The organism is Nocardioides aurantiacus (assembly GCF_003752505.1).
GTDB lineage: Bacteria > Actinomycetota > Actinomycetes > Propionibacteriales > Nocardioidaceae > Marmoricola > Marmoricola aurantiacus.
Genome location: NZ_RKHO01000001.1, coordinates 1,477,359 through 1,534,039 on the forward strand (window position 1 = coordinate 1,477,359; position 56,681 = coordinate 1,534,039).

A 56,681-nucleotide genomic window follows, 5' to 3' on the forward strand; every position below is an offset into this window, starting at 1 on the left:
CCCAGCATGTCGTCGGCGCGTGCCGACTTCTCCGGGTCGCTGCGCTTCCACGCGTCGTCCTCGACCTGGCGAATGGCCTGCTCGACCTTGCGCATGCGGCCCTCGAGGGTCTTGATCTGGTCGCGCGGCACCTTGCCCGCCGCGTCCCACCGGTCGGCCAGGTCGCGGAAGGCGCGCTTGGTGGCGTCGAGGTCCGTGACCGGCAGCAGCGCCTCGGCTTCGACCAGCAGTGCCTTCTTGGTCTCGGCGTTCTCGGCGAACTCCTTGTCCTGCTCGGCGTTGGCGGCGTCACGGGCACCGAAGAAGACGTCCTGGGCGGCGCGGAAGCGCTGCCACAGCGGCTCCTCGACGTCGCGCGGGGCGGGACCGGCGGACTTCCAGTCCTGCATCAGCGACCGGTAGCGCGTCGAGGTGGGCCCCCACTCGGTGGACCCGCTCAGCGACTCGGCCTCCGTGACCAGCCGCTCCTTGACGACCCGGGACGACTCCCGCTTCTCGTTGAGCTCGTTGAAGTGCGCCTTGCGGCGACGGGTGTACGCCGTCCGCGTGCTCGAGAACCGGTGCCACAGCTCGTCGTCCTGGCGCTTGTCGAGCCGGGGGAGCGCCTTCCACTCCTCCAGGAGGTCGCGCAGCCGGTTGACGCCGTTGCGCCAGTCCTGGCCGGTCGAGACCGACTCGGCCTCGGTGACGATCTGCTCCTTGCGCGCGCGTGACTCCTCCTGCTTGCGGGCCCGGTCGGCCCGGCGCTGGCCGCGCTGCACGCCGAGCAGAGGTCGCAGCGCGTCGAGGCGGGCCGAGAGCCCGACGAGGTCGCCGACCGCCCGGGGCTCGACCAGCAGGTCGGAGACCTTCTTGAGCGAGGTCGAGGCCTCGTCGGGGGAGAGGGCGCCGTTGCGGATGCGCTGCTCGAGCAGCTGCACCTCGAAGGCCAGGGCGTCGTAGCGCTGGGTGAAGAACGCCAACGCCTCCTCGGGGGTGCCCTCGGGGAACTGCCCGACCTCGCGCTCACCGTCGGGGGTGAAGACGAACACCGTGCCGTCCTCCCGCACGCGACCGTGGTCGGTCTCCAGCGCGGAGTCGGCGGCCGGGGTGCGGGCCGGGGCGGCCGGAGCCGGCGCCTGGGGTGCCGACGGAGCCGAGGGGGCCGCGGGGGCCGTGGGAGCCGTGGGGACGGCAGCACGCGGAGGTGCGGGCACGGGCGGCGCGGGGGCCGGGGGAGTGGCCGGGGAGGTCTCGGACGGTCGAGGACCGTCGGGTCCGGGGGAGTTGCCCTGCGCGGTCACGTTCGCCACACCTGCTTCGCGTCGAGTCGTTGGCGGTCTAGCGCTGCAATCGTAGCCATGCCCGGGGCACCGGCCGGAGGCCAGTAGGCTGGCTCGGTCCACGACCCGACCCCGCAGGAGACAGACAGGTGCTGATCGCAGGCTTCCCGGCCGGGCCCTGGGGCACCAACTGCTACGTCGCCGCGACCGGCGCCGGCCAGGAGTGCGTCGTCATCGACCCGGGCAAGGACGCGGCCGACGGCGTCGCCGACGTGGTCCGCGAGCACGGGCTCAAGCCCGTCGCCGTGCTGGTCACGCACGGTCACGTCGACCACATGTGGTGCGTGGCCCCGGTGGCCGGCACCTACGACGCGACCGCGTGGATCCATCCCGCCGACCGCCACCTGCTGAGCAACCCCATGGCCGGGATGTCCCGCGAGACGACGGCCATGCTGCTCGGCGGGAAGTACGAGTTCGCCGAGCCCGACTCCGTCGAGGAGCTCGCCGACGGCCGCACGCTCGAGCTGGCCGGGCTCTCCTTCGTCGTCGACCACACCCCGGGTCACACCGAGGGCTCGGTCACCTTCCGTACGCCGTACGCGGCGGCCGACGTGTCGGAGGTGATGTTCTCCGGGGACCTGCTGTTCGCGGGCTCGATCGGGCGCACCGACCTGCCCGGGGGCGACCACCCCACGATGCTGCGCAGCCTGCGCGAGAAGGTGCTGACCCTGCCCGACGACATCGTGGTGCTGCCGGGCCACGGCGAGCAGACGAGCATCGCCCGCGAGCGGGCCACCAACCCCTACCTGCTCGACCTGGCCGACGACGGCTCGACGACGCCTCCGGCGCGGGGGCTCTGAGGTGGCGCGCACCGCCCCGCTCAGCGGGTTCCCCGAGCTGCTGCCCGCCCAGCGCCACGTCGAGCAGCAGGTGCTGGCGCGGCTGACGCGGACCTTCGAGCTGCACGGCTTCGCCAACCTGGAGACCCGCGCCGTCGAGCCGCTCGACCAGCTGCTGCGCAAGGGCGAGACCTCCAAGGAGGTCTACGTGCTGCGTCGGCTGCAGGCGACCGAGGAGGGCAACGACTCCGGTCTCGGGCTGCACTTCGACCTGACCGTGCCGTTCGCGCGCTACGTGCTCGAGCACGCCGGCAAGCTGGAGTTCCCGTTCCGCCGCTACCAGGTGCAGAAGGTGTGGCGCGGCGAGCGCCCCCAGGAGGGTCGCTTCCGCGAGTTCACCCAGGCCGACATCGACGTGATCGGCCGCGACACCCTGGCCTTCCACCACGACGTCGAGGTGGCCCGCGTGATGCTGGCCGCGCTCGGCTCGTTGGCCGAACCCGGCGGGATCGGGCTGCCCGGCTTCCGGCTCCAGGTCAACAACCGCAAGCTGATCCAGGGCTTCTACGCCGGCCTCGGGGCGCCCGACGTGGAGGCCGTGATGCGGGTCGTCGACAAGCTCGACAAGCTGCCGCGCGAGCGGGTCCACACGCTGCTGCAGGACGACGCCGGGCTCACCGCGCAGCAGGCCGACGCCTGCCTGGCACTGGCCTCCATCACCACGCCCGACACCTCCTTCGTGGAGCAGGTGCGTGCCCTCGGCGTCGAGCACGAGCTGCTCGACGAGGGCCTGGCCGAGCTGGCCGCGGTCGTCGAAGGCTGCGCCGGCCTGGTCACCGACCGGGTCGAGATCGTCGCCGACCTCACCATCGCCCGCGGGCTGGACTACTACACCGGCACCGTGTTCGAGACCCGCCTGCACGGCCACGAGTCGCTCGGCTCGATCTGCAGCGGCGGGCGCTACGACTCCCTCGCCACCGACGGCCGTACGACGTACCCCGGTGTCGGGATCTCGCTGGGCGTCAGCCGGCTGCTCGTGCCGCTGCTCACCCGCGGCGTCGTCGTCGCCGACCGGTCGGTGCCCAGCGCCGTGCTGGTGGCCGTCGTCGAGGAGGACCGCCGCGCCGAGAGCGACGCACTGGCCGACCAGCTGCGCGCCCGCGACGTGGCCTGCGAGGTGGCCCCGTCGGCGGCGAAGTTCGGCAAGCAGATCCGCCACGCCGAGCGGCGTGGCATCCCCTTCGTGCTCTTCCCCGGGAGCGCGGGGGAGCACCCCCAGGTCAAGGACATCCGCAGCGGCGACCAGACCACGGTCGACCCCACCAGCTGGACGCCACCGGTGGAGGACCTCCACCCGCGCGTCCGGTTCGACGAACAGGAGCAGCAGTGATCCGCACGCATGACGCCGGCAGCCTTCGGGCCGAGCACGTCGACACCGAGGTCGCCCTCGCCGGGTGGGTGGCCCGGCGTCGCGACCACGGCGGGGTCGCGTTCATCGACCTGCGCGAGGCCAGCGGCGTCGTCCAGGTGGTGATCCGCGACGAGGCGGTGGCCCACCAGCTGCGCAGCGAGTACTGCCTGAAGATCACCGGCACCGTCTCGCAGCGCCCCGAGGGCAACCAGAACCCCGCCCTGCCCACCGGCGAGGTCGAGGTGATCGCGTCCGACGTCGAGGTGCTGAGCGAGGCGGCCCCGCTGCCGTTCCCGATCGACGACACCGCCGGCGCCAGCGGGGGCAACGTGGGCGAGGAGGCGCGGCTGCGCCACCGCTACCTCGACCTGCGCCGCGCCGGCCCCAACGCCGCGCTGCGCCTGCGCAGCCGGGTCAACGCCGCCGCCCGCGGGGTGCTCGACCAGCACGGCTTCGTCGAGGTCGAGACCCCGACCCTGACGCGCTCCACGCCCGAGGGCGCCCGCGACTTCCTGGTGCCCGCCCGGCTGCAGCCCGGCAGCTGGTACGCCCTGCCCCAGAGCCCCCAGCTGTTCAAGCAGCTGCTCATGGTCGCCGGGATGGAGCGCTACTACCAGATCGCGCGCTGCTACCGCGACGAGGACTTCCGCGCCGACCGGCAGCCGGAGTTCACCCAGCTCGACCTCGAGATGAGCTTCGTCGACCAGGACGACGTCGTCGCGCTCACCGAGGAGATCCTCTCGGCGCTGTGGGGCCTGATCGGCGTCGAGGTGCCGACGCCGCTGCCGCGCCTGACGTACGCCGAGGCGATGGCGCGCTTCGGCAGCGACAAGCCCGACCTGCGGATGGGCCAGGAGCTCGTCGACTGCACCGAGTTCTTCGCCGGGACGCCCTTCCGGGTCTTCCAGGCGCCGTACGTCGGTGCCGTGGTGATGCCCGGCGGAGCCGGCCAGCCCCGCAAGCAGCTCGACGCCTGGCAGGAGTGGGCCAAGCAGCGCGGTGCCCGCGGCCTGGCCTACCTCCTGGTCAAGGAGGACGGCGAGCTCACCGGGCCGGTCAGCAAGAACATCTCCGAGGAGGAGAAGGCCGGGATCGCGGCCCACGTCGGTGCGCAGCCGGGCGACTGCATCTTCTTCGGTGCGGGCGCACCGAAGACGAGCCGTGCCCTGCTGGGTGCGGCGCGGCTGGAGATCGGCCGTCGCCTGGGGCTGCTCGACGAGGACGCCTGGAGCTTCGTGTGGGTCGTCGACGCCCCGCTGTTCGAGCCCGCCAGCGAGGCCGTGGCCGCCGGCGACGTGGCCGTGGGCGGGGGGCAGTGGACGGCCGTCCACCACGCCTTCACCAGCCCCCAGGACCCGGAGCACTTCGACGAGGCGCCCGGCGAGGCGCTGGCCTGGGCCTACGACATCGTGTGCAACGGCAACGAGATCGGCGGCGGGTCGATCCGTATCCACCGCCGCGACGTCCAGGAGCGGGTGTTCGCGCTGATGGGCCTGGGCCAGGAGGAGGCGCAGGAGAAGTTCGGCTTCCTGCTCGACGCCTTCGCCTTCGGCGCGCCGCCGCACGGCGGCATCGCGTTCGGCTGGGACCGGATCTGCGCGCTGCTGTCCGGGGTGGACTCGATCCGCGAGGTGATCGCCTTCCCCAAGAGCGGCGGCGGCTTCGACCCCCTGACGCAGGCACCTGCACCGATCACGGCCGAGCAGCGCAAGGAGGCCGGTGTGGACGGCAAGCCGCAGGCAGAAACCGCGTTGAAGGGCTCCGGCGCCGAATAGTCGCGCTCTGGTAACGATCCCGCCTAGATCGGGTCACGGCACTTAACTCGGGCAGGTCTCGTGCCTAGTGTTCCCACGGTCGGTCAGGCCCTGACCGGTCATGCACCTGACGGTCCCGCTCGAGGCGGGCCGCACGGAGGAGGAAACACGTGAGAAGCAAGCGTCTCTTCACCGCCGGGGCGGTGATCGCCTCGCTCAGCGTCATGGCGACCGCCTGCGCGGCCCCCAGCGCCGACGAGGGCGAGGGCAACAGCGACCAGCCCACGTCGCTGAACCTCGGTTGGAACCAGCCGTTCTACAGCTACAACGAGGACACCTCGAACGGCAACGCGACCGCCAACTCCAACATCAAGTACCTCATGAACGACCAGTTCTGGTACGTCGACGCGGAGGGTGAGATCCAGCAGAACACCTCCTACGGCACCTACGAGAAGACCAGCGAGGACCCGCTGACGGTGAAGTACACCGTCGCCGACGACACGACCTGGTCCGACGGCACGCCCGTCGACGCCGCCGACGTCCTGCTGGCCTGGGCCGCGGGCAGCGGGAACCTGAACACCATCGACGCCGACAAGGTGAAGACCGACGACGCGACCGGCCTGCCCCAGAACACCAAGGGCAAGGTCTACTTCGACACCTCCTCCCAGGGCCTGCCCTACGTCACCGAGACGCCGGAGATCAGCGACGACGGCAAGACCCTGACTCTGGTCTACGACAAGCCGTTCGCCGACTGGCAGTACGACATCAGCATGTCGATCCCGGCCCACGTGACGGCCGCCAAGGCGCTCGGCATCGACGACCCGCAGGAGGCCAAGGACGCCCTCATCAAGGCCGTCCAGGACAAGGACGAGGCCGCGCTGGCCAAGATCTCGTCCTTCTGGAACACCGGGTACGACTACACCAAGATGCCCGACGACAAGGACCTTGCTCTCTCCTCCGGCGCCTACGTCATGAAGGAGTTCAAGGAGAACCAGTACATGACGCTGGAGAAGAACCCGAAGTACAAGGGTGACCACGCGGCGTCGATCGACCAGCTCACCATCCGCTGGAACGAGGACCCCCTGGCGCAGGTCCAGGCGCTCGAGAACGGCGAGATCGACATGTTCTCCCCGCAGGTCACCACCGACGTGGCGCAGGCGGCCGAGAAGGTCGACGGCGTCGAGATCGAGACCGGCGTCGAGGGCACCTACGAGCACATCGACCTGGTGCTGAACAACAAGGGCCCCTTCGACCCGGCGTCCTACGGCGGCGACGAGGCCAAGGCCCTCAAGGTCCGCCAGGCCTTCCTCTCCGCCGTCCCGCGCCAGGAGATCGTCGACAAGCTGATCAAGCCGATCAACGCCGACGCGGAGGTCCGCAACTCCTTCACCCGCACCGAGGGCACCCCGGGCTACGACGAGATCGTCGCCCAGAACGGCTCCTCGGAGTACTCCGAGGTCGACCCGGCCCGCTCCAAGAAGCTGCTCCAGGAGGCGGGCGTCAACGGCGACGTCGACGTCCGGGTGATGTACGCCGCCGACAACGTGCGTCGTGCCAACGAGTTCCAGCTGCTCAAGCCGGCGCTCGCCGAGGCCGGCTTCAACCTCATCGACGCCAAGAGCGCCAAGTGGGGCGAGAAGCTGGGCGACGGCACCTACGACGCGGTCGTCTTCGGCTGGCAGTCCGAGACCCCGGCCGTGACCGAGAGCGGTCCGACCTTCGTCACGGGTGGCATCAACAACCTGATCGGCTACAGCAACGAGACGGTCGACTCGGAGTTCGACACCCTGAACACCGAGACCGACGAGGCCAAGCAGATCGAGATCCTGGCCAACGTCGAGAAGGAGCTCTACAAGGACGCCATCGGCCTGACGCTCTACCAGTTCCCGTCGGCGAACATCAGCAACGGCAGCCGTGTGACCGGGCTCGACCCGGCCATCCTGGCGCCCACGATGTTCTACGGCTTCTGGGACTGGAAGGCCGGCAGCTGATCCTGGGCTGAACCGTCCGGGCCACCCCGGACCCACGTGGTGGGTACTGTCGCTGAGCGGTGGTGCCCACCACGTGGACTGTCCGCGTCCCTCCGACCGTCAGGCTGACCCCTTCCATGGTTGTGTTCTTCGTCAAGCGGCTGCTGATGTCGCTCCTCGTCGTCCTGGTCTCGACGCTGATCATGTACGTCCTGGTCGACCTCTCGATCGACCCGCTGGCCGACCTGCGCACCAGCACGGCACCCAACAAGGCGCAGCAGATCGCCAACCGCACGGCCGAGCTGCGGCTCGACGATCCCGTGATCCTGCGCTACCTCGACTGGCTGCGCGGAGCCTCGGGCTGCCTGTACGGCAGCTGCGACCTCGGCGAGAACTGGAAGACCAACCAGCTGGTCACCTCGCTGCTCTCCGGCGCCGTGACCACGACCATCCAGCTGGTCAGCGTCGCCACCGTCCTGGCCATCGTGCTGGGCGTCCTCGTCGGCATCGTGAGCGCGCTGCGGCAGTACTCCGGCTTCGACTACTCGATCACCTTCCTGAGCTTCCTGCTCTACTCGCTGCCCGTGTTCTGGGTGGCCGTGCTGGCCAAGGTCTACCTGGCCATCGACCTCAACAACTTCCTGGCCGGGGAGGACGGCCAGGCGGCCCAGCTGTCGTGGACCTTCATCGTCGTGGTGGCCCTGCTGGCGGGGCTGATCGTCTCCTCGGCGGTCGCCGGCGACGCGCGCACCCGACTGCGCAACGCCGCCGTGGCGGCCGTGGCGACCGTGGCGCTGCTGGTCTTCCTCAACCTCACCGGCTGGTTCGAGCGGCCCCAGATCGGCATCGTCCTGATCGCGCTGAGCGCGGTGGGCTGGGCGTTCGTGATGACCATCCTGTCCACGGGCCTGCGCAACAAGAAGGCGCTGTACTCCGCGCTCTCGGTGGCCGCGCTCGGCGTGGTGCTGTGGTACCCGATGCTGTTCGTCTGGTTCTACGCCCGCGACGCCGGCATCCTGGGCTGGCCGCTCGTGATCGGGCTGTTCCTGGTGGCCCTGGCGCTCAGCGCCGGCATCGGCTGGGCGTGGGGCGGTCCCGACCGCGGCCAGTCCATGCGCACGGCCGCCCTCACCGCCGTCCCGGTCTCGATGATGCTGTTCACCGACCGCCTGCTGCAGAGCTGGGCGAGCTACAACGACAACCAGGCCATCAAGGGCCGGCCGATCGCCACCATCGGGCGGGCGACCCCCAACCTGGTCGGCGACTTCTGGATCCAGACCCTCGACGTGCTGACCCACCTCGCGCTGCCGACGGCCACGCTGATCCTGATCTCGTTCGCGTCCTACACCCGCTACTCGCGGGCCTCGATGCTCGAGGTGATGAACGCCGACTACATCCGCACCGCGCGGTCCAAGGGCCTCACCGAGCGCACCGTGGTGATGCGGCACGCCTTCCGCAACGCGCTGCTGCCGCTGGCCTCGATCGTCCCGATCGACATCATCACGCTGCTCGGTGGTGCCGTCATCACCGAGACGGTCTTCGGCTGGTTCGGCATGGGCCGGCTCTTCGTCGACTCGCTCAGCGGCCAGCAGCAGGATCCCGTGATGGCCTACATCCTCATCGTCGGCATCCTGGCGGTGCTGGCCAACTTCGTCGCCGACCTCGTCTACGCCGTACTCGACCCCAGGATCCGGGTGGCCGCATGAGCACTCCTCTCGAACCCCAGCACCACCTCGACCCGACCGGCGGGGACACCAACGAGAACGCGATCGAGCTCAAGGACGTCGAGGGTCTCTCCCAGGGCCAGATCGTGCGGAGGCGGTTCTTCCGCCACCGCGGTGCCCTGGTCGGCCTCATCGGCATCGTGGTGGTGGCCCTGCTCGCCTACACCTCGATCGGGGCGCTCGGGCTGCCGGGCTGGTGGAAGTTCGACCACGTGGCACCCAACGACGTCGTGAACGGCGGTCGCCCCAGCCTGAGCCTGCCGGTGTGGCTGGGTGGCAACGGCTTCGCGATCGGCGACCACCCCTTCGGCCAGGACGAGATCGGTCGCGACGTGTTCGCCCGCGTCATGAAGGGCACCCAGACCTCGCTCAACGTCATGGTCGTGATCAGCCTGCTCGCCGCCGCGCTGGGCATGGTCGTCGGGGCGATCTCGGGCTACTTCCGGGGTGCCGCCGACCAGGGCCTGATGCGCCTGACCGACCTCTTCCTGACCTTCCCCGTCATCGTCATCGGCGCGGTGCTGGGCAACATCGCCGGCGGCGGCGGCCCGTTCCTGCTGGCCCTGGCCCTCGGTGCGGTCACCTGGCCGACGCTGGCACGGCTGGTGCGGGGCGAGTTCCTCACGCTGCGCGAGCGCGAGTTCGTCGACGCGGCCAAGGTCGCCGGCGCGAGCAGCTTCCGGATCATGCGCAAGCACATGATCCCCAACGCCATGGGCGTGATCATCGTCAACACCACGCTGCTGGCCTCCCAGGCGGTGCTGCTCGAGACCTCGCTGTCCTACCTCGGCTTCGGCATCAAGTCGCCCGACGTGTCGCTCGGCACGATGATCGACGAGTACCAGTCGGCGTTCGCCACCCGGCCGTTCCTGTTCTGGTGGCCCGGCGTGTTCATCATCATCATCGCGCTCGCGGTCAACTTCATCGGCGACGGCCTGCGCGACGCCTTCGACCCCCGGCAGAAGCGGATCCCCTCGGCCCGCAAGATGCGCCTGGCGGCCGCCAAGGGAGACCGTGGCACCGAGTCCAACGTGTCGGGCTCGGTCCAGTGACCCCGGTCGCCCCGCTCGCCGCGCCCGGCACGGCCTCAGCCGAGCAGCGGCAGCACGACGGTGGCCACGGCCAGCACCGCGACGCCTGCCAGCGTGCCGGAGTGCCAGGTGCGACGCAGGTCGGGCCGCTCGAGGCGCCCGTCGTCGAGGTGGCCGGCCGCCCGCAACGCCTCGAGCCGGGCCTGCACCCGGACGGCCGCGGGGCCGGGCTCGCCACGGGCCCGCTGCGTGCCGCTCGGGGCCTGAGCGGCCCAGGCCTGCACGGTGCCGTACGCCGTGCGCAGCCGCAGGCCGTAGCGTCCCTCGACCTCCTCCAGCGCCGGCCACGGCACCTCGACGGTGCGCAGCGTGTTGACCACGCGGACGCCCCCGTCGGAGACCTCGACGCAGGCGCGCCAGAAGGCCGCCCAGCCGAGCAGGCCGAAGAGCACGAGCGGCGCGGCGTACGTCCGGACGGCCGTGGGGCCACCCAGCAGCGTCGACCCCGTCCCGAGGACGGCGAGCGCCACCATCGTCGCCCCGAGCGCGCGCGCCGACGGCGCGCGCACCACCTCCGTGGGACCCAGGGCCTGCATGCGCCCACCCTGGCAGAGACTCCCCGAAAGGCATCGTCGTGAGCACTCCCGAGGACCAGCTGCACCCGGTCGGCACGCCCGTCGGCCCCCGCGACACGGCCGCCACCGGCCGGACCGGCCAGGACCACGACGTCCCGCTGCTCGAGGTCGAGGACCTCAGCGTCCACTTCTACGTCGACGGCGACTGGTTCCCCGCCGCCATCGACGTCAGCTACACCGTCGAGGCCGGCGAGGTGCTGGCCATCGTGGGCGAGTCCGGGTCGGGCAAGACGCAGTCGTCGATGTCGCTGCTGGGACTGCTGCCGCCCAACGGCCGCTCGACCGGCAGCGCCAAGCTCCGCGGCCAGGAGCTCGTCGGGCTCACCGGCGCCCCGTTGCGCCGCATCCGCGGCAAGGAGATCGCGGTCATCTTCCAGGAGCCGATGACCGCGATGAACCCGGTCTACACGATCGGGTTCCAGATCGTGGAGACCATCCGCTCGCACTTCGACATCTCTCCCAAGGACGCCCGCAAGCGCGCCATCGAGCTGCTCACCCTGGTCGAGATCCCCGAGCCCGAGCGCCGCTTCGACGCCTTCCCGCACCAGCTCTCCGGCGGTCAGCGGCAGCGCGCCATGATCGCCCAGGCGCTGGCCTGCGAGCCGCAGCTGCTCGTCGCCGACGAGCCGACCACGGCGCTCGACGTCACCGTCCAGGCCGAGATCCTCAAGCTGATGCGGGAGCTGCGCGAGCGGGTCAACGCCGGCATCGTGCTGATCACCCACGACATGGGGGTCGTGGCCGACATGGCCGACCGGATCGTGGTGATGCAGCACGGGCGGATCGTGGAGACCGGCACCGCCGACGACATCTTCAACCGGGCGCAGCACCCCTACACCCAGCAGCTGCTCGCCTCGGTGCCCCACTTCGGCACCGCGAGCGCCGTCGACGGCGAGGCCCGCACCGAGCGCGACCGCGCGACCGCGGCAGGCGACTCCCGGCCGCCGATCTTCACGGCCGAGAACCTCGTCCTGGAGTACCCCAAGCGCGGCAACCAGCCGGTCTTCCGAGCCGTGGACGACGTGTCGCTGTCGATCCAGCCCGGCGAGGTCGTCGGCCTGGTGGGGGAGTCGGGCTCGGGCAAGACCACCATCGGCCGCGCCGCCATGGGCCTGCTGCCCGTGGCCGGTGGCAGCTTCGAGGTGGCCGGCGTCCAGCTCGCCGGAGCCACGCGCAAGGACCTCAAGCCGCTGCGCGACAAGGTCGGCATCGTCTTCCAGGACCCCGGCTCCTCGCTCAACCCCCGGCTCCCCGTCGGCGAGTCGATCGGTGAGCCGCTGCTGCTGCACCGCGGTCTGAAGGGCAAGGCGCTCGGTGCCGAGGTCGAGCGGCTCCTCGACGCGGTGCAGCTGCAGCGCGGCTTCCGCAACCGCTACCCCCACGAGCTCTCCGGCGGTCAGCGCCAGCGCGTCGGCATCGCCCGCGCCCTGGCCCTCAACCCCGACCTGCTCGTGGCCGACGAGCCCACCTCCGCGCTCGACGTGTCGGTGCAGGCCAAGGTGCTGGACCTGTTCCAGGAGCTGCAGCGCGAGCAGGGCTTCGCCTGCCTGTTCATCAGCCACGACCTCGGCGTGGTCGAGCTGCTCGCCTCGCGGATCGCCGTGATGTACATGGGCAAGCTGGTCGAGGTCGGACCCACCGACCAGATCGTGCGCACCCCGCAGCACGACTACACCCAGCGTCTCGTCGCCGCCGTCCCCGTCCCCGACCCGGCCGAGCAGCGTCGCCGTCGCGAGGCCCGCGACGCCCTCATCGACCGCGTCGGCGCCAGCTGAGGGCCGACCCATCGCCTCCTGCCGCGGGCGCGGCGGACGGCGTCGGAGCGGGCGGCTAGGGTCGCGGCGATGGACGGCCTGTTCGAGCTCGACGACGCGGCGGCCCCGGCCAACCGGCCGGGCGGCACCGCGGGCTCGCTCGCGGGCAACGCCCACGCCTCGGCCCCGCTCGCGGTGCGGATGCGACCGCGCACGCTCGACGACCTCGTCGGGCAGCAGCACCTGCTGCGCTCCGGGTCGCCGCTGCGGCGGCTGATCGAGGGCGACCAGCCGATGTCGCTGCTGCTGTGGGGACCGCCCGGGACGGGCAAGACCACCATCGCCTCGATCGTCTCGGGCCAGACCAACCGCGAGTTCGTGGAGGTCTCCGCGGTCTCGGCGGGCGTCAAGGAGGTCCGCGCCGCCATCGACACCGCCCGCAACCGGCTGGTGCGCACCGGCGGCGAGACGGTGCTGTTCGTCGACGAGGTGCACCGCTTCAGCAAGGCCCAGCAGGACGCGCTGCTGCCCGGCGTGGAGAACCGCTGGGTGACGCTGGTCGCGGCCACGACCGAGAACCCCTTCTTCTCGGTCATCTCGCCGCTGCTCTCCCGCTCGCTGCTGCTCACCCTCGAGCCGCTGACCGACGCCGACGTCCGCGGGGTGATCGAGCGGGCACTGGCCGACGAGCGCGGTCTCGGCGGCCGTCTCACCCTCGAGCCCGACGCGCTCGACCACCTCGTGCGGTTGGCCGGGGGAGACGCCCGCCGGTCGCTGACCTACCTCGAGGCGGCAGCCGGAGCCGCCGAGAGCCCGGAGGCCGGGGACGAGGAGGCGCAGACCGGGACCATCACGCTGGCCACGACCGAGCGGGCCGTGGACCGGGCGGCGGTGCGCTACGACCGCCAGGGCGACCAGCACTACGACGTCACCAGCGCGTTCATCAAGTCGATCCGCGGCTCGGACGCCGACGCGGCCATGCACTACCTGGCCCGGATGGTCGAGGCCGGCGAGGACCCGCGCTTCATCGCCCGCCGGCTGGTGGTGCTCGCCAGCGAGGACGTCGGGCTCGCCGACCCGACCGCGCTGGGCGTGGCCGTCGCCGCGGCCCAGTCGGTGCAGCTGATCGGGATGCCCGAGGCGCGGCTCAACCTCGCCCAGGCCGTGCTCCACCTGGCGCTCGCGCCCAAGTCCAACGCCGTGATCACGGCCATGGACGCCGCCTCGGCCGACGTCCGCGCCGGCAAGATCGGCCCCGTCCCCGCCCACCTGCGCGACGCGCACTACGGCGGGTCCAAGCAGCTCGGCCACGGCCAGGGCTACCGCTACTCCCACGACGCGCCCTACGGAATCGCGGAGCAGCAGTACGCCCCCGACGTCGTCGCCGACGCGACCTACTACCGCCCCACCTCCCTGGGCGCGGAGGCCTCGCTCAAGGAGCGCTGGGAGCGCGTCCGGCGACTCGTCCGCGGCAGGTAGGGTCGGGCGCCATGGACTCGCCGCTCACCCTGGGACTCGCGCTGGCCCTCGGCGCCGCCCTGGTGGCGGTCGTCGTGCTGGCCACGCAGGTGCGGCGCGCCCGTCGGAGCACCGAGGCCGAGCTCCTCGCCACCCGCACCGAGTCCGAGGCGCTCCGTGAGCGGGTCGACGGGCTCGCGGCACGGCTCGACCGTCGCGACGACGACGGCGCCCGGTCGGGCGCGGACGGGGCGGCGTACGTCATCACCGACGCCGGCGCCCCCGACGCCGCCCCGCTCGTCGCGGCGCGGCCGATGGTCGCCGACCGCGTGGTCCTCAACGCCGCGCTGGGCGAGCCGCTGGTCCGTGCGGTCGCGCTGGGCCACGGCGTGCGCCGCGCGCTGAGCGCCGAGTCCCGCAACCGGATCCGCTTCGAGATGCGCCGCGAGGCCAAGCGGGCCCGCAAGCAGCGCCGCCGCGAGATGCGCGACGCCTACCGCGACGCCCGGGTGGCGCGCCGCTCCGCCGAGGGGCCCGCCGGGGACCCGGGGGCCCGTGCCGCATGAGGACCCAGTGGTGAACCGGGGCTGGTGGTTCGTCGCGGGGGCCGGGGCCGGGGTGTACGCCGCCGCCCGCGCCCGCCGCGTGGCCGAGTCGCTGACGCCCCAAGGACTCCGCGACCGGGTCGCCGGGCTCAGCCTGGGCGCCCAGCTGCTGGCCGAGGAGGTCCGCGCCGGCGCCGCCGAGAAGGAGGCCGAGCTGCGCGACCGGCTCGGCCTGGTCGCCCCCGAGCCGGGCCCGCCGGCCCTGCATCCCACGCACACCACCCCGCTCCAGATCCCCGAGGAAGGCACCACCTGATGGACAGCGCCGACATCCGCCGCCGCTTCGTGGCGCACTTCGAGGCGGCCGGCCACACGGCCGTGCCCTCGGCCTCGCTGCTCGTGCCCGACCCCAATCTGCTGTTCGTCAACGCCGGGATGGTGCCCTTCAAGCCCTACTTCCTGGGCCAGGAGACGCCGCCGTGGCCGCGGGCCACCAGCGTGCAGAAGTGCGTGCGCACCCCCGACATCGAGGACGTCGGCAAGACCACGCGGCACGGCACGTTCTTCGAGATGTGCGGCAACTTCAGCTTCGGCGACTACTTCAAGCAGGGCGCCATCGAGCTGGCCTGGGACCTGGTCACCAAGCCGCTGGCCGACGGCGGCTGGGGGCTGGAGGAGAGCCGGCTGCACCCGAGCGTCTACGAGGACGACGCCGAGGCGGTGGAGCTGTGGCGCAAGGTCACCGGGCTCCCCGACCACCGGATCGTCCGGCTGGGGCGCAAGGAGAACTACTGGTCGATGGGCGTGCCGGGTCCCGGTGGCCCGTGCTCGGAGATCCTCTACGACCGGGGGCCGGCGTACGGCCCGGACGCCGACCTGTCGACCATCGGCCCCGACATGCCCACCGAGCTCGAGGACCGGTTCCTGGAGATCTGGAACCTCGTCTTCATGCAGGACGAGCTCTCGGCCGTGCGCTCGAAGTCCGACTTCGACATCGCCGGCCCGCTGCCGCAGCGCAACATCGACACCGGCATGGGCCTGGAGCGGGTGGCGCTGCTGCTGCAGGACAAGCCCAACATGTACGAGACCGACGTCGTCTTCCCCGTGATCCAGCGGGTCGAGGAGCTGACCGGGCGCCGCTACGGCGCCGACCCGGGCGACGACGTCCGGTTCCGGGTGGTGGCCGACCACGTCCGCAGCTCGATGATGCTCATCGGCGACGGCGTGACGCCGGGCAACGAGTCGCGCGGCTACGTGCTGCGCCGGCTGCTGCGCCGCGCGGTCCGGTCGGTGCGCCTCCTGGGCTACGAGGAACCGGCGCTCCCCGAGCTGTTCCCCGTCAGCCGCGACAAGATGGGCGAGACCTACGGCGAGCTGCTCACCGACTGGGACCGGATCTCGACGGTCGCCTACGCCGAGGAGGACGCCTTCCGGCAGACGCTGCGCACCGGCACGACCATCTTCGACACCGCGGCGACCCGCGTGAAGGACAGCGGCGGGTCGACCCTGCCCGGCGACCAGGCCTTCGCGCTGCACGACACCTACGGCTTCCCGATCGACCTCACCCTGGAGATGGCGGCCGAGGCCGGGCTCGAGGTCGACGAGGCGGGCTTCCGGTCGCTCATGGCCGAGCAGCGCGACCGCGCCAAGGCCGACGCACGGTCCCGCAAGGGCCAGCACGCCGACACCGGCGCCTACCGGGGGATCCTCACCGAGCACGGGCCCACCGAGTGGCTGGCCTACGAGACCCTCGAGACCGAGTCGCGGCTGCAGGCCGTCCTCAGCGGCGGCCGGCCGGTCACCAGCCTGGCGGCGGGCGAGGTCGGCGAGGTCGTCCTGGACCGCACCCCGTTCTACGCCGAGTCCGGTGGGCAGGCGGCCGACGCCGGCACCATCGACTTCGCCGGCGGCACCCTGGAGGTGCTCGACGTGCAGCGCCCGGTCAAGGGCCTGGTCGTGCACCAGGTGCGCGTGGTCGACGGCGAGCTGCCCCCGGGCGCGGTGCTGCACGCGCGCGTCGACCCCGAGTGGCGCACCGGCGCGCGCCAGGCGCACTCCGGCACCCACGTCGTCCACGCGGCGCTGCGCGAGGTGCTCGGCCCGCAGGCGCTGCAGGCCGGCTCCTACAACCGGCCGGGCTACCTCCGCCTCGACTTCGGCTGGACCGGCGGCCTCTCGCCGGCCCAGGTGCACGACGTCGAGGAGGTCGCCAACCGCGCGCTGCGGGCCGACCTCCCGGTGGGCTGGCAGTACATGACCCTGCCCGAGGCCAAGGAGTGGGGTGCGCTGGCGCTGTTCGGCGAGACCTACGACGTCGGCCAGGTGCGCGTCGTGGAGATCGGCGGGCCCTGGTCGCGCGAGCTCTGCGGCGGCACGCACGTCGACCACTCCAGCCAGATCGGCACCATCGTGGTGACGGGGGAGTCCTCCGTCGGCTCGGGCAACCGACGGATCGAGGCGTTCACCGGCGTCGAGGGCTTCGCCTACCTCGCCCGTGAGCGCGACGTCGTCGGCGAGCTGTCCACGCTGCTCAAGACGCGGCCCGACGACCTCGTGGGGCGCGTCTCGGACCTCGTCGAGCGGCTGCGCAGCGCCGAGAAGGAGATCGAGAAGGCGCGCGTCGCCCAGCTGCTCGCCTCGGCCGGCGACCTGGCCGCGGCCGCCGAGGACCTCGACGGCGTCGCCCTGGCCGGGCAGGTCGTGGCGGGCGCGGGCGGGGGCGACGTACGCACGCTCGCGCTGGACGTGCGCGCCCGGCTCGCGCAGGAGCGCCCGGGCGCCGCGGTCGTGATCGGCACCGGCGGCGGCAAGCCGTCGGTCGTGGTCGCGGTCAACGACGCCGGCCGCGCGGCCGGGCTCTCGGCCAACACGCTGGTGCGCGTCGCCGTGCAGGTCCTCGGGGGCAAGGGCGGCGGCAAGGACGACGTGGCCCAGGGCGGCGGCTCGGACGCGAGCAAGGCCGACGAGGCGCTGCGGGCGGTCCGCGACCACCTCGCCCAGGGACGCCCGACCGCGTGAGCACCGCACCGGGGGTGCGGCTGGGGATCGACCCGGGCGAGGCCCGCATCGGCGTCGCCAGCAGCGACCCGCACGGCATCCTCGCCACCCCGCTGGAGACCGTGGCTCGGGCCAAGGGCGACCTCGACCGGCTGGCGGCGCTGGTGGAGGAGCACGACGCCCGCCTCGTCTACCTCGGCCTGCCCCGCTCGATGTCCGGGGGAGAAGGCCCCTCGGCGGGTAGGGTTCGAGCGTTCGCGCAGGACCTGGCGGCCCGGATCCACCCGGTGCCGGTGCGGTTGTGCGACGAGCGCCTGAGCACCGTGACGGCCGAGGGGCAGCTGCGGGCACAGGGACGCAAGGGCAAGAAGCGTCGGGCGGTGGTCGACATGGCCGCCGCGGTCGTGATCTTGCAGGGGGCTCTGGAGAGGGAACGACAGACGGGCGACGCGGCCGGCGAGCTGGTTCGAGCCGACGCCCCGGACCAGTAGGACGGACGACACGTGAGCCACACCGACTACAGCGGGGACGAGCCCCTGCTCGAGGACGGGTACGACGACCTCCAGGACGCCGACGACTGGAGCTACGAGGAGCCGCGCAAGCGCCGTGCCCGCAGCTGCCTGCCGGTGCTGCTCGTCCTGGTGATCCTCGGCTCCGGCCTGTTCTTCGGCGGCCGCTGGGCCTACGACGAGCTGAGCACCCGGCTGGCCTCCGCGCCCGACTTCGAGGGCCCCGGCAGCGGCGAGGTGGTCTACCAGGTCGAGGAGGGCGTCACCTCGGCCCAGATCGGCCGCGACCTCAAGGAGGCCGGCGTCGTCGCCAGCGTCGACGCGTTCACCGAGGCCGCCACCCTCGACGAGGACTCCCGCAACATCCAGGTCGGCTACTACCAGCTGCAGGAGAAGATGAGGGCGAGCGACGCCCTCGACGTCCTCGTCGACCCGGCCAACCTCGTGCAGGCCCTGGTGACGGTGCCCGAGGGCGCCCGGGTCCGCCAGGTCGTGGACTCCATCGCCAAGAACACCGACATCCGGCGGCGCGCGGTGGTCCGGGCCCTGGCCGACGCCGAGGCCATCGGGCTGCCGGCCGACGCCGAGGGCAACCCCGAGGGCTACCTGTTCCCCGCCACCTACACGGTGCCGCCCAAGATGACGGCGGTCGAGCTGATCAGCCAGATGGTCGCCAAGACCAAGGCCGTGGAGGCCGACCTCGACATCGAGGCCCGCGCCGCCGACCTCGGGCTGACCCCCGAGCAGGTGCTCACGGTGGCCAGCATCCTGGAGTACGAGGCCAACAAGTCCGAGGACTACCCGCGCGTCGCCCGGGTGCTCTACAACCGGCTCGACGACGACATGGCGCTGCAGCTGGACTCCACGGTGTCCTACGTCAGCGGTCGTTCGGGCGACGTCTGGACCACCTCGGCCGAGCGCGACTCCGACTCGCAGTACAACACCTACAAGTACACCGGCCTCCCGCCCGGCCCCATCGGCTCGCCCGGCCAGGAGACCATCGAGGCGGCCCTGGAGCCGGCCGAGGGCGACTGGCTGTTCTTCGTGCCCGACTACGAGGCCGACACCACCCGCTTCTCCGTGACGCTGGCGGAGCACAACAGGTGGGTGGAGAAGCTCCGCGAGTACTGCCGCAACAACGAGGACTGCTAGGCCCGTGCGCTGCGCCGTGGTGGGCACCCCCGTGGCCCACTCCCTCTCACCTGCCATGCACCGGGCGGCGTACGCCGAGCTGGGGCTGGACTGGACCTACGACGCGGTCGAGCTCGCCGCCGACGACCTGCCCGCCCACCTGGCCTCGCTCGACCGCAGCTGGCGCGGCCTGTCGCTGACGATGCCGCTCAAGCGCACCGTCGTGCCGCTCGTGGACTCCCTCGACGACTGGGCGCGCGTCTCGGGTGCGGTCAACACGCTCGTGCTGGGCGACCGACGGCGGCTGGGGTTCAACACCGACGTCCCCGGGGCGATGGCGGCCCTCGTCGAGCGGGTCCACGACCCGGTCCGCGAGGTCGTCGTGCTGGGGGGCGGGGCCACCGCCACCTCGGTGCTGCTCGGCCTGGTCGAGCTGGGCTGCACCCGGGCCCACGTGCTGGTGCGCGACCCGGCCCGCGCGGCCGAGACCGTCGAGACCGTGCGCCGGCACCGCCGCGGCCCCGAGGTGAGCGTCGGCAGCCTGCCCGAGGCGGTGGCACGCGGCGACCTCGGCGAGGGCTCGGTGGCCGACATGGTCGTCTCGACCATCCCCGGTCGCGCCCAGACGCCCGAGGTGCTCGCCGCGTGCGCGTCGGTGCCGCGGGTCTTCGAGGTCGTCTACGACCCGTGGCCGACGCCGTTGGCGCGCGCCGCGGAGCAGTCCGGTCGGCCGCTGGTGAGCGGCCTCGACCTGCTGGCGCACCAGGCGGTGCTGCAGCTGCAGGTGATGGCCGGGCGCTCGGTGCCCGTGGAGCTGCTGCGGGTCGCGGCGCTGCGCGAGCTCCGCCGGCGCGGCCACGCCACCCCCGGCGGCGACCCCGGCGGCAATCCGGGCGGCGACCCGGGCGGCCACCGGGGCGGCACGAGTCCTGTGGACGACGGCCCGACCGTCGCCCCGAGCGCCTAGCGTCACCGGCATGCCCTGGTCCGAGGCCGCCCTGCTGCCCACGGTGGTGGCCGCCGTCGCCTGTGGCCTGCTCGCACTGCCGGTGCCGGCCCTGCTGGCACGACTGCCCGAGCCCGAGCCGGACGCCCCGGCGGTGCCCGAGCCGACGCTCGTGGGCGAGCCGCTGGTCGAGACGCCACCCGCCTCGCCCCTGGGGCCACCCCCGCCCAAGGAGCCGTACGCCGCGATCGCCGCGCTGCCCGGCCTGCGCCCCGGGCTGGTGCTGGGGTGCGCGCTGGTCGGAGCCGCGTTCGGCGCGGCCGTCGGCTGGACGGGCGCGCTGCTGTTCCTGGTGCCCCTCGTCCCGGTCGGCGCGGTGCTGCTGGTGATCGACTGGCGGACCACCCTGCTCCCCACGCGCGTCCTGCACCCGACGTACGCCTTGCTCGCGGTGCTGCTGCCGCTGGCCGCCCTGCTCGACGGCGACGCCGGCGGGCTGCTCGGCGCGGCCGGCGGCTGGCTGCTGGTGGGGGGCTGGTTCTGGGTCTTCTGGGCCGTCCTGCACGCCTGGGGGTTCGGCGACGTCCGGCTGGCCCGGGTGCTGGGGCCGGCGCTGGGCTACCTCGGCTGGTCCCACGCCGTGGTCGGGCTGGGGCTGATGGTGTTCCTCGGCGGGATCGGCGGCGTGGCGCTCTCGCTGCTGCGGAGCAGCCTGCGGCGCCGCTACCCCTACGGTCCGTTCATGCTGGTCGGGGCGGCGCTCGCGGTCGTCGCGGCGCCCGCCGTCGCGGCGGGTCTCGGCTACTAGGGAGGGGCCGGGAGGGGCCGGACCACGTGGGAGACTGGCGCCATGTTGCGCTGGCTCACTGCGGGGGAGTCCCACGGACCCTCCCTCACCGCGATCCTCGAGGGCCTCCCCGCCCACGTCCGGGTCACCTCCGAGGACATCTCCGACGCCCTGGCCCGCCGCCGGCTGGGCTACGGCCGCGGCGCCCGGATGAAGTTCGAGCAGGACCAGGTGCGCGTCACCGGAGGCGTCCGCCACGGCGAGACCCAGGGCGGCCCGGTCGCCATCGAGGTCGGCAACACCGAGTGGCCCAAGTGGGAGAAGGTGATGTCGGCCGACCCCGTGGACCCGGTCGAGCTCGAGGCCCTGGCCCGCAACGCCCCGCTGACGCGTCCCCGTCCGGGCCACGCCGACCTGGTCGGGATGCAGAAGTACGACTTCACCGAGTCGCGTCCCGTGCTCGAGCGTGCCTCGGCCCGCGAGACCGCGGCCCGCGTGGCGCTCGGCCGCGTCGCCTCGGCCTTCCTCGAGCAGGCCACCGGCGCCCGGCTGGTCTCCCACGTCGTCGAGCTCGGCGGGGTGCCCGCGCCGGCCGGCTCGGTCCCCGGCCCGGACGACGTCGCGCGGCTCGACGAGGACCCGGTGCGCTGCCTGGACCCGGACGCCTCGCAGCAGATGGTCGAGCGGATCGACCAGGCCCACAAGGACGGCGACACCCTCGGTGGCGTCGTCGAGGTCGTGGTCCACGGACTGCCGCCGGGCCTGGGGTCCCACGTGCACTGGGACCGGCGCCTCGACGCGCGCCTGGCCGGCGCGCTGATGGGCATCCAGGCGATCAAGGGCGTCGAGGTCGGCGACGGCTTCGAGCTCGCGGCCACGCCCGGGTCGCTCGCGCACGACGAGATCGTCACCGAGGACGGTGCCCTGCGGCGTACGTCGGGACGCTCAGGTGGCACCGAGGGCGGCATGTCGACCGGCGAGGTGCTGCGCGTGCGCGCCGCGATGAAGCCGATCGCGACCGTGCCCCGGGCGCTGCGCACCGTCGACGTCGCCACCGGCGAGGCCACGGTCGCCGACCACCAGCGCTCCGACGTCTGCGCGGTCCCGGCCGCCGGCATCGTCGCCGAGGCGATGGTGGCGCTGGTGCTGGCCGACGCGGTCGTGGAGAAGTTCGGCGGCGACAGCGTGGGGGAGACCCGGCGCAACGTCGGGAGCTACCTCGACACGCTGCGGTTCCGGTGAGCACCGGCAGCAACGAGGCCACCCGGCCGCGGGTCGTCCTCGTCGGCACCATGGGCGCCGGCAAGACCACGGTGGGCCGTCGCCTGGCCGAGCGCTGGGGCGTGCCGTTCCGCGACTCCGACCACGACGTGGAGGAGCGCGAGGGCCGCTCGGTCTCCGACATCTTCGTCGACTCGGGCGAGGCGCACTTCCGCCGGCTCGAGCGCGAGGCGGTGGCCGAGGCGCTGTCCGGCCACGACGGCGTGCTCGCGCTGGGCGGTGGTGCGGTGACCGACGAGAGCACCCGCGCCCTGCTGGCCGGCCACGAGGTCGTCTTCCTGCGCGTGGGCCTCGGCGACGCCGCCTCGCGGGTCGGGCTCGGGGTCTCCCGGCCGATGCTGCTGGGCAACGTGCGCGGCCGGATCAAGCAGCTGATCGACGAGCGCACCCCGGTCTACGAGTCCGTGGCCGTCCACGTCGTGGAGACCGACGGGCTCGACGTCGACCAGGTCGTCGAGCAGGTGCTGGCCCGGCTGGAGGGCTCCCGTGGCTGAGGCGACCGCGGCGACGGTGCTGCACGTCGGCGGCGCGGCGCCGTACGACGTGGTGGTCGGGCACGACGTGCTGGCCCGGGTGCGCGACCTGCTGGGTCCCGGCGTACGACGGGTGGCGCTGTGCCACGCGCCCGGCCTCGGTGACCTGGTGGCCCGGGTGCGCGACCAGCTCGACGGCCTCGAGGTGCTCGACCTGCCGCTGCCCGACGGCGAGCACGCCAAGACCGCCGTCGTCGCCGCGGAGGCCTGGGAGGCGCTCGGCGAGGCCGGGTTCACGCGCTCCGACGCGGTGGTGACCGTCGGCGGCGGCGCGACCACCGACATGGGCGGCTTCATCGCCGCCACCTGGCTGCGCGGCGTCCCCGTCGTCCACGTGCCCACCACCCTGCTGGCCATGGTGGACGCCGCCGTGGGCGGCAAGACCGGCATGAACACCGGCGCGGGCAAGAACCTCGTGGGGAGCTTCCACGAGCCGGCGGGTGTCCTGTGCGACCTCGACGCCCTGGTCACGCTGCCGCGGCCCGAGCTGGTCGCCGGCCTGGCCGAGGTGCTCAAGTGCGGCTTCATCGCCGACCCCGAGATCCTGGCCCTGGTGGAGGCCGACCCGGACGCAGCGCTCGATCCCGCCACGCCCGCGCTGCGCGAGCTGGTGGAGCGCGCAATCGGGGTCAAGGTCGGCGTCGTCGTCGACGACCTGCGCGAGACCGGCGGCCGCGACGGCCACCCGGGCCGCGAGGCGCTCAACTACGGCCACACCCTGGCGCACGCCATCGAGCGCGGCACCGGCTACCGCGTGCGCCACGGCGAGGCGGTGGCGCTGGGCATGGTCTACGTCGCCGAGCTCGCCCGCCGGGTCGGGCGCCTCGACGCCGCCACGGCCGACCGCCACGAGCAGGTGCTGCGGTCCGTCGGGCTGCCGGTGCGCCTCGCCGACGTCGGCGCCGACGACCTGGGCTTCGAGGAGCTGCTGGCCACGATGCGGGTCGACAAGAAGGCCCGCGGTGACCGGCTGCGGTTCCTCGTGCTCGACGGGCTGGCGCGGCCGACGGTGCTCGCGGGGCCCGAGGAGGACGCGCTGCGCGCGGCCTACGACCACGTCCGGAGGGCGACGCCATGACCGAGACCACGACCGGGACCACGACCGGCACCGGGCCCACGACCGTGCTGGTGCTCAACGGGCCCAACCTGGGGCGGCTGGGCAAGCGGCAGCCGGAGATCTACGGCCACACGACGTACGCCGACCTGGTCGGCCTGTGCGAGCAGTGGGGCCACGACCTCGGGCTGGCCGTCGAGGTCCGACAGACCAACCACGAGGGGGTGCTGCTCGACTGGCTCAACCAGGCGGCCGACGACGGCACGCCGGTGGTGCTCAACGCGGCGGCGTGGACGCACTACTCGCTGGCCCTCTACGACGCGTGCGCGCAGCTGACCGCACCCCTGGTCGAGGTCCACATCAGCGACCCCAAGAACCGGCCGGAGGAGTTCCGGCACACCTCCCACGTGACGCCGCACGCGGCCCACGAGGTGGTGGGGCAGGGCGTCGACGGCTACCGCGTCGCCCTGGAGCACCTGGCGGGCGACCGGACCTAGCGGATCCCGGTGACGGCGCCCGGCGGGTCGAGGACGGTGCGGGTCTCGTCGGGGTTGAACCCGTGGCGGACCGCCCACAGCACCGCCTGGCTGCGGCGCTGCACGCCGATCTTGCGGTAGGCCGAGCGGATGTAGGTCTTCACCGAGTTGATCGAGAGGTAGGCGCGCGACGCCACCTCCTGGTTGGACAGGCCCTGGGCGATCAGCGCGAGCACCTCGGACTCCCGCGCGCTCAGGCCCAGCCCGCGGCCGGGCCAGTCGCCGGCGCTGATCGTGGCCTCGGCGTCCTCGGGGGCCTGGCTGACCACCACGGAGCCGGCGGCGACCTTCTCCAGGGCGTCGACGACCTCGTCGGCGCCGGAGGTCTTGCTCAGGCAGCCGGCCACGCCCAGGTCGAGGCACTCCTGCACCAGCTGGGGGTCGAGGTGCCAGGTGTAGATCACGACCGGGGCGGCCGTGGTCGCGAGCACCTCGGCGACCGGACCGACCGCGCGCTCGCGGGTGAAGGCGTCGTAGAGCAGCACGTCGACGGGGCTGCTGACGGGGACGCCGCTGTCGAGCTCGACGACCTGCACGCGCGAGGCGAACGGCTCGAGCATCCGGTGCACCCCCTGCACCACGACCTCGTAGTCGTTCATGATCGCGACGCGGACGACGTCGCTCCCGGGGGTGCGCTCCGGAGCCGGGGTGGACATGGGGGCCACGATAGTCCAGGGGGGTGACGGCCACCGGCGGACGCCGTACGCCCCACCCCTGTGGGGGAGGTCGGGGCCAGGTGGTCAGGGCTAGCGTCGGCACGTCGTGCGTCCGTGCGGCGCCCCAGCCCGAGGAGTGACCCGGTGCCCCCCACCCCCGTCCGGCTGAGCCAGGGGCGAGCGGCGTCCCCCGTGCTGGGTGCGCTCGTGGAGGACGCCGTGCGCGCGGCGTACGCCGACCCGGCCGGTCCCGACCTCACCGCGGCCCTCGACCTGGCGGTGCTGCTGGGCCGCACGCTGCCGCTGCCCGCCGCCGGCGACACCGTCGGGCTGTGGGAGGCGCTGGCCACGCTCGGGGCGGTCGACCTCACCGTCGCGCGCGTGGTCGAGCCCCACCTCGACGCCCTCGCGGTCCTCGCGGAGGCGGCGGCCGCGGGCTCGACCGCTCCCGACGCCCCGGACGACGCGACCTGGGGCGTGTACGCCGCGGAGGGTCCCCGCCGGCTGGAGGCACGGCCGGCCCCCGACGGCTGGGTGCTCGACGGCGAGAAGTCGTGGTGCTCCCTGGCCGACCACGTCGACCACGCCCTGGTGACGGCCTGGGTCGACGAGACCCGCCGCGGGCTGTTCGCCGTGGACCTGGGCGCCGCCGGGGTGGCCCGGCAGGCCACCGGCGGCTGGGTGGCGCGCGGCCTGGCCGCCGTGCGCAGCACCGGCCTGCGCCTCGACGGCGTGCCCGCGACGCCGGTCGGGGACCCCGACTGGTACCTCACCCGCCCCGGCTTCGCCTGGGGTGGCGCCGGCGTCGCGGCCGTGTGGTTCGGCGGGGCCGTGGGCGTGGCCCGCCGGCTGCGCGAGTCCGCCGAGCGACGCGAGCCCGACCAGCTCGCGCTGGCCCACCTCGGCGCGGTCGACGCCGTCCTGGACGGCGCCCGCGGCTCGCTGGCGGCGGCGGCCGACCTCGCCGACACCCGGCCCGACACCGCCCGCGCGGAGCTCGTCACCACCCGCGTGCGCCAGCAGGTCGCCGACGCGGCCGCCGAGGTGCTCGACCGGGTCGGTCGCGCGCTGGGACCGGGGCCGCTGGCCACCGAGGAGCCGCACGCCCGACGGGTGGCCGACCTCGGGCTCTACCTGCGCCAGCACCACGCCGAGCGCGACCTGGCCCGGCTGGGCTCGCTGGTGCTCGATGCCGCCCCCGACGCGGAGCGGTGGTGGTGAGGGTGCCGACGCCGCACGAGTTCACCCACGTCGGGCCGGGCACCTCGGCCCGCGACTGGCGCGCGCACCCCGGGTGGGCGGCGGGCGAACCGCTGGACCTCCGTGGCGTGCACCACCTCGTGGTGGTGGCCGCGCATCCCGACGACGAGTCGCTGGGCGCCGGGGGCCTGGTGGCCGCGGCGCGCGACGCCGGGGTCTGCGTGCACCTGGTGTGCGCCACCGACGGGGAGGGCAGCCACCCCGACTCGCCGAGCACGACCCCGCAGCAGCTCGCGGCGGTGCGGGCCCACGAGGCCCGGGCCGCGGCGCTCGAGCTGGGGGTGGGCGAGGCGCAGCTGGTGCGGCTGCAGCTGCCCGACGGTGACCTGGCCGACCACCAGGAGCAGCTGACGCGGCGGCTGGTGGAGCTCGTCGTCGCCGGGGGAGCGGGCGAGCGGACCGTCCTCGCCGCACCCTGGCGCGAGGACGGCCACCCCGACCACGAGGCCGCGGGACGGGCCGCGGCCGCGGCGGCGCGGCGTACGGACGCGACGCTGTGGGAGTACCCCGTCTGGTTCTGGCACTGGGGCACGCCGGCCCAGGCGCCCTGGTCGCGGCTGCGGCCGCTCACGCTCACCGGGCCCGAGGCCCAGGCCAAGCAGCGCGCGATCGCCAGCCACCGCAGCCAGGTGGCGCCGCTGTCCGACGAGCCGGGGGACGGGACCCTGCTCGGCCCCGAGCTGCTGGAGCACTTCGCCGGCACCGTCGAGCACCTGCTGGTCACGCCGTCCACCGAGTGCCCCGACGACGCCCTCGACAGCGTCCACGAGCAGGACGCGGACCCGTGGGGCGTGGAGAGCCGGTGGTACGAGAAGCGCAAGCGCGACCTCGTGCTCGCCGCCCTGCCGCGAGCACGCTTCCGTCGCACCCTCGAGGTGGGCTGCTCGACCGGGTCGCTGGCACAGAGCCTGGCCACGCGCACCTCCACCCTCGTCGCCGTGGACCGGTCGCCGGCCGCGCTGCGCGCGGCCCGCACCCGCCTGGCCGACGCCCCCGGCACCGACGTGCTGGGACTGGACGTCCCCGCGCGCTGGCCGGGCGGGCGCTTCGACCTCGTCGTGGTCTCCGAGGTCGGCTACTTCCTCAGCCCGCTCGCCCTGGACCGCCTCGTCGACCGGGCGGCCGACAGCCTCGACCCCGACGGCGTCGTCGTGCTGTGCCACTGGCGGCACCCGGTCGAGGGGTGGCCGCTCGACGGTCCGGCCGTGCACGCCCGGGTGGCGGCGCGCCTCGACCTGCCGCTGCAGGCGACGTACGCCGACCGAGACGTGGAGATCCGCGTGCACAGCGCCGACGCGTCCTGGCCGGACCCCGGGCGGTGACCGCCGCGGACGTCCGGCCCGGCCCGCTGGCCGTGCACGTCGTGGTGCCGGCGCGCGACGAGGAGCTGCTGCTCGCCGGCCACCTGCTCGCGCTGGCCCGGGCGGTGGACGGGCTGCGTCGCGCCCGTCCCGCGGTGCGGGTGGCGGCCACGCTGGTGCTGGACAGCTGCACGGACTCCTCGGCCGACCTGGCGCGTCGTACGGCCACGGGGTGGGGGTGGCTGGAGACCGTGCAGGTCGGGCTGGGCTGCGTGGGTCGGGCCCGGGCCGCCGGGGTCGACCGGGTGCGTGCCGCCCACCGCGACCTGCCACCCGAGCGGGTGTGGGTGGCCTCGACCGACGCGGACTCCGCGGTGCCCCCGGACTGGCTGGTGCACCACGCCCGGGTCGCCGCCGACGGGGCCGCGCTGCTGACCGGCACGGTGCGTCCCGTGGGCCTCTCCGCCGACCGGCTCGGCCGGTGGCTGGCGGTGCACCAGCTCGGGGACGGCCACGAGCACGTCCACGGCGCCAACCTGGGGTTCACGCTGGCCGCGCACGACGCGGTGGGCGGGTTCGCGCCGCTGCCGACCGGTGAGGACGCCGACCTCGTGGCCCGGATGCGGGCCGCCGGCGTGCCGTGGGTGGCCTCCGCGGCCTCCCCGGTGCTCACCTCGGGCCGTGCAGTGGCGCGGGCGCCGGAGGGCTTCGCGGAGTTCGTCGCGGACCTCTAGCCGCGCAGCTTCTCCTCGAAGAAGGCGAGCACCCGGTCGACGCCCTCCTGCTGGCGGTGCAGGGTCAGGGTCGAGTGCTTGCGGCCCTCGAACTCGACCTTGAGGAACGCCTCGCCGAGCTCGCGGGTGAGGGTCTCGAACCGCCGGCCCACGGCGGGGTCCTGGCGGTAGCGCAGCCCGAGCACCTGGCAGCCCGCGGCGGCACGGTCCTTGACCACCGCGAGGTCCTCGGGGCTGAGGTTGACGTCGCGCGAGCGGCCCGGGCTGACCGGGAACGGTGCACTCGGCTGGGCCAGCACCGGGGCGGCCACCGAGGTGTCGACCATCATGGCCAGCGCGAAGCCGCCCGTGAAGCACATCCCCAGGGCGCCGACACCGGGGCCGCCGAGCTCCCCGTGGAGCTCGCGGGCCAGGCTGCGCAGCCACCCGGCGATCGGCGTGGTCTGCCCGGTCGCCAGGGTCGTGAACTCACGGCTCACGCAGACGCGTCGCAGGGTGTCGAGCGCGTACGCGACGCCGACCGGCTTGCCCGGCGTACCGAAGAGGTGGGGGAGCACGACGGTGAACCCGGCCGCCACGACCTCGTCGGCGAACGCGACCACCTCCGGCGTCATCCCCGCGATCTCGTGGACCACGACCACGCCGGGCCCGCTGCCGCGGCGGTAGACGGGGTGGGTGGTGCCGTCGTGGGTGTGCTCGCCGCGCGTCCAGTCGGCCAGGGGGTCCGGGGTGCTCACGGCGTCAGTCAAGCAGCCCGTGCTGCGCGCCACAGCCCGCGGACGCGTGGCGCGGCGCGGTGTGGGAACGTGAGACGAGTGAGGTCGTACCGCTGCCGGGTGTGCGAGAACCCGCTCCACTTCGAGAACTCCCAGTGCGTGTCCTGCGGGAGCCGGCTCGCCTTCTCCCGCGACGAGCGCGAGGTGGTGCCGGTCGACCAGGACGGTCGCTACACCGCGGCGGACGGCACGACCTGGACGGTGTGCCGCAACCTGGGGCTCTCGGGCTGCACCTGGCTGGCCTCCACCGAGGGTGCGCAGTGCTCGGCGTGCGACCTCACCCGCACCCGCCCCCACGACTCCGACGCCGTCGGGCTGCGGCAGTTCTGGGACGCCGAACGGGCCAAGCGCCACCTCGTCGCGGAGCTCGACGTGCTCGGCTTCCCCGTCGTGGACAAGCACACCGACCCGCAGGACGGCCTGGCCTTCGACCTGCTCAGCAGCGTGGCGGAGTCGGTGACCATCGGGCACGCCGACGGCGTCATCACCATCGACCTCGCCGAGACCGAGGCCTCGCACCGCGAGAAGCTGCGGGCCCAGCTCGACGAGCCCTACCGCACGATGCTGGGCCACTTCCGGCACGAGTCGGGCCACTACTTCGAGTGGCAGCTGGTGCGCGGGCAGGAGCGGATCGCCCGGTCGCGGGAGCTGTTCGGCGACGAGAGCGCCGACTACCAGGCCGAGCTCGACCGGCACTACGCCGAGGGGCCGCCGGAGGACTGGGAGTCCTCGCACATCTCGGCGTACGCCACGATGCACCCGTTCGAGGACTTCGCGGAGACCTGGGCGCACTACCTGCACATCTGCGACACCATCGAGACGGCCTCGGAGTACGGCCTGGCCCTGCCGGGCCCGCGCACCGCCCAGGACTCGTTCCGCGACGTCGTGGTGGGCACCTGGGTGCCGCTCGCGATCGCGCTGAACATGATCAACCGCAGCATGGGCCACGACGACCTCTACCCCTTCGTCATCCCCGGGCCGGTCCTCGACAAGCTCGAGTTCGTCGCCTCGCTCTCCGGTGCGCGGCTCGATGGGTGACCCGGTGGACCGCGCCGTGGACGGCTCCTCGGACGGCCCCTCGGGTAGTGCGGGCGAGGACGACTTCGGGTTGTGGCTCGGTGACCACACGCCGGTGCCCGGTGACGACCGTGGCGCCGTCCACGCCCGGCACCAGCGCGACGTGCTCGGTCGGTTCGCGACCGGCGTGACCGTGGTGACCGCCGTGCACGAGGGCGAGCCGGTCGGCCTGACCTGCCAGTCCTTCAGCAGCGTCTCGCTCGAGCCGCCGCTGGTGCTGTTCTGCGTCTCCCGCACCTCCAGCACCTGGCCCCGCGTGCGCGCCTCGGGCCACTTCTGCGTCAACGTCCTCGCCGCCGACCAGCAGCCCCTGGCCGAGGCGATGGCGGTCCGGGGCCCCCACAAGTTCACCGGCGTCGACTGGCGCCCCGGCGTCTCCGGCTCCCCGGTCGTCGCCGGCACCCTCGCCCACGTCGACTGCCGCATCGAGGCCGTCCACCCCGCCGGCGACCACGACGTCGTGATCGGCCACGTCCTCGACCTGGGCCTCGGCTCGCCCACCACCTCCGCCCCCCTCCTCTTCCACCGGGGGGGCTACCTCCCGGAGGGGTAGGCGGCTGCTGGTTCCCCGGACGTCCGGGGAACTGGGGACGTGTCAGGTGTCGTGACGGCTGACAGGTCCCGGAGAAGGCTGACGAGTCGGCGGCGCGGCGTACGTCGGGGCGCGGTGGCCGGCACACGACGGATCGCTCCGCGCACCGGCACGTCCACAGCCGCGCCCGAGCCTGTGGATCGTCGTTCGACGTCGCGGCCAGTCGCGCGCAGGCTGGTCGTCGTGGACCCGCACCCCGATCGCCGCCCGGCGGCGGCCCCTCGTGACCAGCCGCTCGACCTACCCGCCGTGCCCAGCACGCTGCCGCTCGACCGTCCGTTCACCCGCGAGGCGGCGCGCCAGGCCGGGGTGGAGCGACGTGCCCTCGAGCGGCTGCTGAAGCGCGGCGAGCTGGTCCGGCTGGTCCGTGGGGTGTACGCCGCAGCCGCGCTCGTCGACGTGCCCGCGGTCCGTGTCGCGGCCGTCGCGCTGGCAGCGGGCGAGGCGCGCGACGACGTGCTCGTGGTCGACCGGACGGCGGCCTGGCTGCACGGGGTGGACGTTGCCGGGTGGGAGCAGGGTCCGGTGCCGCTGGACCTGCGCCGCCGTACGCCGACCCCCGGCGCCCGCCACCGCAGCGCACCGGCGTGGGAGGACCGCGACCTGGTGCGCCTCGGGCCGCTGGTAGTCACCTCGCCGCTGCGCACCGCCGTCGACCTCGGGCGGGGCGGGCCGGAGGCGTTCGCAGCGGTGGTGATGGACCGGCTGCTGCGCACCGGGGGCCTGCGGCACACCGAGCTGCTGGCCGAGCTGGCCCGCTGGTCGGGACGGACCGGGGCGGTCCGGCTGCGCGAGCTGGCCGCGGCGGCCGACGGGCGGGCGGTGACGGCGGGGGAGTCGGTGCTGCGGCTCGGCTGGCACCGAGCCGCGCTGCCGACGCCCACGCCGGGGCTCCTCGTCCGAGCGGGCGACCGGTTGGTCCGGCTGGCGCTCGGCCTGGCCGACCGCCAGTTCGGGGCCGTGCTGTCGGGCCAGCTCGACCGGGCCGAGGTCGCCACCGACGACCTGGCCCGGCTCACCGACGCGGGCTGGCGGGTGGTGCTGCTCCGCGAGGACCGGGTGCTGCGCGAGGACCCGTCGCTGTGGGGCGCCCACCTGGTGCGGGAGTTCCACCAGCAGCTGCTGGCCCAGGTGGGCTGAGGGGCTCAGCCCTCGAGCGCCTGGATCGCCTCGTGCATCGTCAGGGTGCGCTGGGCCGACTCGACGTGGAGGTTCTCGACCATCTTGCCGCGGTAGGTCACCACGCCCGAGCCCCGTCCGTCCTCCCACGCCTGCAGGACGCCCCGGGCGTCCTCCACGGCCTCGGCGCTCGGCGCGAAGGCGGTGTTGGCGCCCTCGACCTGCCCGGGGTGGATGAGCGTCTTGCCGTCGAAGCCCATCTCGCGGCCCTGGCGGCACTCGGCGAGGAAGCCGTCGGTGTCCTTCACGTCGTTGTAGACGCCGTCGAGGATCGCCTTGCCGGTGGCGCGGGCGGCGAGCAGCGCGAGCGAGAGGCCGGTCAGCAGGGGCGCGCGACCGGGCACGTGCTCGGCGTACAGCTCCTTGACGAGGTCGTTGGTGCCCATCACCAGCACGGTGAGCCGTTCGGAGGCGGCGGCGATCTCCTCGGCGTGCAGCATCGCGTACGGCGTCTCGACCATCGCCCATAGCGAGGTGCGGTCGGGGGCGCCGTGGCGCTCGAGGGCGTCGACGAGGGTGTGGACCGCCTCGGCGGAGGCGACCTTCGGCACCACGATGGCGTCGGGTCCGGCCTCGCACGCGGCGCGCAGGTCGTCGTCGTGCCACTCGGTGTCGGCGCCGTTGACGCGGATGGTGAGCTCGCGCCGGCCGTACTCGCCCGACGCGGCGGCCGTGGCGGCCGCCTCGCGGGCCGAGGCCTTGGCGTCGGGGGCGACGGCGTCCTCGAGGTCGAGGATCAGCCCGTCGCACGGCAGGGACTTGGCCTTCTCCAGGGCGCGCTTGTTGGAGGAGGGCATGTAGAGCACGGAGCGGCGGGGGCGGAACTGCTCGGGCGCGTCGGTCATCGCGAGGCCTCCGTCACGATCGCGTCGTACTGCTCCTTCAGCGCGGGGTCGATCGCGGCCAGCTGCTCGGCGAGCTCGACCATGACGAGGCACTGCTTGAGCGAGGCGTCGTCCTCCATCTTGCCGTCGAGCATCACCGCGCCCGTGCCGTCGCCCATCGCCTCGACGACGCGCCGCGCGTGGGCAACGTCCTCCGGGGCGGGGGAGAACACCCGGTTGGCGATGGCGATCTGCTTCGGGTGCAGCGACCAGGTGCCGACGCAGCCCAGCAGGAAGGCGTTGCGGAACTGGTCCTCGCACGCCACCACGTCGGTGATGTCGCCGAACGGGCCGTAGTAGGGGTAGATGCCGTGCATCGCGCAGGCGTCGACCATGCGGGCGATCGTGTAGTGCCACAGGTCCTGCTGGTAGGTCGGCCGCGACCCTTCGATGTCGCCGTCGACCGGGTCCTGGCGGACGAGGTAGCCGGGGTGGCCACCGCCCACGCGCGTGGTCTTCATCCGTCGGTCGGCGGCGAGGTCGGCCGGGCCGAGCGAGAGGCCCTGCATCCGCGGCGAGGCGCCGCAGATCTCCTCGACGTTGACCATGCCGCGGGCGGTCTCGAGGATCGCGTGCACCAGGATCGGCCGGTCGAGACCGGCCTTGGCCTCCAGCTGCGCGAGCAGCCGGTCGACGTAGTGGATGTCCTCGGCACCCTGGACCTTGGGCACCATGACGACGTCGAGGCGGTCGCCGATCTCGGTGACCAGCGTGGTCAGGTCGTCCAGGCCCCAGGGTGAGTCCAGCGCGTTGACGCGGGTCCACAGCTGGGTCGGGCCCCGACCGCCGCCGAGGTCGGGGGTCGCGCGGGCGATGTCGACCAGGCCCTGGCGCGCGGCAAGCTTGTTGTCGGCCTTGACGGCGTCCTCGAGGTTGCCGAGCAGCACGTCGACGGAGCCGACCATGTCGGGGACCTTGGCGGCCATCTTGGGGTTGCTCGGGTCGAAGAAGTGGATGGCCCGGCTCGGCCGGGCGGGGATCTCGCGCAGCGGCGCCGGGGCACCGACCGCGAGCGGGGCGAAGAAGTCCTTGGCGCTGCGCATGCGCGGGACGCTAGCAGCGGCGTTCCGAGCGCGGGTATGAGCAATCCCACGCCGACCGGGGCCGCCCCGGGCGCGTCGCGACCCGGCCGTCCAGAACTGAACGGGTCAAGATTGAACCGCTGGGTACACAGGGGTCTCACCGACGAAGAACGCGTGGAAGGAACTGTCGTGCCCGACATCAGCTACACCACCCCCGGCCTTGACACCGACCAGAGCACCCGGGTCATCGACCTGCTGCAGTACCGCCTGGCGGCGTACAACGACCTCCACCTGACCCTCAAGCACGTGCACTGGAACGTCGTCGGCCCCAACTTCATCGCCGTCCACGAGATGATCGACCCCCAGGTCGAGCTCGTCCGCGGCTTCGCCGACGAGGTGGCCGAGCGGATCGCGACCATGGGCGGCTCGCCCGGCGGCACCACCGGCGACATCGCCCGGGTCCGCGACTGGGACGACTACGCCCTGCGCCGCGACACCGTGGCCGCCCACCTCGGCGCGCTCGACCTCGTCTACCGCGGCGTGGTGACCTCCAACCGCGACGCGATCGCCGAGCTCGGCGACCTCGACCCGATCACCGAGGACATCGTCATCGCGCACACCGCCGAGCTGGAGAAGTTCCAGTGGTTCGTCCGGGCGCACCTCGAGAACGCCGCCGGTGAGATCACCACCACCGGCAGCGCGAGCGAGACCGGCGCGGCGGACGCCTCGCGCTGATCCGACCGGGAGCCTGCTCCCGCACCTGACGAGACCCGGTGGGCCCGACGGCCCGCCGGGTCTCGTCGTACGCCGGCACCGGAGCCTCACCGGGTCTAGCGTGGCCGCGACGGGGTCGCCCGTCGGTCCCCCGAGGAGCCCGTCGTGCCCGTCACCCGCCGTCCTGCCCGGCCCGTCCGACCCGGGGTGGTCGCCCTGGTGCTCGCCGCCGTCGTGGCGACGGTCGTCGCCGGGGGCGCCCAGCCCGCCGGTGCGGCGAGCCCGCCGACCCGTGCCACCTGGGTCTGGGGCCGGCCCGCGCCCGGCCCGCTGGTCACGTGGGCGACCAAGCAGCGGGTCGGCGAGCTGTTCGTCGCCGTGCCCCGCTCGCTGCCGACCTCCACCGACCTCGCCTGGGTGCGGGACGTGTCGCGCCGGGCCCACAAGGCGGGGATCCGGGTGGCGGCGCTGGGCTCGGCCACGGAGTGGATCGACCGCCCGGCCGAGGCGGTGGCCTGGCAGCGCGACGCGCTGGCCACCGGGCTCTTCGACGGCGTGCACCTCGACGTCGAGCCGTGGCTGCACCCGGCGTGGGACACCGACCGGGCGGGCGTGGTCGCGGGCTACCTGCGGCTGCTCGACGAGGTGGGTGCGGCCACGACGCTGCCGCTCGAGGTCGACGTGGCGTTCTGGCTGCACACCGTGCCCACCGCCGAGGGCGTCGCGCTCGACGCCGCGGTGGCGCGTCGCGTCGACGCCCTCACCGCGATGACCTACCGCGACACCGTGACCGGCCCCGACAGCATCACCGACCTCGGCCGCCCGGTGCTGGCGACGGCGACCGCGGCGGGGAAGCCGTGCCGGCTGGCCGTCGAGACCCGCTTCCTCGGCACCGACCCCGTGGCCCAGAAGCAGACCTTCTGGGGCCAGGGGGCGGGGGCGCTGGCGACGGCGCTCGCGGGGGTGGACGCCGCCCTGGCCGGCGACGCGGCGTACGCCGGGACGGCGGTGCACGACGAGGCCGGCTGGCGGGCGCTCTAGCCCGGTCGGCTCAGGCGTCGACCTCGGAGCGGTCGCCGGCCCACAGCGTGTGGAAGCTGCCCTCGCGGTCGGTGCGGGCGTAGGTGTGGGCACCGAAGTTGTCCCGCAGCGCCTGGATCAGCGCGGCCGGGAGGCGGTCACGCCGCAGCGCGTCGAAGTAGGACAGCGACGAGGCGAACGCCGGCACCGGGATCCCGGCCTGCGTGGCGGCCACGACGACGCGGCGCCACCCGGCCTCGCCCTCCTTGAGCGCCCGGGAGAAGTACTCCTGGGTCATCAGGGTGGTCAGGTCGGGCTCGGCCTCGTAGGCCTCGCGGATCCGGTCGAGGAACTTGGCCCGGATGATGCACCCACCGCGCCAGATGGTGGCCAGGTCGCCGGGGGAGACGTCCCAGCCGTGCTGGTTGCTGCCCTCGACGATTTGGTCGAACCCCTGGGCGTAGGCGACCACCTTGGCGGCGTACAGCGCGGCGCGGACGTCCTCGACGAACCCGGCCTCGTCGTCGACGCCCGGGGTGTCGCTGGTCTGCGAGAACACCGCGCGCGCGGCCTCGCGCTGCTCGACGTGGCCCGAGACGCTGCGGGCGAAGGTCGCCTCGGCGATGCCGGTGACGGGGACGCCGAGGTCGAGCGCGCTCTGCACCGTCCAGCGGCCGGTGCCCTTCTGCTCGGCGGCGTCGACGACCACGTCGACGAAGGGCCGGCCGGTGGCGGCGTCGGTGTGCGCCAGCACGTCGGCGGTCATCTCGATCAGGAAGGAGTCCAGGTCGCCCTCGTTCCACTCGCGGAACACCTCGGCGAGCTCGGCCGGCTCCTTGCCCAGGACGTTGCGGAGCACGTCGTAGGCCTCGGCGATCAGCTGCATGTCGGCGTATTCGATGCCGTTGTGGACCATCTTGACGAAGTGGCCGGCGCCGTCCGGACCGACGTGGGTCGCGCACGACGTGCCGTCGACCTGCGCCGCGATGTCCTCGACGACCGGGCCGAGGGTCGCGTAGGCGTGCTCGGAGCCGCCGACCATGATCGAGGGCCCGTGGAGCGCGCCCTCCTCGCCGCCGGAGACGCCCATCCCGACGAAGTGCAGGCCCTTCTTCTCCAGGGCCTCCTGACGGCGCAGGGTGTCGGCGAAGTGGGCGTTGCCGCCGTCCACGACGATGTCGCCCTCGTCGAGCAGCGGGACCAGGTCGTCGATGACGGCGTCGGTGGCCTCGCCCGCCTTGACCATGATGATGATCGCGCGGGGCTGGCGGATGCTCGCGACGAAGTCCTCGAGGGACTCCGACCCGACGAAGTCGCCGTCGTCGCCGTGCTCCTCCAGGAGCCGGGTCATCTTCTCGGTCGAACGGTTGTGCACCGCGATGGTGTGACCGTGGCGGGCGATGTTGCGGGCCAGGTTGCTGCCCATCACGGCCAGGCCGGTCAGGCCGATCTCGGCGGTCGGCTCGTGTGTGCTCACGTCTGCTCCTCGGTGCTGGGTCGCGCGGCCCGGGGCCTCCCGGACCAGGACGGTCGACGGGAGCCGGGCCGTGTGCGACGTACCCCGGGGGGCGGCGGGTCACACACACCCACGGCTGCTGGCCGGGCGGCCGGCCCGAGGCTCAGAGCCAGGTCTGGCCGCCGCCGTTGGGTCCGCGCACGGCCGCGTCGGCCTCTGCCTGGCGGACGGCCTCGTGGACCTGGCGGTCACCCTCGCCGATCCGGCGGCCACTGCGCTTCTCGCGCACGTAGAGGACGGCGACGACGGCGATCAGCAGCACCCACAGCGAGATCCAGAACCAGCTCGGCACGACCGTCTCCCTCCGACGCCCCGGTGTGGGGATCGTCATGGTACGCCGCGGCGCGCGACCGGACTAGGGCGACACGAGGCGGGAGAGCGCCAGCCGCGCCAGCGGGGCGTACGCCGCCACGACCGGCAGCGCGCCGGTGACCACCAGCCAGGTCGCCGAGCCCCCGGTGGTGGCCTCGACCCCGTGCTCGAGGTGCAGGTGCGGCAGCCCGGGGAGCGGGCCGAGGCGCACCTCCCAGGCCCAGGTCCGGGCGGCCTCGTCCACCTCCAGCACGGTGAAGGGGATCCCGACGGTGGGGTGGGGGAGCAGCCCGGCGCGGACGGTGCCGGTCGCCCCGGTGACCAGCCGCGGCACGTCGACGTCGACGCGCTGGATCTGCGGCGACCAGGTCGACCAGAGCGCCGGGTCGGCGTACCGCTCCCAGGCGAGGTCGGCAGGGGCGGTTCCCGAGGCGCGCAGCGTCACCGTGGTCATGCACCGACGCTAGCCGTGGGTGCCTGCGGGCCCCGGCTAGGTTGGGGCGGACGGTCCGGTCGTCCGACCCCACCGCCGACGACGAGGAGCACGATGACCCGCTTCACCGCCAGCAAGCAGTCCGCCGCCACGGTGCGGTCCTCCCCGAAGGAGGTCTGGGCGGCGCTGACCAACCCGGAGCTGCTGCCGCGCCTGACGCCGTACCTCCAGCGCATCGACGCCGACGGCGACACCTGGACCTGGCACGTCACCCGCGTGCCGGTGCTCGGCAAGTCGATCGGCTCGACCTTCGTGGAGCAGATGCACTTCGACGAGCCGGACCGCATCAGCTACGCCCCGCACCCGGACCACCCCGACCAGCAGACGCAGGTCCGCGGGGAGTACCACCTCGAGGGCCGCGACGGCGGCACCCGCCTGTCGATCGACATCGAGGTCAGTGTCGAGCTGCCGTTCCCCCGGGTGGCCCGCGTCCCGGTCGAGGGTGCGATGGTCACGGTGATGAGCGGCATGGGCGTCGCCTTCTCCCGCAACCTGCTGCGTCACCTGGGTGAGCGCTGATGCGCCTCCTGGTGATCGGTGCCTCCGGGTACGTCGGGTCGCGGCTCGTCCCCGCCTTCCTCGAGGCCGGCCACGAGGTCGTGGCCGCGTCCTCCTCCCAGCCCCGCCCCGACCGCTTCGCGTGGGGCCACGACGTGGAGTGGCGTCGCTGCGACGTCACCGACGTCGACCAGGTGGCCGACGCGCTCGAGGACGTCGACGGGGTCTGCTACCTCGTGCACTCCCTGGACCGCCGCTCCTTCGAGGACCGCGACCGGGTCGGCGCCGAGACGGTGCGTGACGCCGTCCTCGCGAGCGACGTCACCCGCGTGGTCTACCTCTCCGGGCTCGTCCCCGACGTGCCCACCCAGGACCTGTCCGGCCACATCTCCTCGCGCCTGGAGGTCGAGGAGATCCTCGCCGAGGCCGCGTCGCCGACGTGCTCGGTGGTCTCGCTGCGTGCCGGCGTCGTGGTCGGCGCCGGTTCGACCTCCTTCGAGGTGATCCGCCAGCTCGCCACCCTGCTGGTCGTGCAGCCGGTGCCGACCTGGCTCGAGTACCGGGTGCAGCCGATCGCCGTGACCGACGTGCTCCGGGCGATGGTGGAGGCCTTCGCGGACGACCGGCTCACCGGCGCGGTCGACATCGGCGGCCCGAGCGTGCTGCCCTACGCCCGGCTGCTCGCCGAGTGCTCCCGCGCGGCCGGCCTGCTGCGCATCCGGATCCCGATCGTCTCGGTGCCGTCCTCGCTGGTCAGCCTGGGTGCGGCCGCGATGGTCGCGGCGCCGTTCTGGACCGTCTCCTCGCTGGTGCAGAGCCTGCGCCACGACATGGTCTGCCGCCCCGGTCACACCTGGGAGCCCCGCGACGGCCGGCCGCTGCTGGGCATCCGGGAGGCGATGGCCCGGGCCTTCGGCGAGCCGGGCAGCACCCCCGAGGCGCCGCTGCCCAGCGACGCGGAGTGGACCCGCTCGCGGGCACCCCTCCTCGACGAGCTGCACGCCCCGGCGACCGTCCGGGCCGGTGCGAGCCTGGTGCTCAAGCGCGCCCGGTCGGCGCTCTCGGTGCTCCCCGGCTTCTAGCCCTGGCAGGGTGGGGCCATGGACCTGGGACTGCAGCTGGGCTACTGGGGCGCGCAGCCCCCGTCCGGGACGGCCGAGCTGGTCGCCGCCGCCGAGGACGCGGGCTTCGACGCGCTCTTCACCGCCGAGGCGTGGGGGTCCGACGCCCTGACCCCGCTGGCGTGGTGGGGCCGTGAGACGCAGCGGCTGCGGCTCGGCACGAGCATCGTGCAGCTGTCGGGCCGGGCGCCGACGAGCATCGCGATGCACGCCCTCACCCTGGACCACCTCTCCGGCGGCCGGGTGGTGCTCGGCATGGGCGTGAGCGGCCCCCAGGTCGTCGAGGGCTGGTACGGCGCGCCGTTCGCCAAGCCGCTCGCCCGTACCCGCGAGGTGGTCGACATCGTCCGGCAGGTGCTCGCCCGCGAGGCCCCGGTCACCAACGACGGCCCCCACCACCCGCTGCCGTACGCCGGCGAGGGGTCGACCGGGCTGGGCAAGCCGCTGCGCTCGATCGTGCACCCGCTCCGCGCCGACCTGCCGATCTGGCTGGGGGCCGAGGGACCGAGGAACGTCGCCCTCGCCGCCGAGATCGCCGACGGCTGGCTCCCGCTGTTCTTCTCGCCCGCCTCCGCCGACCTCTACCGCCCCTGGCTGGCCGAGGGCTTCGCCCGCCCGGGGGCGCGGCGCACGGCGGCGACGTTCGAGATCGCCGCGACCTGCCACCTCGAGGTCACCGACGACCCGGGTCCGGTGTACGCCGCGCTGAAGCCGTCCGTGGCGCTCTACATGGGCGGGATGGGGGCCAAGGGGCAGAACTTCCACCACGAGGTGTTCGTGCGGATGGGCCACGCCGACCTGGCCCGCGACGTGCAGGAGCTCTACCTCGAGGGCCGCAAGGACGAGGCGGCCGCGCTCGTGCCCGACGAGCTCGTCGACCAGCTGCACATCGTCGGCGACGCCGCCAAGGTGCGCGAGCGCGTCGCGGAGTGGGAGGCGGCCGGCGTCACGATGCTGCTGCTCAGCCTGACCTCGCCCGACGAGGTGCGGCGGGTGGCCGAGACCCTGGCCTGAGGCCGGTGCCCGCGCTCGGGAGGCGTCGACGCCGTCCGGCTCCCCCAGCTGCACCAGGTCGCCGTCGAGGCCCAGCAGGTCGGGGCCCCACGGGGCCAGCGCCCGCCCACGGCCGCCCAGGTGCGGGCTGTCGGCGGGTCCTGCGGCTCAGGCTCGGGCCAGGAGCACGACGGCGCCCAGCAGACCGGCCCGTGTCGCTGCCACGTTGTTCGCGATCCGCTCGCCGAAGGCGGGGCCGAAGACCGCCGCGGGGGTGACGCCGCCGGGGGGTGGCGGACCCCAGGCCTGGGCCGTCCGGTCCTCGACGGCCTCGACGGTGAAGCCGGCGTCGAGGAGCGCCGCGGTGTAGTCCCCCACGTCCTCGACGAACGAGGAGCGGGGGTCCTCGGCCCAGGGGAGCGGGTAGGTCAGCCTGCCCGTACCGGTGCGCACCTGCTCGTAGAGGCCGAACGGCGCCCCGGGCTCCAGCACGCGGTGGACCTCGGCGAAGACTGCGCCCTTGTCCGGCAGGTTCATCCCGACGTGCACCATCATCGCGGCCCCGAAGACCCCGTCGGCGTGGGGCAGCCGCTCGGCCGGGGTCGTGGCGAACCGGGTCCGGTCGCCGAGCCCCACCCGGGAGGACAGCGCGGTGGCCGCCTCCACGAGCTCCGCCGTCAGGTCGACGCCGGTGACGTCCGCACCCGCCCCGGCGGCGAGCCGCGCCGGACCACCGAGGCCGCAGCCGACGTCCAGCAGCCGGGTGCCGCGGGCCAGACCGAGCCGCTCCACGAGGTGCGCCGTGGCCGGAGCGCCGCCGGCGTGCAGCTGGTCGGCCGGGTAGAGGTCGGGGGCGGCGAGGTGGTCGACGTCGGTGCCGGCGCCGCGCAGCGCCTCCAGCACGCCGTCGACGAGGTCGTTCCTGCCGTAGTGCTGCCGGACCAGCTCGCGCACGTGCATGGACTGCCTCCCTCCCACGACGCTAGACCTCGGGGCGGGGTCCGGCGAGGGGGAGGGCAGGCGGGGTAGACCACGCCTGCCCAGACCGCTCGGAGCGCTGACGCGCGATCTGCCGGACCTGCCGCTCCCTGCCCGTCGGCCGGCACCCTAGGTCGCGGCCAGCTCGTGGGGCAGCAGCGACCAGCACTCCAGGTCGACCCGCTCGTCGTCGCGGTGGTGGACCGAGCGCAGCACGCCCTCCAGGGTGAAGCCGGCCCGACGGGCGACGGCCGACGAGGCCGGGTTGCCCGTCGAGACCAGCGCCGTCACGCGCTGCAGGGCGGCCTCCTCGAAGGCCCAGCGGGCCATCGCGAGCAGCGCCGCCGTGGCCACACCCCGGCGGCGGGCCGACGGCGCCACGGCGTACCCCAGCTCGACCTCGCCGCCCTCGTGGTCGACGGGTCCGGTCACGGCGTACCCGAGGAAGGTGTCGTGGGGGTCGACCACGGCCCACGCCAGCCGGTCGCGACCGTCGAACCGCGCGACCCAGCCGCGGACCCAGTCCTCGGTGACCACGTGCGGCGTGCGGGTGAAGCGCAGCACGTCGGGGTCGGCCATCACCGCCAGCACGTCGGGCACGTGCGCGTCCCTCAGGGGCACCAGGCGGACGTCGACCACGTCGCGATGATGCCCCACGCCGGCGGGCCCGGACGGTAGTTTCCCCGCATGAGCCCGACCCCCGACCGTCCCGTCCCACCCCCGGCCGCCGCGCCCGTCGACCCGGACGCCCTCGCGGCGCGGCTGCGCGACCGGGGAGTCCACGGCGTGCAGGTCGGCTGGGTCGACAACAACGGCATCGTCCGCTCCCGGATCGTGCCGGTGACCGACCTGGCCGGCGCCCTCCACCGCGGCGTCGGGGTCACCGCCGCGTTCGCGGTCTTCGACAGCCACGACGGCATCACCTTCGCCCACGAGGGCCTGTCCACGCCGTCGGGCGACGTGCGGCTGGTGCCCGACCTCGCCACGGCCGACGACGTCGTCGCCCTCGCGGGGGAGCCGGGCCTGGCCTGGGCGCACGGACGCCAGGTGGCGGCGGACGGCTCGCCGTGGCCCTACTGCCAGCGCAGCGTGCTGCGCCGCCAGGTCGAGCGGCTCGCCGACGCGGGGTTCGAGGCGCGGGCCGGCTTCGAGGTCGAGCTGTTCCTCTCGAGGGAGGACCCCGACGGTGCCCTGGTGCCGGCCCACCGTGGCCCGGCGTACTCCGCCAACGCGGTGCGTGACGTCCACGAGTTCGTGGTGCGGCTGCTGGCCGACGTCGAGGGCAACGGGCTGCGCGTCGGGCAGGTGCACGCGGAGTACGGCGGCGCCCAGGTCGAGCTCGCGCTCGACGCCCGCGACCCGCTGGCCGCCGCCGACGCCCAGGTGCTCCTGCGCCAGACCGTGCACGCCGCCGCCCGCGCCCACGGCCTGCGCGCCAGCCTGGCGCCGCTGCCGTCGGCCGAGGCGGCCGGCAACGGCTGGCACCTGCACTCCTCGCTTGTGCGCGAGGGGCGCAACGCACTCACCGGCGACGGCGAGCACGGCCTGTCCCAGGTCGGCCGGGGCTACCTCGCGGGCCTGCTGCGCGAGCTGCCCGGCGTGGTGGCCGTGACCGCGCCCAGCACGGGGTCGCTGCTGCGCCGGCGGCCGCACTACTGGGCCGGGGCCTACGGCTTCTGGGGCGTGGAGAACCGCGAGGCGGCGCTGCGGCTGGGGCCCGGCTCGCCGCTGCTCGGACCCGAGCACACCAACGTGGAGCTCAAGGCCTGCGACGCCTCGGCCAACCCCTACCTCGCCCTCGCCGTGGCACTGGCCGCCGGCCTCTCCGGCGTGGAGGAGGGGCTGGAGCCCCCGGTGCCGGTGCAGGAGGACGTCGGCGGCTGGGACGACGCCCGCCGCGCCGAGGCGGGGATCCACGCGCTCGCGACGACCCACGAGGAGCAGCGGGAGCACCTGCTGGCGAGCACGCTCGTGCGCGAGGTGCTGGGCGAGGACCTGCTGGGCGCCTTCGTGGCCTGCCGCGACGCCGACGCCGCCTGGGCCGCCGACCGCACGCCCGACGAGGTGCTGGCGTCGCTGCGATGGATCTACTGAGGCTGCCCGGGGCCGACCGGGTCCTGGCGCGGCACGGCGAGGTGCTGCCCCAGCCCGACCAGCTCTGCGGCCCGTTCGCGGCCCACGTCGGGCTGCACGCCGTCCTCGACGCGGTGCCGGGGACCACCGACCTCGCCGTCGCCGCCGGCACCCGGGTGTGGCCCGCGGACGTCGCCACCTGGCGGCCCGCCGGCGCCCCGCTGCTGCGCACCGGCTGGGACCGCCTGCCGGAGGCACCGTCGGTGGACGACAGCGGCACCGACGCCGCCGGGGTCGCGACCGCCGTGCGCTCGCTGACCGACGTCGACGTGGTGGGCGTGCCTGCGACGGGGCTGACGGTCACGGGGCTGGCGGCCCTGCTCGTCTCCCTGCTGGGGGGCGCGCCCGTCGGGGTGCTGGCCAACGTGCGGACCGGAGCGCTCGACCCGGGGGCGGGCTTCGACGTCGGCCACTTCGTGGTGCTGTGGGGGGTCTCGGCCGACGGCTCGCTGGTGGGGGTGGGCGACACCTACGCCGAGCTGGGCGCGGCCGGTCAGCCGCCGGGCTGCCGCGTGGTCGGCGCGGAGTCGCTGCTCGCCGGGCTGGCGGCGCCACCGGGACGCGGGCTGCTGCTGCTCGTCGACCGTCGAGACCGGGCCGCGCTCGGCGACCTGCTGGACGGGCTCGGCGTGGCGACGGGGGAGTGGGCGACCTAGGGGCGCCGCCGGGTCACCAGCCCCGCTCGCGCCACTCCGCGAGGTGGGGCCGCTCGTCGCCGAGCGTGCCGTCGCTGCCGTGGCCGGGGTAGAACCACGTCTCGTCGGGCAGCCGGTCGAAGACCTTGGTGGTGACCTCGTCGAGGAGGGTGCGGAACGCGTCGGCGTCGCCGAAGGTGTTGCCGACGCCGCCCGGGAAGAGGCTGTCGCCGGTCCACAGGTGCGGGGTGCCCTGGGGGTCGTCGTAGAGCAGCGCGATCGAGCCCGGCGTGTGGCCCACGAGGTGGATGACCTCGAGGCGGGCCTCGCCCACCTCGATGGTGTCGCCGTGACGGACGCGGTCGTCGACGGTGACGCCCGTCTGCTCGGTCACGGCGTCGGCGTCGGGCTCGCCGGCCACGGTCACCGCGCCGGTCGCGGCGACGACGTCGGCCAGCGCCCGGTGGTGGTCCCAGTGCTGGTGGGTGGTGACCACCCGGGTCACCCCGGTGGTGCCGATCAGCTCGAGCAGCCGCTCGGGCTCGGCCGCGGCGTCGACGAGCAGCTGCTCGTCGGTGGCGCGACAGCGCAGCAGGTAGCAGTTGTTCGACATCTTCTCGTCGACGGCCAGCTTGGTGACCACCAGCCCGGCCAGCTCCCGGGTGTCCGGCGGACCGCCGGGGGAGACGTCGCCGGAGTAGGGACCGCTGTCGCCGATGCTGCTCGCCATGGCGCCCAGCCTAGGGGGCGGCCGCGGACCTCGGTCGGGGCTGTCGGTGGTGCGACGTACGGTGCTCGGGTGGCCGTGTTGAAGATGTCCGATAAGATCGCGAACACGTGTTCGAAGGCGTCCAGCTCACCGGCACGCACCGTCGCAGAGCCGTTTCCGAGTGCAAGCAGGGGTCTAGTTCGTGGCTGACAAGCTGGTGGTCCGGGGTGCTCGGGAGCACAACCTCAAGGACGTCTCCCTCGACCTCCCCCGTGACTCGCTGATCGTGTTCACCGGTCTGTCCGGGTCCGGCAAGTCGAGCCTGGCCTTCGACACCATCTTCGCCGAGGGCCAGCGGCGCTACGTCGAGTCGCTCTCGGCGTACGCGCGGCAGTTCCTGGGCCAGATGGACAAGCCCGACGTCGACTTCATCGAGGGCCTGAGCCCGGCGGTCTCGATCGACCAGAAGTCCACGTCCAAGAACCCCCGCTCCACCGTCGGCACGATCACGGAGGTCTACGACTACCTCCGGCTGCTCTACGCCCGCGCCGGTCGGCCGCACTGCCCGACCTGCCACGCCCCGATCGAGCGGCAGACGCCGCAGCAGATCGTCGACCGGATGATGCAGCTCGACGAGGGCACCCGGTTCCAGGTGCTGGCGCCCGTCATCCGCGGCCGCAAGGGGGAGTACCTCGAGCTGTTCCGCAGCCTGCAGTCCCAGGGCTTCAGCCGTGCCCGGGTCAACGGCGAGACGATCCAGCTCGCCGAGCCGCCGGCGCTGGAGAAGCAGCGCAAGCACACCATCGAGGTGGTCATCGACCGCCTGGCGGTCAAGGACTCGAGCAAGCGCCGCCTCACCGACTCGGTCGAGACCGCGCTCAACCTGGCCTCCGGCCTCGTGCTCTTCGACCTCGTCGACCTGGCCGACGACGACCCGCGCAAGGAGCTGCGGTTCTCGGAGAAGATGTCGTGCCCCAACGAGCACACCATCGAGACCGACGAGCTCGAGCCGCGCTCGTTCTCCTTCAACTCCCCGTTCGGTGCCTGCCCCGAGTGCCACGGCCTGGGCACCCGCATGGAGGTCGACCCCGAGCTGGTCGTGAGCGACCCCGGTGCCACCCTCGGCGAGGGCGTCATCCAGCCCTGGTCCGGCGCCCACGTCGCCGACTACTTCACCCGGCTCATGGGAGCGTTGGGCGACGAGCTCGGCTTCGACCTCAACACCCCGTGGGAGAAGCTGCCGGCCAAGGGCCGCAAGGCCATCCTGGAGGGGCACGCGACCAAGGTCCACGTGCGCCACACCAACCGCTACGGCCGCCAGCGTTCCTACTTCACCGCCTTCGAGGGCGTCCGCCCCTACATCGAGCGCCGCCACCGCGAGGCCGAGTCCGACACCAGCCGGGACCGCTTCGAGGGCTACATGCGCGAGGTGCCGTGCCCGGCCTGCCAGGGCACCCGCCTCAAGCCGGTCGTGGTCTCGGTGACCCTGGGCGGTGCCATCGGCGAGGGCGGCAAGAGCATCGCCGAGGTGTGCGCCCTGCCGCTCAACGAGGCGGCCACCTGGCTCGGTGACCTCGAGCTGAGCGCCCGCGAGCGCCAGATCGCCGAGCAGGTGCTCAAGGAGATCCAGGAGCGGCTCCGCTTCCTGCTCGACGTCGGCCTCGACTACCTCTCCCTCGACCGGCCCTCGGCCACACTGTCGGGCGGCGAGGCGCAGCGGATCCGGCTCGCGACCCAGATCGGCGCGGGCCTCGTCGGCGTCCTCTACGTGCTCGACGAGCCCAGCATCGGCCTGCACCAGCGCGACAACAAGCGGCTGATCGAGACGCTGGTCCGGCTCAAGGACCTCGGCAACACCCTCATCGTCGTCGAGCACGACGAGGACACCATCAAGGTGGCCGACTGGGTCGTCGACATCGGTCCCGGTGCCGGCGAGCACGGCGGTCAGGTGGTCCACTCCGGCACGGTCCAGGGGCTGCTGGAGCACCGCGACTCCGAGACCGGGCTCTACCTCTCCGGCCGCAAGTCGATCCCGGTGCCGGCCACGCGCCGCAAGCCCAGCAAGACCAAGCAGCTCACCGTGCACGGCGCGCGCGAGAACAACCTCAAGAACGTCGACGTCAGCTTCCCGCTGGGCTGCTTCGTGTCGGTCACCGGCGTCAGCGGGTCGGGGAAGTCCACGCTGGTCAACGACATCCTCTACACCTCGTTGGCCAAGCAGATCTACAACGCCCGCACCGTGCCCGGACGCCACCGCAAGATCAGCGGCGTCGAGCAGGTCGACAAGGTCATCCACGTCGACCAGTCGCCGATCGGCCGGACGCCGCGCTCCAACCCCGCGACCTACACCGGGGTCTGGGACCACGTGCGCAAGCTCTTCGCCTCCACGCCGGAGGCCAAGATGCGCGGCTACCAGCAGGGCCGGTTCTCGTTCAACGTCAAGGGCGGCCGCTGCGAGGCGTGCTCCGGCGACGGCACGCTGAAGATCGAGATGAACTTCCTGCCCGACGTCTACGTGCCCTGCGAGGTGTGCCACGGCGCGCGCTACAACCGCGAGACGCTCGAGGTGCACTACAAGGGCAAGACGGTCGCCGACGTGCTGGACATGCCGATCGAGGAGGCGGTGGACTTCTTCGCGGCCATCCCGGCGATCGCGCGCCACCTCACCACGCTCGTCGAGGTGGGTCTGGGCTACGTCCGGCTCGGGCAGCCCGCGACCACCCTCTCGGGTGGCGAGGCGCAGCGGGTCAAGCTGGCCAGCGAGCTGCAGAAGCGCTCGACGGGCAGCACCGTCTACGTCCTCGACGAGCCGACCACGGGCCTGCACTTCGAGGACATCCGCAAGCTGCTGGGCGTGCTGTCGAGCCTGGTCGACAAGGGCAACACCGTCTTGGTCATCGAGCACAACCTCGACGTGATCAAGACCTCGGACTGGATCATCGACATGGGTCCGGCGGGCGGCAACCGCGGCGGCCAGGTCGTCGTGACCGGCACGCCCGAGCAGGTCGCCGAGCACCCCGACAGCTTCACCGGCGAGTACCTCAAGCCCCTGCTGGCCCGCTGACCGCCGACCCAGGGGACGCACAGCCGATCCACAGCAGGGTGGGTCACCTTGGCCGTGTCCGTATCTTGAGCGGACGGGACACGCCCCCACCTCCGGAGGACCTGATGACGCCGCAGACCCCGACCGACGCCCGCAGCTCCGACGAGGCTGCCGCGGTTCCCGCGCACTGCCCCCGCTCCGCGTCGCGGCGTGCCCTGGTCGGGGGTGTCCTCGGTGTCGGCGTCGGGGTGCCGCTGGTCGCCGCCTGCGGCTCCGGCTCGTCGGGCTCCGACCAGGCGTCCGACGAGGCCTCGGGCGACGGGGGCGGCTCCACCACCAGCTCCGGCCCCATCACCACCACCAGCAAGGTGCCGGTCGGCGGCGGCCTGATCTTCGCGGGCGAGAAGGTCGTGGTGACCCAGCCGACCGAGGGCGAGTTCAAGGCCTTCACCGCCGTGTGCACCCACGCGCAGTGCGTGGTCACCTCGGTCGAGGACGACGAGATCGACTGCTCCTGCCACGGGAGCCGGTTCTCGATCACCGACGGCTCGGTGGTCACCGGTCCGGCCGACCGGCCGCTCGCCGAGCTCCAGGTCAGCGTCGAGGGCGAGGACATCAGCGTCAGCTGACGCGGCCCCCGGGGTGCGCCTCAGTCGGCCTTGACGGCGAGCACGGGGCAAGGTGCCTCGAAGAGCACCTCCTGCGCGGTGCTGCCGGTGATCAGCTTGCCGACCGACGTACGCCGACGCAGGCCGATGACGACCACGTCGGCCTGGTGGCGCACCGCGGCGGCCAGGATCGCCTCGGCCGCCGAGCCGCCGTCGGTGGGCTGCTCCACCTCGTGGGCCACCCCGAGCTCGGCGAGCCGGGCCGCGATCGCGTCCAGCTCCTGCGCCGGCGCGAAGTGCGGGTGGTTGTAGTTGCCGAAGTGGCCGGTGTTCACCACCACGAGGCGGGCGCCGGCGGAGGTCGCCCACGCCTCCGCCCGGGCGAGGGCCGCGAGGCCCTCCGGGGAGGGCAGGTAGCCCACGACGACGGTCTGGACGCTCGGGTATGTCAGCTCGGCCACGGACCCCACCCTAGGCCGGATCGCGTCGTCGGTGCTGGCTCGTAGGGTTGTCGTGTGGCCCACCCGTCGACCTACCGACCCCGCGCGGGGTCGATCCCCACCCAGCCGGGCGTCTACCGCTTCCGCGACAAGGACGGCCGGGTCGTCTACGTCGGCAAGGCCAAGAGCCTGCGGGCCCGGCTCTCGTCCTACTTCCAGGACATCACCGCCCTCCACCCGCGCACCGCCACGATGGTGACCACGGCGGCCTCGGTGGAGTGGACCGTGGTGGCGACCGAGGTCGAGGCGTTGCAGCTGGAGTACTCCTGGATCAAGGAGTACGACCCCCGCTTCAACGTGAAGTACCGCGACGACAAGTCCTACCCCTGGCTCGCGATCACCATGAACGAGGAGTTCCCCCGGGTCATGGTCGGGCGCGGGGCCAAGCGCAAGGGCGTGAAGTACTTCGGCCCCTACAGCCACGCCTGGGCCATCCGCGAGACCGTCGACCTGCTGCTGCGCGTCTTCCCGATGCGCTCGTGCAGCAACGGCGTCTTCAAGCGCTCGGAGCAGATCGGGCGGCCCTGCCTGCTGGGCTACATCGAGAAGTGCTCCGCGCCGTGCGTGGGCCGGGTCGACGCCGACGAGCACCGCGGCATCGCCGAGGACCTCGCCGACTTCATGGGCGGGCGCACCGACGCCTTCGTCAAGCGCGTCCAGACCCAGATGTACGCCGCCTCGGCCGAGCAGGACTACGAGCGTGCCGCCCGGCTGCGCGACGACCTGGGCGCGCTGACCAAGGCGTTGGAGAAGCAGGCGGTGGTCTTCGGCGACGGCACCGACGCCGACGTCATCGCGCTGGCCGAGGACCCCCTCGAGGTGGCCGTGCAGATCTTCCACGTCCGGGCGGGGCGCATCCGCGGCCAGCGTGGCTGGGTCGCCGACCGGGTCGAGGACCTCGACACCGCCGGTCTCGTGGGCGAGTTCCTGCTCCAGCTCTACGCCGGTGAGGAGGGCGACGCGATCCCGCGCGAGGTGCTGGTCCCGGCGCTGCCCGAGGACGTCGCGACGTTCGAGCAGCTGCTGGGGGAGACCCGCGGCAGCAAGGTGCGGATCCGGGTGCCGCAGCGGGGCGACAAGCGCACCCTGCAGGAGACCGTCGCCCAGAACGCCAAGCAGTCGCTGATGCTCCACAAGACCAAGCGCGCCAGCGACCTGACGGTGCGCAGCAAGGCGCTGGAGGAGATCCAGCTGGCCCTCGACCTGCCGGACGCCCCCCTGCGCATCGAGTGCTACGACGTCTCCAACCTGCAGGGCACCGAGGTGGTGGCCTCGATGGTCGTCTTCGAGGACGGCCTGGCCCGCAAGGGGGAGTACCGCCGCTTCGTGATCCGTGGCGTGGACGGGCAGAACGACGTCGCCTCGATGCACGAGGTGATCACGCGCCGGTTCCGGAGGCTGCTCGACGAGCGGATCGAGCACGGCGACCTCGCCGGCGGCGAGGTGGACCCCGACGCCGGTCCGATGCTCGTCGACCCCGACACCGGGCGACCCCGCAAGTTCGCCTACACGCCCGGGCTGGTGGTCGTCGACGGCGGGCCGCCGCAGGTCGCCGCGGCGCAGCGCGCGCTCGACGAGCTCGGCATCGACGACGTCCCGCTCTGCGGCCTGGCCAAGCGCCTCGAGGAGGTGTGGGTGCCGGGCGAGGAGGACCCCGTGATCCTGCCGCGCTCCAGCGAGGGGCTCTACCTCCTCCAGCGCATCCGTGACGAGGCCCACCGCTTCGCGATCTCCCACCACCGCTCGCGGCGGTCCAAGACCATGGTCGAGAGCCTCCTCGACGACGTGCCGGGGCTGGGCGAGGTCCGTCGCAAGACCCTGATCAAGCACTTCGGGTCGCTGAAGAAGCTGCGCACCGCCTCGGTGGAGGAGATCGCCCAGGTGCCCGGCATCGGCACCCGCACCGCGACCGCCATCAGCGAGGCCGTGACCGCCTCGCCGCGCACCGTCGGGGTCAACACCGCCACCGGCGAGATCGAGGAGGGCTGATGACGCAGCCGGACGAGCAGACGCAGCAGGGCGAGCTGGTGGTCGTCACCGGCATGACCGGAGCGGGCCGCAGCACCGCCGCCAAGGAGCTGGAGGACCTCGGCTACTTCGTCGTCGACAACCTGCCGCCCGAGCTGGTGGGCGACGTGGTGCGTCTCGTCGACTCACGCCAGGGCCTCTCCCAGCCGGTGGCGGCGGTCGTCGACGTGCGGGCCGGGGTGTTCTTCGACGCGCTGCGCGAGCAGCTGGCCGACGACTTCCCCACCCGCCGCACGACGCTGCTCTACCTCGACGCCGACGACGACATCCTGGTCCGGCGGCAGGAGGCGGCCCGACGGCCGCACCCGCTGCAGGCCGGTGGACGGCTGCTCGACGGCATCGTCGCGGAGCGGGCCGTCATGGCCGACCTGCGCAGCGAGGCCGACCTGGTCATCGACACCACCCCGCTCAACGTCCACCAGCTCAAGGCCCGGGTGGCGCGCGACTTCGGCACGCCCGACACCGTGCGGCTCCGGGTGACGGTGGTCAGCTTCGGCTTCAAGTACGGCGTCCCGGTGGACGCCGACCTGCTGGCCGACATGCGCTTCATCCCCAACCCGTTCTGGGTGCCCGAGCTGCGGCCGTTGACCGGCCAGGACGCGCCCGTCGCGGCGTACGTCAAGGAGAGGGACGACGCCCAGGAGTTCCTGGAGCGCTACCTGCCGGTCGTGGAGACCGTGGGACGCGGCTACCTCCGCGAGGGCAAGCGCTTCATGACGATCGCGATCGGGTGCACGGGCGGCAAGCACCGCAGCGTGGCGATGTCGGAGGAGATCGCCGCTCGGCTGCGGGAGCAGGGACTCGAGGCCGACGCCGTCCACCGCGACCTCGGGCGGGAGTGACGTGACGACCGCACCCGGGTCACCCGGGGCTGCCGTCGGCCGGTCGGTCGAGCCGGCCGTGGTGGCCCTCGGCGGCGGTCACGGGCTGGCCGCCTCGCTCACGGCGCTGCGCCAGCTCACCACCGACCTCACCGCGGTGGTCACCGTGGCCGACAACGGGGGGTCCTCCGGACGGCTCCGCGAGGAGTTCGGCGTGCTGCCACCAGGCGACCTGCGGATGGCGCTGGCCGCGCTCTGCGGCGACGACCGCTGGGGCCGGACGTGGGCGCGGGTGCTGCAGCACCGCTTCGACTCCGAGGGCGACATGGCCGGCCACTCGATGGGCAACCTGCTCATCGTCACGCTGTGGGAGCTGCTGCACGACCACGTCGACGGGCTCGACTGGGTCGCCGGCCTGCTGGGCGCGCGGGGGAGGGTGCTGCCGATGGCGCTGTCGCCCCTCGACATCACCGCCGAGGTCCGGACCCGCGAGCCGGCGGAGGTCGTGACGGTGCGCGGCCAGGTCGCGGTCGCGACCGCTCCCGGCGAGGTGCTCTCGGTCAGCCTGGTGCCCGACGACGCGGCCGCCTGCCCCGAGGCCCTCACCGCCATCCGGGAGGCCGACTGGGTGGTCCTGGGCCCCGGCTCCTGGTTCTCCAGCGTCGTCCCGCACCTGCTGGTGCCCGAGCTGTGCGAGGCGTTGTGCTCCACCCGGGCCCGCGTGGTGGTGGCGACCAACCTGGAGCCGCACGCCGACGAGACCCAGGGCTACGACCTGGCCGACCACGTCGACGTGCTGGCCCGGCACGCCCCCGAGCTGCGGGTCCACACCGTCCTCGTCGACCCCGGCGCGGTCCGGGACCGCGACCGGCTGGACCGGGCGGCAGCGGCCCTCGGTGCGCGTGTCGCCGCCCACGACGTAGCCTCCGACACGCCGGGTGTCCACGACGCCCGCAAACTGGCCGCCGCGTATGCAGCGGTCTTCGAGGCGAACTAGGGTGAACGCATGGCGATGACGGCGCAGGTGAAGGCAGAGCTGGCCAGCACGACGGTGACCAAGACCTGCTGCCGCAAGGCCGAGGTCTCCTCGATGCTCCGCTTCGCCGACGCCCTCCACCTCGTCAACGGCGGCATCGTGGTCGAGGTCGAGCTGGACACCGGGGCCGCGGCGCGCCGGGTGCGTCGCGACATCGCCGAGGTGTTCGGCCACCAGCCCGAGGTCGTCCTGCTCAAGGGCTCCGGCATCCGCCGCGGCTCCCGCTACATCGTGCGGGTCTCCCGCGAGGGCGAGTCGCTGGCCCGCCAGGCCGGGCTCATCGACCAGCGCAACCGGCCCGTCCGCGGGCTGCCGCCGGTCGTCGTCAACGGCGCGGGCTGCGACGCGGTCGCCGCCTGGCGCGGTGCGTTCCTGGCCCACGGCTCGCTCACCGAGCCGGGCCGCTCGAGCTCGCTCGAGGTCACCTGCCCCGGCCCCGAGGCCGCGCTGGCGCTCGTCGGGTCCGCCCGGCGCCTCGGGATCTCGGCCAAGGCCCGCGAGGTCCGCGGCGTCGACCGCGTCGTGATCCGCGACGGCGACGCCATCGGCCAGCTGCTCACCCGTCTCGGCGCCCACGAGTCGCTGCTCGCCTGGGAGGAGCGCCGGATGCGCCGCGAGGTGCGGGCCACGGCCAACCGCCTCGCCAACTTCGACGACGCCAACCTGCGTCGCTCGGCCCGCGCGGCGGTCGCCGCCGGGGCCCGGGTGGAGCGTGCGCTCGAGATCCTGGGCGAGGACATCCCCGACCACCTCTCGCAGGCCGGTCGGCTGCGGCTGGAGCACAAGCAGGCCTCGCTCGAGGAGCTCGGCCAGCTGAGCGAGCCGGTGCTGACCAAGGACGCGATCGCCGGCCGGATCCGCCGGCTGCTGGCCATGGCGGACAAGCGCGCCGAGGAGCTCGGCATCCCCGACACCGAGTCCTCGCTGACCCCGGAGATGCTGGCCGAAGAGGCCTGAGCAGGTCCCACGGCGGGGCGGGAGACCGGGTTACCGGGAGGTACCCCGGCCACGTGTTCCCGGTGGTCGGCGCGCCCCGATAGGGTCGGCGGCGTACATCACCCAGCCCTCCAGGAGTGCACCCCGTGACTGTTCGTGTAGGCATCAACGGCTTCGGCCGCATCGGCCGCAACTTCTTCCGCGCCGTGCGCGCCTCGGGCGCCGACATCGAGATCGTCGGCGTCAACGACCTGACCGACAACAAGTCCCTCGCGCACCTGCTGAAGTTCGACTCGATCCTCGGTCGGCTCGACGCCGACGTGACCTCGACCGACACCGCCATCATGGTCGGCGACCAGGAGATCGCGGCCTTCGCCGAGCGCGACCCGGCCGACCTGAAGTGGGGCGACCTCGGCGTCGACGTGGTCGTCGAGTCGACCGGCTTCTTCACCGACGCCACCAAGGCCAAGGCGCACCTCACCGGTGGCGCCAAGAAGGTCATCATCTCCGCGCCGGCGACCAACGACGACGTCACCGTCGTCATGGGCGTCAACCACGAGGACTACGACCCGGCCTCGCACCACGTGATCAGCAACGCGTCGTGCACCACCAACTGCCTCGCCCCGATGGCCAAGGCGCTCAACGACGAGTTCGGCATCGTCAAGGGCCTGATGACGACCATCCACGCCTACACCGCCGACCAGAACCTGCAGGACAACATCCACAAGGACCCGCGTCGTGCCCGCGCCGCCGCGCTCAACCTCGTGCCGACCTCGACGGGTGCCGCGAAGGCGATCGGCCTGGTCCTGCCGGAGCTCAAGGGCAAGCTCGACGGCTACGCGATCCGCGTCCCCGTCCCGACCGGCTCGGCCACCGACCTGACCTTCGAGGCCGGTCGCGAGACCTCGGTCGAGGAGGTCAACGCCGCGGTCGAGAAGGCTGCCGACGGTCGCTACCTGCGCTACTCCACGGACCCGCTGGTCAGCACCGACATCGTCACCGACCCGGCGTCGTGCATCTTCGACGCGCCCCTGACCAAGGTCATCGGCAACCAGGTCAAGGTCGTCGGCTGGTACGACAACGAGTGGGGCTACTCCAACCGCCTCGCCGACCTCATCACCCACGTCGGCGCCAGCCTCTGATGGGGCAGTACGCCGCGCTCGGCGACGTCGCCGGCAAGCGCGTCCTGGTCCGCTCCGACCTCAACGTCCCGCTCGACGGCGACCGGATCACCGACGACGGCCGCATCCGGGCCAGCGTCCCGACGATCCAGGCGCTCAGCGAGGCGGGGGCCCGGGTCGTCGTGACGGCCCACCTGGGCCGTCCCAAGGGCGAGCCCGACGCGGCGTACTCCCTGCGGCCGGTGGCCGCCCGCCTCGGCGAGCTGCTCGAGCGTGACGTGGCCTTCGCCGAGGACACCGTGGGCGACTCTGCCCGCGCCGTCGTCGACGGCCTGGCCGACGGCGACGTCGCCGTGCTGGAGAACGTCCGCTTCAACGCGGGCGAGACCAGCAAGGACGACGCCGAGCGGGGCGCGTTCGCCGACGAGCTCGCGGCCCTGGCCGACGCGTTCGTCAGCGACGGCTTCGGTGTGGTGCACCGCAAGCAGGCGAGCGTCTACGACGTGGCCCAGCGGCTGCCGCACGCCATGGGCGGCCTGGTCTCGACCGAGATCGAGGTGCTGCAGCGCCTGACCCAGGACGTGCAGCGGCCCTACGTCGTCGTGCTGGGCGGCTCCAAGGTCAGCGACAAGCTCGCGGTCATCGACAACTTGCTCGGCAAGGCCGACACCCTGTTGATCGGGGGCGGGATGGTGTTCACCTTCCTGGCCGCCGAGGGGCACGAGGTCGGCAACAGCCTGCTCGAGCAGGACCAGGTCGAGACCTGCCGCGACTACCTGCGCCGCTCGCAGGAGTCGGGCGTGGAGATCGTGCTGCCCACCGACGTCGTGGTGGCGCCGGAGTTCAAGGCCGACGCCCCGCCCACGACCGTCGCGGTCGACGCGATCCCCGCCGACCAGATCGGACTCGACATCGGCCCCGACTCCGCCGCGGCGTTCGCCGAGCGCATCGCCGGGGCGTCCACGGTGTTCTGGAACGGCCCGATGGGCGTGTTCGAGTTCGACGCCTTCGCCGGCGGCACCCGCGCCGTCGCGCAGGCGCTGACCGAGGTCGACGGGCTCTCGGTCGTCGGCGGCGGCGACTCCGCCGCGGCCGTACGCCGGCTCGGCTTCGCCGACGACGCGTTCGGGCACATCTCGACCGGGGGAGGGGCCAGCCTGGAGTATCTCGAGGGCAAGGAGCTCCCCGGCATCACCGTCCTGGAGGACTGACATGGCACCCACGAAGACCCCCACGACCACGGGACGCACGCCCCTGATGGCGGGCAACTGGAAGATGAACCTCAACCACCAGGAGGCCGTCGTCCTGGTGCAGAAGCTCGCCTGGACGCTGTCGGACAAGAAGCACGACTACGCCCGGGTCGAGGTCGTCGTGGTGCCGCCGTTCACCGACCTGCGCAGCGTGCAGACGATGGTGGACGGCGACCGGCTGCAGCTGCGCTACGGCGCCCAGGACGTGTCGGTCCACGACGACGGCGCCTACACCGGCGAGATCTCCGCCTCGATGCTGGCCAAGCTCGGCTGCTCCTACGTCGTGGTCGGGCACTCCGAACGACGCGAGCACCACGCCGAGGACGACGCGCTGGTCAACGCCAAGGCCCGCAAGGCCCACGCCGCCGGCATGACCCCGATCGTCTGCGTGGGCGAGGGGCTCGACGTGCGCCAGGAGGGCCGTCAGGTCGAGCACACCCTGGCCCAGGTGGACGGGTCCCTGGCCGGCTTCACCGCCGAGGACGTGGCCGGCCTGGTGGTGGCCTACGAGCCGGTGTGGGCCATCGGCACCGGCGAGGTCGCCACCCCCGACGACGCCCAGGAGGTGTGCGGGGCGA

General features: G+C 73.5%; 54 protein-coding genes (2 of these 54 cut by a window edge). 41 read left to right on the forward strand and 13 right to left on the reverse strand.

All coding sequences use genetic code 11. The features are described from left to right. Nucleotides 1-1,196, reverse strand: the 5' portion of a protein-coding gene (locus tag EDD33_RS07040) for a DUF349 domain-containing protein (RefSeq protein WP_342773597.1). 154 nt of this gene lie to the left of the window's left edge; only the first 1,196 of its 1,350 coding nucleotides appear in the window; its start codon is at nucleotides 1,194-1,196; the stop codon falls past the left edge of the window. A gap of 215 nt (nucleotides 1,197-1,411) precedes the next feature. On the opposite strand from EDD33_RS07040, the gene EDD33_RS07045 reads away from it, so the two are divergent. The 6 genes from EDD33_RS07045 to EDD33_RS07070 all read left to right on the forward strand — a co-directional run bounded on the left by EDD33_RS07045 (nucleotide 1,412) and on the right by EDD33_RS07070 (nucleotide 10,012). Further along, nucleotides 1,412-2,122 carry an MBL fold metallo-hydrolase gene (locus EDD33_RS07045; protein ID WP_123389698.1) on the forward strand — a complete coding sequence of 237 codons (711 nt, stop codon included), beginning with the start codon at nucleotides 1,412-1,414 and terminating at the stop codon, nucleotides 2,120-2,122. 1 nt (nucleotide 2,123) lies between these two features. Further along, the gene (hisS, locus tag EDD33_RS07050; protein ID WP_123389699.1) at nucleotides 2,124-3,491 is read left to right on the forward strand and encodes a histidine--tRNA ligase; all 1,368 of its coding nucleotides are present in this window, start codon (nucleotides 2,124-2,126) and stop codon (nucleotides 3,489-3,491) included. Beyond that, the gene (gene aspS, locus EDD33_RS07055) at nucleotides 3,488-5,287 is read left to right on the forward strand and encodes an aspartate--tRNA ligase (protein WP_123389700.1); all 1,800 of its coding nucleotides are present in this window, start codon (nucleotides 3,488-3,490) and stop codon (nucleotides 5,285-5,287) included. The genes hisS and aspS overlap by 4 nt, the downstream gene beginning before the upstream one ends. A 149-nt stretch (nucleotides 5,288-5,436) precedes the next feature. Then, nucleotides 5,437-7,257: an ABC transporter family substrate-binding protein gene (locus tag EDD33_RS07060; protein WP_123389701.1), complete on the forward strand. Its 1,821-nt coding sequence runs from the start codon at nucleotides 5,437-5,439 to the stop codon at nucleotides 7,255-7,257. A gap of 116 nt (nucleotides 7,258-7,373) precedes the next feature. Then, nucleotides 7,374-8,942, forward strand: a complete 1,569-nt coding sequence (locus EDD33_RS07065) for an ABC transporter permease (protein WP_123389702.1) — start codon at nucleotides 7,374-7,376, stop codon at nucleotides 8,940-8,942. Next, entirely contained in the window at nucleotides 8,939-10,012 is a 1,074-nt protein-coding gene (locus EDD33_RS07070; RefSeq protein WP_123389703.1) for an ABC transporter permease, read from the forward strand. The genes EDD33_RS07065 and EDD33_RS07070 overlap by 4 nt, the downstream gene beginning before the upstream one ends. 35 nt (nucleotides 10,013-10,047) lie before the next feature. Here the strand turns inward: EDD33_RS07070 and EDD33_RS07075 are convergent, their stop codons facing one another. Next, entirely contained in the window at nucleotides 10,048-10,587 is a 540-nt protein-coding gene (locus EDD33_RS07075; protein ID WP_123389704.1) for a PH domain-containing protein, read from the reverse strand. A 38-nt stretch (nucleotides 10,588-10,625) separates the two neighbouring features. Here EDD33_RS07075 and EDD33_RS07080 point away from each other — a divergent pair, with 38 nt between their 5' ends. From EDD33_RS07080 to EDD33_RS07140, 13 genes are all read left to right on the forward strand, one after another. After that, nucleotides 10,626-12,401, forward strand: a complete 1,776-nt coding sequence (locus EDD33_RS07080) for an ABC transporter ATP-binding protein (protein WP_246003405.1) — start codon at nucleotides 10,626-10,628, stop codon at nucleotides 12,399-12,401. Between the two features lie 69 nt (nucleotides 12,402-12,470). After that, a complete protein-coding gene (locus EDD33_RS07085; RefSeq protein ID WP_123389705.1) occupies nucleotides 12,471-13,859 on the forward strand; it encodes a replication-associated recombination protein A in 1,389 nt (462 codons plus the stop codon). Between the two features lie 11 nt (nucleotides 13,860-13,870). Then, on the forward strand, nucleotides 13,871-14,404 hold the full coding sequence (locus EDD33_RS07090; protein ID WP_123389706.1) for a hypothetical protein: 534 nt from the start codon (nucleotides 13,871-13,873) through the stop codon (nucleotides 14,402-14,404). A 10-nt stretch (nucleotides 14,405-14,414) separates the two neighbouring features. Then, nucleotides 14,415-14,699, forward strand: coding sequence for a DUF6167 family protein (locus tag EDD33_RS07095; RefSeq protein WP_123389707.1), 285 nt, complete (start codon nucleotides 14,415-14,417; stop codon nucleotides 14,697-14,699). Next, the gene (gene alaS, locus EDD33_RS07100) at nucleotides 14,699-17,401 is read left to right on the forward strand and encodes an alanine--tRNA ligase (RefSeq protein ID WP_123389708.1); all 2,703 of its coding nucleotides are present in this window, start codon (nucleotides 14,699-14,701) and stop codon (nucleotides 17,399-17,401) included. The genes EDD33_RS07095 and alaS overlap by 1 nt, the downstream gene beginning before the upstream one ends. Continuing rightward, complete coding sequence (gene ruvX / locus EDD33_RS07105; protein WP_123389709.1) at nucleotides 17,398-17,871, forward strand: Holliday junction resolvase RuvX; 474 nt, start codon at nucleotides 17,398-17,400, stop codon at nucleotides 17,869-17,871. The genes alaS and ruvX overlap by 4 nt, the downstream gene beginning before the upstream one ends. Before the next feature lie 12 nt (nucleotides 17,872-17,883). After that, entirely contained in the window at nucleotides 17,884-19,041 is a 1,158-nt protein-coding gene (gene mltG / locus EDD33_RS07110; protein ID WP_123389710.1) for an endolytic transglycosylase MltG, read from the forward strand. 19 nt (nucleotides 19,042-19,060) lie between these two features. Beyond that, a complete protein-coding gene (locus EDD33_RS07115; RefSeq protein WP_281274215.1) occupies nucleotides 19,061-19,987 on the forward strand; it encodes a shikimate dehydrogenase in 927 nt (308 codons plus the stop codon). A 10-nt stretch (nucleotides 19,988-19,997) separates the two neighbouring features. Continuing rightward, nucleotides 19,998-20,774, forward strand: a complete 777-nt coding sequence (locus tag EDD33_RS07120) for an A24 family peptidase (protein WP_123389712.1) — start codon at nucleotides 19,998-20,000, stop codon at nucleotides 20,772-20,774. 42 nt (nucleotides 20,775-20,816) lie between these two features. Then, entirely contained in the window at nucleotides 20,817-21,995 is a 1,179-nt protein-coding gene (aroC, locus tag EDD33_RS07125) for a chorismate synthase (RefSeq protein ID WP_123389713.1), read from the forward strand. Beyond that, nucleotides 21,992-22,528, forward strand: coding sequence for a shikimate kinase (locus tag EDD33_RS07130; RefSeq protein WP_342773598.1), 537 nt, complete (start codon nucleotides 21,992-21,994; stop codon nucleotides 22,526-22,528). Before aroC ends, EDD33_RS07130 begins: the two co-directional genes overlap by 4 nt. Continuing rightward, nucleotides 22,521-23,645 (forward strand): 3-dehydroquinate synthase, encoded by a 1,125-nt coding sequence (gene aroB, locus EDD33_RS07135; RefSeq protein WP_123389714.1) that lies wholly within the window; start codon nucleotides 22,521-22,523, stop codon nucleotides 23,643-23,645. Before EDD33_RS07130 ends, aroB begins: the two co-directional genes overlap by 8 nt. Beyond that, nucleotides 23,642-24,118 carry a type II 3-dehydroquinate dehydratase gene (locus EDD33_RS07140; protein ID WP_123389715.1) on the forward strand — a complete coding sequence of 159 codons (477 nt, stop codon included), beginning with the start codon at nucleotides 23,642-23,644 and terminating at the stop codon, nucleotides 24,116-24,118. Before aroB ends, EDD33_RS07140 begins: the two co-directional genes overlap by 4 nt. Here EDD33_RS07140 and EDD33_RS07145 read toward each other — a convergent pair. Further along, entirely contained in the window at nucleotides 24,115-24,813 is a 699-nt protein-coding gene (locus tag EDD33_RS07145; protein WP_211332452.1) for a response regulator transcription factor, read from the reverse strand. The two genes, EDD33_RS07140 and EDD33_RS07145, sit on opposite strands and share 4 nt — an antisense overlap. A gap of 144 nt (nucleotides 24,814-24,957) precedes the next feature. Between EDD33_RS07145 and EDD33_RS07150 the strand changes: the two genes are divergently transcribed. The 3 genes from EDD33_RS07150 to EDD33_RS07160 are packed head-to-tail and all read left to right on the forward strand — an operon-like array spanning nucleotide 24,958 to nucleotide 28,108. Next, nucleotides 24,958-26,034, forward strand: a complete 1,077-nt coding sequence (locus EDD33_RS07150) for an acyl-CoA dehydrogenase family protein (protein ID WP_211332453.1) — start codon at nucleotides 24,958-24,960, stop codon at nucleotides 26,032-26,034. A gap of 2 nt (nucleotides 26,035-26,036) precedes the next feature. After that, nucleotides 26,037-27,395 carry a PIG-L family deacetylase gene (locus tag EDD33_RS07155; protein WP_170169720.1) on the forward strand — a complete coding sequence of 453 codons (1,359 nt, stop codon included), beginning with the start codon at nucleotides 26,037-26,039 and terminating at the stop codon, nucleotides 27,393-27,395. Beyond that, nucleotides 27,392-28,108, forward strand: coding sequence for a glycosyltransferase family 2 protein (locus EDD33_RS07160; RefSeq protein WP_123389718.1), 717 nt, complete (start codon nucleotides 27,392-27,394; stop codon nucleotides 28,106-28,108). Before EDD33_RS07155 ends, EDD33_RS07160 begins: the two co-directional genes overlap by 4 nt. Here EDD33_RS07160 and EDD33_RS07165 read toward each other — a convergent pair. Further along, on the reverse strand, nucleotides 28,105-28,845 hold the full coding sequence (locus EDD33_RS07165) for a dienelactone hydrolase family protein (RefSeq protein WP_170169721.1): 741 nt from the start codon (nucleotides 28,843-28,845) through the stop codon (nucleotides 28,105-28,107). The genes EDD33_RS07160 and EDD33_RS07165 overlap by 4 nt on opposite strands. 99 nt (nucleotides 28,846-28,944) lie before the next feature. Here EDD33_RS07165 and EDD33_RS07170 point away from each other — a divergent pair, with 99 nt between their 5' ends. The 3 genes from EDD33_RS07170 (at nucleotide 28,945) to EDD33_RS07180 (ending at nucleotide 31,693) form a co-directional block, all read left to right on the forward strand. Beyond that, nucleotides 28,945-29,922: a zinc-binding metallopeptidase family protein gene (locus EDD33_RS07170; RefSeq protein WP_246003407.1), complete on the forward strand. Its 978-nt coding sequence runs from the start codon at nucleotides 28,945-28,947 to the stop codon at nucleotides 29,920-29,922. Between the two features lie 4 nt (nucleotides 29,923-29,926). Next, nucleotides 29,927-30,514 carry a flavin reductase family protein gene (locus EDD33_RS07175; RefSeq protein ID WP_246003408.1) on the forward strand — a complete coding sequence of 196 codons (588 nt, stop codon included), beginning with the start codon at nucleotides 29,927-29,929 and terminating at the stop codon, nucleotides 30,512-30,514. Nucleotides 30,515-30,736: 222 nt separating this feature from the next. Further along, complete coding sequence (locus EDD33_RS07180; RefSeq protein WP_170169722.1) at nucleotides 30,737-31,693, forward strand: type IV toxin-antitoxin system AbiEi family antitoxin domain-containing protein; 957 nt, start codon at nucleotides 30,737-30,739, stop codon at nucleotides 31,691-31,693. Between the two features lie 5 nt (nucleotides 31,694-31,698). Here the strand turns inward: EDD33_RS07180 and EDD33_RS07185 are convergent, their stop codons facing one another. Both EDD33_RS07185 and EDD33_RS07190 read right to left on the reverse strand, forming a co-directional pair. Further along, nucleotides 31,699-32,577: an HpcH/HpaI aldolase/citrate lyase family protein gene (locus EDD33_RS07185; RefSeq protein ID WP_123389722.1), complete on the reverse strand. Its 879-nt coding sequence runs from the start codon at nucleotides 32,575-32,577 to the stop codon at nucleotides 31,699-31,701. After that, the gene (locus EDD33_RS07190; RefSeq protein ID WP_123389723.1) at nucleotides 32,574-33,659 is read right to left on the reverse strand and encodes an HpcH/HpaI aldolase/citrate lyase family protein; all 1,086 of its coding nucleotides are present in this window, start codon (nucleotides 33,657-33,659) and stop codon (nucleotides 32,574-32,576) included. Before EDD33_RS07190 ends, EDD33_RS07185 begins: the two co-directional genes overlap by 4 nt. Before the next feature lie 168 nt (nucleotides 33,660-33,827). Here EDD33_RS07190 and EDD33_RS07195 point away from each other — a divergent pair, with 168 nt between their 5' ends. Both EDD33_RS07195 and EDD33_RS07200 read left to right on the forward strand, forming a co-directional pair. Beyond that, nucleotides 33,828-34,373 (forward strand): Dps family protein, encoded by a 546-nt coding sequence (locus EDD33_RS07195; RefSeq protein ID WP_246003409.1) that lies wholly within the window; start codon nucleotides 33,828-33,830, stop codon nucleotides 34,371-34,373. Between the two features lie 144 nt (nucleotides 34,374-34,517). Continuing rightward, entirely contained in the window at nucleotides 34,518-35,393 is an 876-nt protein-coding gene (locus tag EDD33_RS07200; RefSeq protein WP_123389725.1) for a hypothetical protein, read from the forward strand. 10 nt (nucleotides 35,394-35,403) lie between these two features. Here EDD33_RS07200 and gndA read toward each other — a convergent pair whose 3' ends face one another. The 3 genes from gndA to EDD33_RS07215 form a co-directional block, all read right to left on the reverse strand. After that, complete coding sequence (gene gndA / locus EDD33_RS07205; protein WP_281274128.1) at nucleotides 35,404-36,849, reverse strand: NADP-dependent phosphogluconate dehydrogenase; 1,446 nt, start codon at nucleotides 36,847-36,849, stop codon at nucleotides 35,404-35,406. A 142-nt stretch (nucleotides 36,850-36,991) separates the two neighbouring features. Beyond that, nucleotides 36,992-37,180: a hypothetical protein gene (locus tag EDD33_RS07210; protein WP_123389726.1), complete on the reverse strand. Its 189-nt coding sequence runs from the start codon at nucleotides 37,178-37,180 to the stop codon at nucleotides 36,992-36,994. A 63-nt stretch (nucleotides 37,181-37,243) separates the two neighbouring features. Beyond that, complete coding sequence (locus tag EDD33_RS07215; RefSeq protein WP_123389727.1) at nucleotides 37,244-37,654, reverse strand: SRPBCC family protein; 411 nt, start codon at nucleotides 37,652-37,654, stop codon at nucleotides 37,244-37,246. Nucleotides 37,655-37,747: 93 nt separating this feature from the next. Between EDD33_RS07215 and EDD33_RS07220 the strand changes: the two genes are divergently transcribed. Genes EDD33_RS07220 through EDD33_RS07230 form a run of 3 tightly spaced genes read left to right on the forward strand, consistent with a single transcriptional unit; the run spans nucleotide 37,748 to nucleotide 40,326 of the window. Beyond that, nucleotides 37,748-38,212: an SRPBCC family protein gene (locus EDD33_RS07220; RefSeq protein WP_123389728.1), complete on the forward strand. Its 465-nt coding sequence runs from the start codon at nucleotides 37,748-37,750 to the stop codon at nucleotides 38,210-38,212. Next, nucleotides 38,212-39,273, forward strand: a complete 1,062-nt coding sequence (locus tag EDD33_RS07225) for an NAD-dependent epimerase/dehydratase family protein (RefSeq protein WP_123389729.1) — start codon at nucleotides 38,212-38,214, stop codon at nucleotides 39,271-39,273. The genes EDD33_RS07220 and EDD33_RS07225 overlap by 1 nt, the downstream gene beginning before the upstream one ends. An 18-nt stretch (nucleotides 39,274-39,291) precedes the next feature. Continuing rightward, the gene (locus EDD33_RS07230) at nucleotides 39,292-40,326 is read left to right on the forward strand and encodes an LLM class F420-dependent oxidoreductase (RefSeq protein ID WP_123389730.1); all 1,035 of its coding nucleotides are present in this window, start codon (nucleotides 39,292-39,294) and stop codon (nucleotides 40,324-40,326) included. Between the two features lie 147 nt (nucleotides 40,327-40,473). Here EDD33_RS07230 and EDD33_RS07235 read toward each other — a convergent pair whose 3' ends face one another. Next, complete coding sequence (locus tag EDD33_RS07235) at nucleotides 40,474-41,265, reverse strand: class I SAM-dependent methyltransferase (protein WP_123389731.1); 792 nt, start codon at nucleotides 41,263-41,265, stop codon at nucleotides 40,474-40,476. A 147-nt stretch (nucleotides 41,266-41,412) separates the two neighbouring features. After that, nucleotides 41,413-41,922, reverse strand: coding sequence for a GNAT family N-acetyltransferase (locus tag EDD33_RS07240; RefSeq protein ID WP_170169723.1), 510 nt, complete (start codon nucleotides 41,920-41,922; stop codon nucleotides 41,413-41,415). Nucleotides 41,923-41,970: 48 nt separating this feature from the next. On the opposite strand from EDD33_RS07240, the gene EDD33_RS07245 reads away from it, so the two are divergent. Together EDD33_RS07245 and EDD33_RS07250 are read left to right on the forward strand one after the other, a co-directional pair. Then, on the forward strand, nucleotides 41,971-43,377 hold the full coding sequence (locus EDD33_RS07245) for a type I glutamate--ammonia ligase (protein WP_123389732.1): 1,407 nt from the start codon (nucleotides 41,971-41,973) through the stop codon (nucleotides 43,375-43,377). Further along, nucleotides 43,365-44,072 carry a DUF6885 family protein gene (locus EDD33_RS07250; protein ID WP_123389733.1) on the forward strand — a complete coding sequence of 236 codons (708 nt, stop codon included), beginning with the start codon at nucleotides 43,365-43,367 and terminating at the stop codon, nucleotides 44,070-44,072. The genes EDD33_RS07245 and EDD33_RS07250 overlap by 13 nt, the downstream gene beginning before the upstream one ends. Nucleotides 44,073-44,085: 13 nt before the next feature. Here the strand turns inward: EDD33_RS07250 and EDD33_RS07255 are convergent, their stop codons facing one another. Next, nucleotides 44,086-44,781, reverse strand: coding sequence for an MBL fold metallo-hydrolase (locus tag EDD33_RS07255; protein WP_056538721.1), 696 nt, complete (start codon nucleotides 44,779-44,781; stop codon nucleotides 44,086-44,088). 181 nt (nucleotides 44,782-44,962) lie between these two features. Here EDD33_RS07255 and uvrA point away from each other — a divergent pair, with 181 nt between their 5' ends. Both uvrA and EDD33_RS07265 read left to right on the forward strand, forming a co-directional pair. Then, a complete protein-coding gene (uvrA, locus tag EDD33_RS07260; protein WP_123389734.1) occupies nucleotides 44,963-47,824 on the forward strand; it encodes an excinuclease ABC subunit UvrA in 2,862 nt (953 codons plus the stop codon). Nucleotides 47,825-47,928: 104 nt separating this feature from the next. Further along, nucleotides 47,929-48,432, forward strand: coding sequence for a Rieske (2Fe-2S) protein (locus EDD33_RS07265; protein ID WP_123389735.1), 504 nt, complete (start codon nucleotides 47,929-47,931; stop codon nucleotides 48,430-48,432). 20 nt (nucleotides 48,433-48,452) lie between these two features. Here EDD33_RS07265 and EDD33_RS07270 read toward each other — a convergent pair whose 3' ends face one another. Then, complete coding sequence (locus EDD33_RS07270; protein WP_246003410.1) at nucleotides 48,453-48,872, reverse strand: universal stress protein; 420 nt, start codon at nucleotides 48,870-48,872, stop codon at nucleotides 48,453-48,455. A gap of 54 nt (nucleotides 48,873-48,926) precedes the next feature. Between EDD33_RS07270 and uvrC the strand changes: the two genes are divergently transcribed. The 7 genes from uvrC to tpiA all read left to right on the forward strand — a co-directional run. Next, nucleotides 48,927-50,900 (forward strand): excinuclease ABC subunit UvrC, encoded by a 1,974-nt coding sequence (gene uvrC / locus EDD33_RS07275; RefSeq protein WP_123389736.1) that lies wholly within the window; start codon nucleotides 48,927-48,929, stop codon nucleotides 50,898-50,900. After that, nucleotides 50,900-51,781, forward strand: coding sequence for an RNase adapter RapZ (gene rapZ / locus EDD33_RS07280; protein WP_123389737.1), 882 nt, complete (start codon nucleotides 50,900-50,902; stop codon nucleotides 51,779-51,781). Before uvrC ends, rapZ begins: the two co-directional genes overlap by 1 nt. A 1-nt stretch (nucleotide 51,782) precedes the next feature. Beyond that, nucleotides 51,783-52,757, forward strand: a complete 975-nt coding sequence (locus tag EDD33_RS07285) for a gluconeogenesis factor YvcK family protein (RefSeq protein ID WP_246003411.1) — start codon at nucleotides 51,783-51,785, stop codon at nucleotides 52,755-52,757. A 9-nt stretch (nucleotides 52,758-52,766) separates the two neighbouring features. Further along, nucleotides 52,767-53,753 (forward strand): DNA-binding protein WhiA, encoded by a 987-nt coding sequence (gene whiA, locus EDD33_RS07290; protein ID WP_123389738.1) that lies wholly within the window; start codon nucleotides 52,767-52,769, stop codon nucleotides 53,751-53,753. Nucleotides 53,754-53,878: 125 nt separating this feature from the next. Beyond that, complete coding sequence (gene gap / locus EDD33_RS07295) at nucleotides 53,879-54,874, forward strand: type I glyceraldehyde-3-phosphate dehydrogenase (protein ID WP_123389739.1); 996 nt, start codon at nucleotides 53,879-53,881, stop codon at nucleotides 54,872-54,874. Next, nucleotides 54,874-56,064, forward strand: a complete 1,191-nt coding sequence (locus EDD33_RS07300; protein WP_123389740.1) for a phosphoglycerate kinase — start codon at nucleotides 54,874-54,876, stop codon at nucleotides 56,062-56,064. Before gap ends, EDD33_RS07300 begins: the two co-directional genes overlap by 1 nt. A gap of 1 nt (nucleotide 56,065) precedes the next feature. Then, on the forward strand, nucleotides 56,066-56,681 hold the 5' portion of the coding sequence (tpiA, locus tag EDD33_RS07305; protein WP_123389741.1) for a triose-phosphate isomerase. The gene runs 200 nt beyond the window's last position; the window shows 616 of its 816 coding nt (coding positions 1-616); the start codon lies at nucleotides 56,066-56,068; its stop codon lies off the right edge, out of view.

What these genes read in the sequence shown, in the direction of transcription:
- rapZ (WP_123389737.1), top strand. Translation starts at nt 50,900, where the DNA reads ATGACGCAGCCGGACGAGCAGACGCAGCAGGGCGAGCTGGTGGTCGTC.
- whiA (WP_123389738.1), top strand. Translation starts at nt 52,767, where the DNA reads ATGGCGATGACGGCGCAGGTGAAGGCAGAGCTGGCCAGCACGACGGTG.
- EDD33_RS07085 (WP_123389705.1), top strand. Translation starts at nt 12,471, where the DNA reads ATGGACGGCCTGTTCGAGCTCGACGACGCGGCGGCCCCGGCCAACCGG.
- EDD33_RS07220 (WP_123389728.1), top strand. Translation starts at nt 37,748, where the DNA reads ATGACCCGCTTCACCGCCAGCAAGCAGTCCGCCGCCACGGTGCGGTCC.
- EDD33_RS07070 (WP_123389703.1), top strand. Translation starts at nt 8,939, where the DNA reads ATGAGCACTCCTCTCGAACCCCAGCACCACCTCGACCCGACCGGCGGG.
- EDD33_RS07065 (WP_123389702.1), top strand. Translation starts at nt 7,374, where the DNA reads ATGGTTGTGTTCTTCGTCAAGCGGCTGCTGATGTCGCTCCTCGTCGTC.
- EDD33_RS07145 (WP_211332452.1), bottom strand. Translation starts at nt 24,813, where the DNA reads ATGTCCACCCCGGCTCCGGAGCGCACCCCCGGGAGCGACGTCGTCCGC.
- aroC (WP_123389713.1), top strand. Translation starts at nt 20,817, where the DNA reads ATGTTGCGCTGGCTCACTGCGGGGGAGTCCCACGGACCCTCCCTCACC.
- EDD33_RS07245 (WP_123389732.1), top strand. Translation starts at nt 41,971, where the DNA reads ATGAGCCCGACCCCCGACCGTCCCGTCCCACCCCCGGCCGCCGCGCCC.
- EDD33_RS07075 (WP_123389704.1), bottom strand. Translation starts at nt 10,587, where the DNA reads ATGCAGGCCCTGGGTCCCACGGAGGTGGTGCGCGCGCCGTCGGCGCGC.
- alaS (WP_123389708.1), top strand. Translation starts at nt 14,699, where the DNA reads ATGGACAGCGCCGACATCCGCCGCCGCTTCGTGGCGCACTTCGAGGCG.
- EDD33_RS07140 (WP_123389715.1), top strand. Translation starts at nt 23,642, where the DNA reads ATGACCGAGACCACGACCGGGACCACGACCGGCACCGGGCCCACGACC.
- EDD33_RS07250 (WP_123389733.1), top strand. Translation starts at nt 43,365, where the DNA reads ATGGATCTACTGAGGCTGCCCGGGGCCGACCGGGTCCTGGCGCGGCAC.
- EDD33_RS07300 (WP_123389740.1), top strand. Translation starts at nt 54,874, where the DNA reads ATGGGGCAGTACGCCGCGCTCGGCGACGTCGCCGGCAAGCGCGTCCTG.
- EDD33_RS07230 (WP_123389730.1), top strand. Translation starts at nt 39,292, where the DNA reads ATGGACCTGGGACTGCAGCTGGGCTACTGGGGCGCGCAGCCCCCGTCC.
- EDD33_RS07255 (WP_056538721.1), bottom strand. Translation starts at nt 44,781, where the DNA reads ATGGCGAGCAGCATCGGCGACAGCGGTCCCTACTCCGGCGACGTCTCC.
- EDD33_RS07120 (WP_123389712.1), top strand. Translation starts at nt 19,998, where the DNA reads ATGCCCTGGTCCGAGGCCGCCCTGCTGCCCACGGTGGTGGCCGCCGTC.
- EDD33_RS07190 (WP_123389723.1), bottom strand. Translation starts at nt 33,659, where the DNA reads ATGCGCAGCGCCAAGGACTTCTTCGCCCCGCTCGCGGTCGGTGCCCCG.
- EDD33_RS07215 (WP_123389727.1), bottom strand. Translation starts at nt 37,654, where the DNA reads ATGACCACGGTGACGCTGCGCGCCTCGGGAACCGCCCCTGCCGACCTC.
- EDD33_RS07090 (WP_123389706.1), top strand. Translation starts at nt 13,871, where the DNA reads ATGGACTCGCCGCTCACCCTGGGACTCGCGCTGGCCCTCGGCGCCGCC.
- EDD33_RS07185 (WP_123389722.1), bottom strand. Translation starts at nt 32,577, where the DNA reads ATGACCGACGCGCCCGAGCAGTTCCGCCCCCGCCGCTCCGTGCTCTAC.
- EDD33_RS07235 (WP_123389731.1), bottom strand. Translation starts at nt 41,265, where the DNA reads ATGCACGTGCGCGAGCTGGTCCGGCAGCACTACGGCAGGAACGACCTC.
- EDD33_RS07225 (WP_123389729.1), top strand. Translation starts at nt 38,212, where the DNA reads ATGCGCCTCCTGGTGATCGGTGCCTCCGGGTACGTCGGGTCGCGGCTC.
- EDD33_RS07265 (WP_123389735.1), top strand. Translation starts at nt 47,929, where the DNA reads ATGACGCCGCAGACCCCGACCGACGCCCGCAGCTCCGACGAGGCTGCC.